This window comes from Kitasatospora kazusensis, from assembly GCF_039529945.1.
GTDB lineage: Bacteria > Actinomycetota > Actinomycetes > Streptomycetales > Streptomycetaceae > Kitasatospora > Kitasatospora kazusensis.
On record NZ_BAAANT010000007.1, the window covers coordinates 171,272 to 228,001 of the forward strand.

Annotated in this window: 49 protein-coding genes, 1 tRNA gene and 1 pseudogene; 19 read left to right on the forward strand and 32 right to left on the reverse strand. The window is 72.7% G+C overall.

From position 1 onward, the window contains the following. Positions 1-589: 589 nt before the first annotated feature. The 3 genes from ABD330_RS08770 to ABD330_RS08780 form a co-directional block, all read right to left on the reverse strand. Positions 590-1,339 carry a TnsA-like heteromeric transposase endonuclease subunit gene (locus ABD330_RS08770; RefSeq protein WP_344462606.1) on the reverse strand — a complete coding sequence of 250 codons (750 nt, stop codon included), beginning with the start codon at positions 1,337-1,339 and terminating at the stop codon, positions 590-592. Between the two features lie 501 nt (positions 1,340-1,840). Further along, positions 1,841-3,217: an IS1380 family transposase gene (locus tag ABD330_RS08775; RefSeq protein WP_344462608.1), complete on the reverse strand. Its 1,377-nt coding sequence runs from the start codon at positions 3,215-3,217 to the stop codon at positions 1,841-1,843. Positions 3,218-3,626: 409 nt separating this feature from the next. Continuing rightward, positions 3,627-3,703, reverse strand: a tRNA-Thr gene (locus ABD330_RS08780). Between the two features lie 348 nt (positions 3,704-4,051). On the opposite strand from ABD330_RS08780, the gene ABD330_RS08785 reads away from it, so the two are divergent. The 3 genes from ABD330_RS08785 (at position 4,052) to ABD330_RS08795 (ending at position 6,833) form a co-directional block, all read left to right on the forward strand. Then, positions 4,052-5,143 carry an ABC transporter ATP-binding protein gene (locus tag ABD330_RS08785; RefSeq protein WP_344462610.1) on the forward strand — a complete coding sequence of 364 codons (1,092 nt, stop codon included), beginning with the start codon at positions 4,052-4,054 and terminating at the stop codon, positions 5,141-5,143. A 267-nt stretch (positions 5,144-5,410) separates the two neighbouring features. Further along, the gene (locus ABD330_RS08790; RefSeq protein WP_344462612.1) at positions 5,411-5,848 is read left to right on the forward strand and encodes a hypothetical protein; all 438 of its coding nucleotides are present in this window, start codon (positions 5,411-5,413) and stop codon (positions 5,846-5,848) included. 217 nt (positions 5,849-6,065) lie between these two features. Beyond that, positions 6,066-6,833: a nucleotidyltransferase family protein gene (locus tag ABD330_RS08795; protein WP_344462614.1), complete on the forward strand. Its 768-nt coding sequence runs from the start codon at positions 6,066-6,068 to the stop codon at positions 6,831-6,833. Between the two features lie 228 nt (positions 6,834-7,061). On the opposite strand, the gene ABD330_RS08800 is transcribed toward ABD330_RS08795, so the two are convergent. The 7 genes from ABD330_RS08800 to ABD330_RS08830 form a co-directional block, all read right to left on the reverse strand. Continuing rightward, on the reverse strand, positions 7,062-8,837 hold the full coding sequence (locus tag ABD330_RS08800) for a DoxX family membrane protein (protein ID WP_344462616.1): 1,776 nt from the start codon (positions 8,835-8,837) through the stop codon (positions 7,062-7,064). 130 nt (positions 8,838-8,967) lie between these two features. Then, on the reverse strand, positions 8,968-9,963 hold the full coding sequence (gene rlmB, locus ABD330_RS08805) for a 23S rRNA (guanosine(2251)-2'-O)-methyltransferase RlmB (RefSeq protein ID WP_344462618.1): 996 nt from the start codon (positions 9,961-9,963) through the stop codon (positions 8,968-8,970). Between the two features lie 118 nt (positions 9,964-10,081). Continuing rightward, positions 10,082-11,476: a cysteine--tRNA ligase gene (gene cysS, locus ABD330_RS08810; RefSeq protein WP_344462620.1), complete on the reverse strand. Its 1,395-nt coding sequence runs from the start codon at positions 11,474-11,476 to the stop codon at positions 10,082-10,084. Between the two features lie 114 nt (positions 11,477-11,590). Continuing rightward, a complete protein-coding gene (locus tag ABD330_RS08815) occupies positions 11,591-11,983 on the reverse strand; it encodes a PPOX class F420-dependent oxidoreductase (protein WP_344462621.1) in 393 nt (130 codons plus the stop codon). 152 nt (positions 11,984-12,135) lie between these two features. Then, positions 12,136-12,702, reverse strand: coding sequence for a 2-C-methyl-D-erythritol 2,4-cyclodiphosphate synthase (gene ispF, locus ABD330_RS08820; RefSeq protein ID WP_425555481.1), 567 nt, complete (start codon positions 12,700-12,702; stop codon positions 12,136-12,138). Beyond that, positions 12,692-13,492, reverse strand: coding sequence for a 2-C-methyl-D-erythritol 4-phosphate cytidylyltransferase (gene ispD / locus ABD330_RS08825; RefSeq protein WP_344462623.1), 801 nt, complete (start codon positions 13,490-13,492; stop codon positions 12,692-12,694). Before ispD ends, ispF begins: the two co-directional genes overlap by 11 nt. Positions 13,493-13,846: 354 nt before the next feature. Then, positions 13,847-14,329 carry a CarD family transcriptional regulator gene (locus ABD330_RS08830; protein WP_030244332.1) on the reverse strand — a complete coding sequence of 161 codons (483 nt, stop codon included), beginning with the start codon at positions 14,327-14,329 and terminating at the stop codon, positions 13,847-13,849. 556 nt (positions 14,330-14,885) lie between these two features. Here ABD330_RS08830 and ABD330_RS08835 point away from each other — a divergent pair. After that, entirely contained in the window at positions 14,886-15,584 is a 699-nt protein-coding gene (locus ABD330_RS08835; RefSeq protein WP_344462625.1) for a DUF461 domain-containing protein, read from the forward strand. Between the two features lie 113 nt (positions 15,585-15,697). Here the strand turns inward: ABD330_RS08835 and phoP are convergent, their stop codons facing one another. Beyond that, entirely contained in the window at positions 15,698-16,393 is a 696-nt protein-coding gene (phoP, locus tag ABD330_RS08840; protein WP_344462627.1) for a two-component system response regulator PhoP, read from the reverse strand. After that, positions 16,390-17,703 (reverse strand): sensor histidine kinase, encoded by a 1,314-nt coding sequence (locus tag ABD330_RS08845; RefSeq protein ID WP_344462629.1) that lies wholly within the window; start codon positions 17,701-17,703, stop codon positions 16,390-16,392. Before ABD330_RS08845 ends, phoP begins: the two co-directional genes overlap by 4 nt. A 295-nt stretch (positions 17,704-17,998) precedes the next feature. On the opposite strand from ABD330_RS08845, the gene phoU reads away from it, so the two are divergent. After that, on the forward strand, positions 17,999-18,676 hold the full coding sequence (phoU, locus tag ABD330_RS08850) for a phosphate signaling complex protein PhoU (RefSeq protein ID WP_344462631.1): 678 nt from the start codon (positions 17,999-18,001) through the stop codon (positions 18,674-18,676). Positions 18,677-19,241: 565 nt separating this feature from the next. Here phoU and ABD330_RS08855 read toward each other — a convergent pair. Next, a complete protein-coding gene (locus tag ABD330_RS08855) occupies positions 19,242-20,000 on the reverse strand; it encodes a phosphoglyceromutase (RefSeq protein WP_344462633.1) in 759 nt (252 codons plus the stop codon). Between the two features lie 167 nt (positions 20,001-20,167). On the opposite strand from ABD330_RS08855, the gene ABD330_RS08860 reads away from it, so the two are divergent. Continuing rightward, positions 20,168-21,595 carry an MDR family MFS transporter gene (locus ABD330_RS08860; RefSeq protein ID WP_344462635.1) on the forward strand — a complete coding sequence of 476 codons (1,428 nt, stop codon included), beginning with the start codon at positions 20,168-20,170 and terminating at the stop codon, positions 21,593-21,595. A 28-nt stretch (positions 21,596-21,623) separates the two neighbouring features. Here the strand turns inward: ABD330_RS08860 and ABD330_RS08865 are convergent, their stop codons facing one another. Both ABD330_RS08865 and mshA read right to left on the reverse strand, forming a co-directional pair. Then, positions 21,624-22,148, reverse strand: coding sequence for a type III secretion system chaperone family protein (locus ABD330_RS08865; protein ID WP_344462637.1), 525 nt, complete (start codon positions 22,146-22,148; stop codon positions 21,624-21,626). A 58-nt stretch (positions 22,149-22,206) separates the two neighbouring features. Beyond that, entirely contained in the window at positions 22,207-23,628 is a 1,422-nt protein-coding gene (gene mshA / locus ABD330_RS08870; RefSeq protein ID WP_344462639.1) for a D-inositol-3-phosphate glycosyltransferase, read from the reverse strand. A gap of 363 nt (positions 23,629-23,991) precedes the next feature. Here mshA and ABD330_RS08875 point away from each other — a divergent pair, with 363 nt between their 5' ends. Beyond that, on the forward strand, positions 23,992-24,813 hold the full coding sequence (locus ABD330_RS08875) for a class I SAM-dependent methyltransferase (protein ID WP_344462641.1): 822 nt from the start codon (positions 23,992-23,994) through the stop codon (positions 24,811-24,813). A 218-nt stretch (positions 24,814-25,031) separates the two neighbouring features. Here the strand turns inward: ABD330_RS08875 and ABD330_RS08880 are convergent, their stop codons facing one another. Beyond that, positions 25,032-25,673 (reverse strand): O-acetyl-ADP-ribose deacetylase, encoded by a 642-nt coding sequence (locus ABD330_RS08880; protein WP_344462643.1) that lies wholly within the window; start codon positions 25,671-25,673, stop codon positions 25,032-25,034. A 215-nt stretch (positions 25,674-25,888) separates the two neighbouring features. On the opposite strand from ABD330_RS08880, the gene ABD330_RS08885 reads away from it, so the two are divergent. Beyond that, complete coding sequence (locus ABD330_RS08885; protein WP_344462645.1) at positions 25,889-27,676, forward strand: PP2C family protein-serine/threonine phosphatase; 1,788 nt, start codon at positions 25,889-25,891, stop codon at positions 27,674-27,676. Positions 27,677-27,789: 113 nt separating this feature from the next. On the opposite strand, the gene ABD330_RS08890 is transcribed toward ABD330_RS08885, so the two are convergent. The 3 genes from ABD330_RS08890 to ABD330_RS08900 all read right to left on the reverse strand — a co-directional run bounded on the left by ABD330_RS08890 (position 27,790) and on the right by ABD330_RS08900 (position 29,389). Further along, the gene (locus ABD330_RS08890) at positions 27,790-28,131 is read right to left on the reverse strand and encodes a DUF2516 family protein (protein WP_344462647.1); all 342 of its coding nucleotides are present in this window, start codon (positions 28,129-28,131) and stop codon (positions 27,790-27,792) included. Between the two features lie 128 nt (positions 28,132-28,259). Continuing rightward, on the reverse strand, positions 28,260-28,880 hold the full coding sequence (locus tag ABD330_RS08895) for a hypothetical protein (RefSeq protein ID WP_344462649.1): 621 nt from the start codon (positions 28,878-28,880) through the stop codon (positions 28,260-28,262). A gap of 89 nt (positions 28,881-28,969) precedes the next feature. Next, a complete protein-coding gene (locus tag ABD330_RS08900; protein ID WP_344462651.1) occupies positions 28,970-29,389 on the reverse strand; it encodes a helix-turn-helix domain-containing protein in 420 nt (139 codons plus the stop codon). Between the two features lie 272 nt (positions 29,390-29,661). On the opposite strand from ABD330_RS08900, the gene ABD330_RS08905 reads away from it, so the two are divergent. The 4 genes from ABD330_RS08905 (at position 29,662) to ABD330_RS08920 (ending at position 32,670) form a co-directional block, all read left to right on the forward strand. Beyond that, complete coding sequence (locus ABD330_RS08905; protein WP_425555483.1) at positions 29,662-30,363, forward strand: RNA polymerase sigma factor; 702 nt, start codon at positions 29,662-29,664, stop codon at positions 30,361-30,363. After that, on the forward strand, positions 30,360-31,178 hold the full coding sequence (locus tag ABD330_RS08910) for a hypothetical protein (protein WP_344462653.1): 819 nt from the start codon (positions 30,360-30,362) through the stop codon (positions 31,176-31,178). The genes ABD330_RS08905 and ABD330_RS08910 overlap by 4 nt, the downstream gene beginning before the upstream one ends. A 144-nt stretch (positions 31,179-31,322) precedes the next feature. Beyond that, positions 31,323-31,928: a GNAT family N-acetyltransferase gene (locus ABD330_RS08915; RefSeq protein ID WP_344462655.1), complete on the forward strand. Its 606-nt coding sequence runs from the start codon at positions 31,323-31,325 to the stop codon at positions 31,926-31,928. 79 nt (positions 31,929-32,007) lie between these two features. Beyond that, entirely contained in the window at positions 32,008-32,670 is a 663-nt protein-coding gene (locus ABD330_RS08920) for a class I SAM-dependent methyltransferase (protein ID WP_344462657.1), read from the forward strand. Here ABD330_RS08920 and ABD330_RS08925 read toward each other — a convergent pair. Then, a complete protein-coding gene (locus tag ABD330_RS08925) occupies positions 32,667-32,966 on the reverse strand; it encodes a hypothetical protein (RefSeq protein ID WP_344462659.1) in 300 nt (99 codons plus the stop codon). The two genes, ABD330_RS08920 and ABD330_RS08925, sit on opposite strands and share 4 nt — an antisense overlap. Then, on the reverse strand, positions 32,959-36,234 hold the full coding sequence (locus ABD330_RS08930; RefSeq protein WP_344462660.1) for an SNF2-related protein: 3,276 nt from the start codon (positions 36,232-36,234) through the stop codon (positions 32,959-32,961). Before ABD330_RS08930 ends, ABD330_RS08925 begins: the two co-directional genes overlap by 8 nt. Positions 36,235-36,386: 152 nt before the next feature. Between ABD330_RS08930 and ABD330_RS08935 the strand changes: the two genes are divergently transcribed. Further along, the gene (locus tag ABD330_RS08935) at positions 36,387-36,920 is read left to right on the forward strand and encodes a DinB family protein (RefSeq protein WP_344462661.1); all 534 of its coding nucleotides are present in this window, start codon (positions 36,387-36,389) and stop codon (positions 36,918-36,920) included. Between the two features lie 138 nt (positions 36,921-37,058). Further along, on the forward strand, positions 37,059-37,667 hold the full coding sequence (locus tag ABD330_RS08940; protein ID WP_344462663.1) for a YceI family protein: 609 nt from the start codon (positions 37,059-37,061) through the stop codon (positions 37,665-37,667). Between the two features lie 141 nt (positions 37,668-37,808). Here the strand turns inward: ABD330_RS08940 and ABD330_RS08945 are convergent, their stop codons facing one another. Next, a complete protein-coding gene (locus tag ABD330_RS08945) occupies positions 37,809-38,774 on the reverse strand; it encodes a LysR family transcriptional regulator (protein ID WP_344462665.1) in 966 nt (321 codons plus the stop codon). Between the two features lie 214 nt (positions 38,775-38,988). Here ABD330_RS08945 and ABD330_RS08950 point away from each other — a divergent pair, with 214 nt between their 5' ends. Then, on the forward strand, positions 38,989-40,239 hold the full coding sequence (locus ABD330_RS08950) for an MFS transporter (RefSeq protein WP_344462667.1): 1,251 nt from the start codon (positions 38,989-38,991) through the stop codon (positions 40,237-40,239). Between the two features lie 10 nt (positions 40,240-40,249). Further along, positions 40,250-40,729 (forward strand): annotated as a pseudogene (locus ABD330_RS08955) (macro domain-containing protein). Here the strand turns inward: ABD330_RS08955 and ABD330_RS08960 are convergent. Next, a complete protein-coding gene (locus ABD330_RS08960) occupies positions 40,710-41,270 on the reverse strand; it encodes a GNAT family N-acetyltransferase (RefSeq protein WP_344462669.1) in 561 nt (186 codons plus the stop codon). The pseudogene ABD330_RS08955 and the gene ABD330_RS08960 sit on opposite strands and share 20 nt — an antisense overlap. 196 nt (positions 41,271-41,466) lie before the next feature. Here ABD330_RS08960 and ABD330_RS08965 point away from each other — a divergent pair, with 196 nt between their 5' ends. After that, positions 41,467-42,219, forward strand: coding sequence for a TetR/AcrR family transcriptional regulator (locus ABD330_RS08965; RefSeq protein WP_344462671.1), 753 nt, complete (start codon positions 41,467-41,469; stop codon positions 42,217-42,219). Between the two features lie 15 nt (positions 42,220-42,234). Here ABD330_RS08965 and ABD330_RS08970 read toward each other — a convergent pair whose 3' ends face one another. Then, positions 42,235-43,533 (reverse strand): GNAT family N-acetyltransferase, encoded by a 1,299-nt coding sequence (locus tag ABD330_RS08970; protein WP_344462673.1) that lies wholly within the window; start codon positions 43,531-43,533, stop codon positions 42,235-42,237. Between the two features lie 159 nt (positions 43,534-43,692). Between ABD330_RS08970 and ABD330_RS08975 the strand changes: the two genes are divergently transcribed. Next, positions 43,693-44,223 (forward strand): DUF402 domain-containing protein, encoded by a 531-nt coding sequence (locus ABD330_RS08975; RefSeq protein WP_344462675.1) that lies wholly within the window; start codon positions 43,693-43,695, stop codon positions 44,221-44,223. Between the two features lie 89 nt (positions 44,224-44,312). Here ABD330_RS08975 and ABD330_RS08980 read toward each other — a convergent pair whose 3' ends face one another. The 4 genes from ABD330_RS08980 to ABD330_RS08995 form a co-directional block, all read right to left on the reverse strand. Next, on the reverse strand, positions 44,313-45,563 hold the full coding sequence (locus tag ABD330_RS08980) for a C40 family peptidase (protein WP_344462677.1): 1,251 nt from the start codon (positions 45,561-45,563) through the stop codon (positions 44,313-44,315). Between the two features lie 239 nt (positions 45,564-45,802). Continuing rightward, positions 45,803-46,900 (reverse strand): hypothetical protein, encoded by a 1,098-nt coding sequence (locus tag ABD330_RS08985; RefSeq protein WP_344462679.1) that lies wholly within the window; start codon positions 46,898-46,900, stop codon positions 45,803-45,805. A 66-nt stretch (positions 46,901-46,966) separates the two neighbouring features. Continuing rightward, positions 46,967-48,811, reverse strand: a complete 1,845-nt coding sequence (locus tag ABD330_RS08990; protein WP_344462681.1) for a threonine/serine exporter family protein — start codon at positions 48,809-48,811, stop codon at positions 46,967-46,969. Between the two features lie 542 nt (positions 48,812-49,353). After that, positions 49,354-50,934, reverse strand: coding sequence for a TetR/AcrR family transcriptional regulator (locus ABD330_RS08995; RefSeq protein ID WP_344462683.1), 1,581 nt, complete (start codon positions 50,932-50,934; stop codon positions 49,354-49,356). A gap of 189 nt (positions 50,935-51,123) precedes the next feature. On the opposite strand from ABD330_RS08995, the gene ABD330_RS09000 reads away from it, so the two are divergent. Further along, positions 51,124-52,281, forward strand: a complete 1,158-nt coding sequence (locus ABD330_RS09000) for an acyl-CoA dehydrogenase family protein (protein ID WP_344462685.1) — start codon at positions 51,124-51,126, stop codon at positions 52,279-52,281. Between the two features lie 61 nt (positions 52,282-52,342). Here ABD330_RS09000 and ABD330_RS09005 read toward each other — a convergent pair whose 3' ends face one another. The 4 genes from ABD330_RS09005 to ABD330_RS09020 all read right to left on the reverse strand — a co-directional run bounded on the left by ABD330_RS09005 (position 52,343) and on the right by ABD330_RS09020 (position 56,598). Beyond that, a complete protein-coding gene (locus tag ABD330_RS09005) occupies positions 52,343-52,594 on the reverse strand; it encodes a helix-turn-helix domain-containing protein (RefSeq protein ID WP_344462687.1) in 252 nt (83 codons plus the stop codon). A gap of 30 nt (positions 52,595-52,624) precedes the next feature. Next, entirely contained in the window at positions 52,625-53,446 is an 822-nt protein-coding gene (locus ABD330_RS09010; protein WP_344462689.1) for an autoinducer binding domain-containing protein, read from the reverse strand. A gap of 52 nt (positions 53,447-53,498) precedes the next feature. Next, positions 53,499-54,500, reverse strand: coding sequence for a DMT family transporter (locus ABD330_RS09015; protein ID WP_344462691.1), 1,002 nt, complete (start codon positions 54,498-54,500; stop codon positions 53,499-53,501). 292 nt (positions 54,501-54,792) lie between these two features. After that, on the reverse strand, positions 54,793-56,598 hold the full coding sequence (locus ABD330_RS09020) for an FAD-binding protein (RefSeq protein ID WP_344462693.1): 1,806 nt from the start codon (positions 56,596-56,598) through the stop codon (positions 54,793-54,795). Positions 56,599-56,730 lie beyond the last annotated feature (132 nt).

The window sequence follows — 56,730 nt, forward strand, 5'->3', positions numbered from 1 at the left end:
CCGGACGGCGAGGATGGCCTCGCAGATCTCGGGGGTGATGCTCGGGTGCCCCCGTGTTGCGGGGGTCCAGCGATCGTCGGCGCATCCCATCGAGACGTCAGTCCGTCTCTTGGACTCCCAGCGTGTCAGGGTCCGGTAGCTCACGTGGGCCAGGCCCAGAAGCTTCGCGTGTTCCGGGTCGAGGGCTTGGAGCTCGCGGACCTTCGCTCGGCGCCTCTCGGTGACCTTCGTTCGGTCCGGGTCGTACTCCGGCCGCGGCTCACCCGGTGCTGGGTGTAGTGGGTCGCCGCCGCGATAGCCGGTCTCGACCTCCAGAAGGTGACTTCGGCGAATCCGCAGCAGTTTCCGCTGGTGATCGGTGAGGTCGTCCTCGGTGCGGGGCTGCACAGGCCGGCCCGACGCGGCCGCGACCGTCGGCACTGCGGGTGGTGGGCCAGCATTCGGAACGAGACCGCCTGGCGGACGCCCGTCTTGGAGGTCAGCAGGACCCGGCCGTACTGCGGCTCGACCAGGTCTACCCGCCATTCCTCGTCGTCCAGGATCAGGCATTCCCCGGTGGTCAGTTCCAGGAGACCTCCCGCCTGGCCGCTCACTGAGTGACCTGCCGGGTGCTCGCGGGCCGAATGACGCTGCCGTCGCGAAACGGCGCGGACAGGTCGACGCCCAACTGGCGGTGCCAGAGCAGGTGCAGGACGACCGGTCTGGCCAGGGCCTCGTACTCGTATGTGGCGGCCAGTTCCGCGAACGTGAGGGGCCTTGCCGCGGCCCTCGCCGCTTCGAGTAGCAGGGGCTTCAGGCCGAGCGGGTCCTGCATCGGGCGCCGGCGGGAGTAGAGCAGGTCGACGTTCCTCCAGGCCTGCAGCCTCCACCCGGTGACAACGGCGTAGCCCCATCCCAGCGCGAGAGCGACCTCGGATGTGGCGGCGAACTTCATGAGGTCGTCGTCACTCATTCGGTCCGCAGGCCTGATGCCCACGAGCCACCGGCCGCTGCTGGAGATCGTGAGGAAGTCGGGGATGTGCTTGCGCCACCGGCCCTGACCGTGAAAGCTCAGTTGGAAAGGCTGCGAGAGGAGTTCCTCGCTCTCCCCGACGAAGTCCGCCATCACCACGAACTGATCCTCGCGGTGGGACTCAAATCCGTGCTGACGGCCGGTCATGAGCACCGACTCCAGGCCAGGTCGGTGATGCTGGCGTTGGCGCCAGGTGAATCCGCGCCAGGGGATACAGCCGGCCACAGGAGCGGAGTTCAGCTCAGCGACCGGACCGGTCCGCTCGGCCTTGCCGATCTTCCAGGCTGCTGACCACAGGCTTGACCAGCCAGGATCCAGGTCCAGCATCGTCCGCCCTACGGAGAGGCTCTCCGGGCTGCAGGTCGTCGCCAGGTCCTCCCACCTGCATACGTCGGACCAGAGCAGACTCGTCACCGTGCCTTCGAGTGGGCGGGAGTCCACTGACCTCGATGATCCCGCCATGCTGATCCGTTGCATGCGTACAGGAGTACAGAGGTCGATTTTCCGTGCGAGGTAGATTGATCAAAATGGTGCCAGAAGGCCTGAAAGACCAGTAAGGTGCCAACCTTTATCAAAATCCGGTGCCAGATACTTCTGACAAGGATTGCCGTAGCCCCAGGTCGCTACCTGCCTCTGGTGCCATGTCTCGTTGACATTCTCACTAACCTCGATCTTTCGTGACGGTCCGTCGGTTTCTTCGGCGGGCCGTTTCGGCTTGTCGGGGCGGTGGTAGGCAAGCTGAGGGCCCGGCTGTCGCGTCGGGTGGGCGCCGGGTTCCACGGCTCCGGAGACGTTCGGCTGCTCGTTCGGGTGGGGCGTTGTTGCTGTTCAGCCGGGGTTTGGCAGGGCCTGCAGCCTGGTGAAGGCAGCTGTGATCACGTCGGTCCAGGGCCAGTGGCGAGCAAGGCGGAGGATGCGGCGGCGGCCGGTAGTGACCAGGCGGGCGGCGGCGGAGAACAGCCGCAGCCGCAGGCGTTTGGGTTCCCAGCGGCGGGCGGTGCCGGTCAGGGCGAGCATGGGCATCCAGGCCAGCAGGTCCAAGGCGAGCTGGACGATCTCCAGCCAGACCTGGTTCTGGGCGGTGTCGTGCAGCGGGAGGTTGCGCAGGCCGGTGGCGCGGGCGGCGCGGATGCGGTCCTCGGCGCGGGCGCGCTGGCGGTGCCGCAGTTCCAGACGCGCGATCGCGGTGCCGGTGGTGTTGGTGGCGAAGCAGGTCAGGCGCATGCCGTCGGCGTCGGTGAACCTCAGCTGAGCTCCGGGGTGCGGCCGTTCCTTGCGCACGATCAGCCGCATCCCCTGCGGCCAGCCCTTCAGGACGTCGCCGGCCAGTTCGGCCACCCAGGCACCGTCGCGGATCCGGCCGTCGGGTTCGACCGCGGGTGTCCAAGCCGAGGCAGGAACGCACAGGGCAGCGTGATGGACGGCCTCGGTGATCGTCATCCCGACCGAGTAGGACAGCCACCGGCCCCGCGCAGTCAGCCAGTTCACGAAATCGTGGGTGCCACCGGCGGAGTCGGTGCGGATCAGGGTCCGCCGTCCGCGCCGGTGCCGTTTCGGCAACTGGGCCAGCGCCAGGCGGGTCGTGGTGATGTGGTCGGCCGCGGTGTTGCTGCCGGCGTTGCCCGGCCGCAGCAGCCCGGCCACCGGCTCCCCGGACCCGGCCGCTCCGTGGTCGACGAACGCGACCAGCGGATGGTGCCCGAAGGTCCGCTTCCAGGTCGCCGCGGCGTCCTGCTTGTCGGAGTGCGCCAGGACCAGCACGCCGTCGAGGTCCACAACCACCTGACCACCGGCGTCGGGGGCATCGGGGCCAGCCAACTTCCACACCCGCTCGCGGACTTCGGCCCTCGCCCGGCGGATCGCCGTCAGGGCGCGGGGGCCGGCGGTGGCCAGGGTGTCGACCAGCCTGGAGACGGTGGGATCGGAGGCCACCGGCCCGAACACCTGCGGCTCGGCCCGCAGCATCGCCACATCCGACAGGAAGTCCCCGCCCAGTGCCACCGCCAGGGCGAGGTCCAGGAGGATCTTGCCCGGATCGTGCACCACCCGCGGCTTGCGCCACGGCATCAACGCCGCCGATATCGCCGTATCCAGCCCGGTCTTGCGGACCGTTTCCACCAGCAGCACCCCACCGGCCTGCGAGACCAACCCGTCCCCATCGCCCTGGACGCGGACAGGCGGATACGACCCGATACGCTTGTTCACCTGGAGAGTGCTTCTTTCCTTGCAGCCAACAGGACCCTAGACAAGTCCCATCGTTGCAGGTCAGCAGCACTCTCCGTTTATTTGATCAAGACCCGGACAGGCGCGCTCGTGAAAGCGCGAGGCTAGGCCAAGTGGGTGACCTGCGCCCCCGGTAAGCGGAGGTCACCCACAGCCGCTCGCGAGCACGGAAACCCGCCCTGACCTGCACGTTCTCCGGTGGGGCAGCCCATAGGGGCCGATGAGCACCGCTTTATCGGAGCGGGGGTCGTCCGCACGTGGGAAATGGGTTACATGTCTCCCGACCTGCGGCTTTGTGAATCGAAGCCCGCTTTACTCTCAACGAGAGGGAATCCGGGGCCACGCGCCGCGCGCCTCGAATATCTGCTTTGCCCCGAAAAAATGTCCGTTTTGGAGCCCCCTGTCGGGTTCGAACCGACGACCCCCGCTTTACAAGAGCGGTGCTCTGGCCAACTGAGCTAAGGAGGCGCGGTAGCCGTCCGCGGCGGACCACGGCGGCACCAGGGGGCAGTCTACCGGGCGGGGGCGGGGTGGTGTCTGCAGATATCCGGGAGAGGCGCGGCCGGTCGCGGTGGGGAGCGGGGGCGGGTGGAGGTGGGTGGCCGGTATGGGTGGAGTGTCCGGGTTGTGATCGGACCGATGCCGAATTCGGTGGTCTGCGGGGCTGGCACCTGGGCGGACGGGCGGGTAGCGTCGCCGGGAGTTGGCTCGTTGAGTGGTTCAGACCACTCGTCCGGCGGGCCGGCCGATACAGCGACAATCCACCCTTTACTCGGATCGTCCGGCACGTTCCTGCCGGTGAAGGAGAGCAGAGCCATGGCTTCTGTCACGTTCGACAAGGCGACCCGCCTCTACCCCGGCGGCACCAAGCCCGCTGTGGACGCCCTTGAGCTGCACGTCGAGGACGGCGAGTTCCTCGTCCTGGTCGGCCCCTCGGGCTGCGGCAAGTCGACCAGCCTGCGCATGCTGGCGGGCCTGGAGGACGTCAACGGCGGCGCCATCCGGATCGGTGACCGCGATGTCACCCACCTGCCGCCGAAGGACCGGGACATCGCGATGGTGTTCCAGAACTACGCGCTCTACCCGCACATGACCGTCGCGGACAACATGGGCTTCGCGCTGAAGATCGCGGGCGTCAACAAGGCCGAGATCCGCAAGAAGGTCGAAGAGGCCGCGAAGATCCTCGACCTCACCGAGTACCTGGACCGCAAGCCGAAGGCGCTCTCCGGCGGTCAGCGCCAGCGGGTCGCGATGGGCCGTGCGATCGTCCGCGAGCCGCAGGTCTTCCTGATGGACGAGCCGCTCTCCAACCTGGACGCCAAGCTCCGGGTCTCCACCCGTACCCAGATCGCGGGCCTCCAGCGCCGCCTGGGCATCACCACCGTGTACGTCACCCACGACCAGGTCGAGGCCATGACCATGGGCGACCGGGTCGCGGTGCTGAAGGACGGCCTGCTGCAGCAGGTCGACAGCCCCCGGAACATGTACGACCGCCCGGCCAACCTCTTCGTGGCCGGCTTCATCGGCTCGCCCGCGATGAACCTGGTCGAGGTCCCGCTGGTCGACGGCGGGGTGAAGTTCGGCGGCTCGGTCATCAACATCGACCGCGAGCAGCTGGCCGGCGCCGGTTCCGACAAGACCGTCACCGTCGGCATCCGCCCGGAGCACTTCGAGATCGTCCCGGCGGGCGGCATCGAGGGCGTCGCCGTCACCGTCAACGTGGTCGAGGAGCTCGGCGCGGACGGCTTCGTCTACGGCACCACCAAGATCGGCGGCGAGGACAAGGACATCGTCGTGCGCGTGCACGGCCGGCAGATCCCGCGCCGTGGCGAGTCCATCCACGTGATCCCGACCGGCGGCGAGGCCCACGTCTTCTCGACCACCACGGGTGCCCGCCTGAGCGCCTGACGCAGACTCGGACACCAGGACCTGCGATCAGAGCCTGAGATCAGGACCTGACGCCGAGCCCGGACGCCAAATCCGCCGGCGGGACGACAAGTCGACAAAAGAGCGGCAAGACACGGCAAGACAGCTGAAGGGCCCCACCGGACAGCCTCCGGTGGGGCCCTTCAGTACCCTCGGCGTCAACCTGGCGACGGGACGAACCGGGACACGACTCACTCATTGGTGTAACGGAGTGCGTTCCAACCCCCACCCAGCGCTACGCTCCTGAGCGTGAACCAGCTCGTACGCCGCATCGGCCAGACCGTTGCCCTCACCCTGCCCGTGATCCTGGTGACCACCGGCACCCTCGCTGTCACCCGCGTCCCCTGGGCGCCGCCGACCAGCCTCGACCAGCAGGTGGTCGCGGCGGCGAGCGGCGACGGGACCATCGGCCGCACCGGCACGACCCCCAACACCCAGGGTCTCGCCCCCCAGGACGCGCTGCGCGTCGACCTGATGGACGAGCTGCGCGACCACAACCCGGGCACCGCACTCGACCTGTTGGAGCGCACGATGCGCGAACAGCCCTCGCTGACGCCCTACTGCAGCTCGCTCGCCGCCGACCTCGGCCGGGCCGCCGTCCGCAAGTACCAGGGCGACACCCAGCGGGCCCGTTCGTTCGCCCGCCCGGTCTGCGACGGCTCGTTCGCGGCGGGCGTCGTGGGCTGACGGCTCCTGCCCTGACAGCCGGCCGGAACCGGCCGGTCGGCCCCGGAGCGACGCACGCCGGAGCACCGCACGCCGAAGCACCGGGGCCGACCGGTCGGCTGCGGAGCGCCGCCCCCTGCGGCAGACCTCACGGAGGCCCGCCACGCCCGGAGTACGCCGCCCCCGAGGTGGCGCGATCAGCCGGGGTCCGCGACCTCCGGACCCTATTGTTCTCGCTATGACCGACGACTCCGCGCACCCCAGCCACAGTCCGATCGCCCCCGCCGTCACGCAGGCGGTCATCCTGGCCGGCGGGCAGGGCTCCCGGCTGCGCCCGTACACCGACGACCGGCCGAAGCCGCTGGTCGAGATCCCGGGTACCGGGACGCCGATCGTCGCTCACCAACTGGCCTGGCTCGCCGAAGAGGGCGTCACGGATGCCGTGATCTCCTGCGGCCATCTGGCCGAGGTGCTGCAGGACTGGCTCGACCGGGCCGATCTCCCGCTCAACGTGCGCACGGTGGTCGAGACCGAGCCGCTGGGCCGTGGCGGCGGGCTGAAGTACGCCTCGCAGGCCCTGCCCCGCCCGGACGAGAGCTGGTACGCCACCAACGGCGACGTCTGGACCCGTTTCAGCCTCCGCGACATGGCCGCCTTCCACCACGAGCGCGACGCGGTCGCCACGCTCGCGCTGGCCCGCCCCCGGATCCCGTGGGGCGCGGTGGAGACCGACCAGTTCGGCAACGTGCTGGACTTCATCGAGTCCCCGCCCTCGCCGTTCCTGATCAACGCGGGCCTGTACGTCTTCGGCCCGGACTTCCGGGAGCTGCTCCCCGACGTCGGCGACCACGAGCGCACCACCTTCCCGCAGCTCGCCCGCAACAGGCAGCTGGCGGGCTACCAGCTCCCCCAGGGGTGCTACTGGCGGGCCATCGACACCGCGAAGGACCTCAGCGAGGCCGCCAAGGAACTGGCCTCCGGCGCGGGCCGCGCACCCGTCGCATAACGGCTCCTCCGACGGCCGCAGAGCCAACTGCCCGCAGAGCCAACTGCAGAGTCGGCCGCAGAACCGACCCCGGAGTCTGCCCCCACCACGCCGGACGCCGCCCACCGCCCGACGGACCGCCGCCTCACGCCCGAAACGCGACAGGGCCCCCCTTCCTCCCGAGCTCACCGGCTCCGAAGGAAGAGGAACCCTGCAACTGCACGAACCCAACAACTCCTTGACGTCACGTCAGATCGTCGCGGCGGCGCCCTTCGGCCGGCCGCCGTCGCGGTCCATGCCCAGGGCGGGGGTCGGCAGGCCCAACAGCGGGGCGCTGCCGAGCACTCCGCCGATCAGGCCGGGGCTGCCGCCCGAACTCGGCTGCTTCGGCGCGCTGCTGCCCGAACCGCTGCTGCCGCTGTGGCCGCCGGATCCGCTGCCCGTGTCCGAGCCTCCCGACGAGGAGGAGGTGCCGGAGGTGCTGCCCGAGGTGCCCCGGTCCGACTTGGACGAGTGCGGCTTCGCGGTCTTGCCGGACGACGACGAGGGTGACGGCGAGGCGCTCGGCGAAGGTGAGGGCGACGGCGAGGCCGGGGCGCTGGGTGACGGCGAGGTGCTCGGGGCCGTCGACGGCGAGGCGCCGTTGGCGGGCCAGAGCGGCGAGCCGAAGTCGCTGGGCGACTTGACCGGGCCGGTGTGCGTACGGCCTCCCGTACGGACGGCCGCGCCCAGCATCGAGCCGAGCAGCATGGTCAGGCCCACCACCACGGCGGTGACCACCGAACCCCGGCGCAGCACCCGGCGCCGGACGGCGGCGGGGGCACCGGGTCCGTACCTGCGCCACGCCTCCAGGGCGATCCGGCCGTCCAGCGAGCCGAACGGCGCGCCGGCGATCAGCAACGGGCTCCACGCCGCCAGGAAGATCAGGTCGGGAGTGTCGTAGACCGGGACGGTCCGCCAGCTGACGGTGAACAGCAGCGCGGCGGAGAGGGTCATCACCGCGGCCGCCGCGAACCGCTGCCAGAGTCCGAGGATCGACAGTACGCCGACCACGACCTGGGTGAAGGCGACGCCGAGCCCGGCGCCGACCGGGTGTGCCATGGCGAAGTCGAGCAGCGGCTGCGCGACCCGCCAGGGGTGCAGCGAGCCGAGCCAGCGCATCATCGATCCGCGGTCGCCGCCGTCGAAGTACACCGGGTCGCAGAGCTTGCTGAACCCGGCGTAGACCGAGAGCGCGCCGAGGACCACCCGCAGCGGGAGCAGCACCAGGCCCAGGTCGACCTTGCGGCCCGGGTACCAGGCGTGCTTCGAGTCGCCGGCCGCCGTGCCCGACACCTCGGGCAGTTCGCCCTTCGGCGTCCAGCCCTTGGCGGCGGGACGCGAGGCCTCCGGCGAGCCGGGCTGCCGGGGCACGGCCTGGCCGTAGGCGGGCATCTGCTGGGTGTCCTGCGCCGCCAGTGCGGCGTTCGCCGCGACCGCGGCACCGGAGCCGCCTCCCCCGCCGATGCCGGCCCGGGTACTCGTACCGGGCGCACCCGCCGGGGCCGGCACGGTGTTGAGGCGGACGGCTTCGAGCAGCTGGGTGGCCGCCAGGTCGCCCGGCTCGGCCTGCCCGGACCAGGTGACGGTGGTGAGCCGGGCCTTCCGCCGCGGGGTGCTCCCCGCGAGGGCGGATCCCGGCGGGGTCGCCCCCAGCACGGCCGATCCGGCCAGCGCGCCCGGCAGCATCCCGGGCCGGGCCCCCACGCCGGCCAGCGCGGGGAGCTGGGTGCTGTCCACCACGAGCTGCGGGGTGAGCAGCGGCCGTCCGGCGAAGCCCTGCATGCCGTACGGGTCCCCGAAGGCGGCACCGGCCGGGGCACCGATCAGCGGGGCCACCGGGGCGGCGAGTCTGATCCGGAAGCTGGCCTGGGTGCTGCTGAGCTTGGCCGGGTCGGACGGCACCTTGATCGTGTTGAGGCCGGGGTCGGAGTCTATCCCCGCCGTGCCGCCCTGCCCGGGGCGCCGAGGTGTTCTGGTGTCCACACCCGTCTAACCGGGTGACGGCCGGTTAGGACACTCTCCCGGGTGGAATCTTGGCGGGCATTGAAGTGATCATGAGCAAACCGATCGGACCTGAGCAGGCCCGATCGGTTCACCCCCACAACTGACGACTTCAGCCGGTCTTGGCGCGCAGGCGCGCGGCCTCGTACAGGACGATGCCCGCGGCCACACCGGCGTTCAGTGACTCCGTGGCACCCGGCATCGGGATCCGCACCCGGAGGTCACAGGTCTCCGCGACGAGCCGCGAGAGGCCCTTGCCCTCGGAGCCCGCGACGATGACGACCGGACCGGCCAGCGCCTCCAGGTCACCGATCTCGGCCTCACCGTCGGCGGCCAGGCCGACCACGGTCAGACCGGCCTTCTTGTACGCCTCCAGCGCGCGGGTCAGGTTGGTGGCCCGGGCGACGGGGAGGCGCGCGGCGGCACCGGAGGAGGTCTTCCAGGCACCGGCGGTCATACCGGCCGCGCGGCGCTCGGGGATGACCACGCCGTGCGCGCCGAAGGCGGCGGCGGAGCGGACCACGGCGCCGAGGTTGCGGGAGTCGGTGACGCCGTCCAGCGCGATGACGAGCGCGTCCTCGCCGTTCTCGGCGGCGTCCGCCAGCAGGTCGTCCGGGTGCGCGTACTCGTACGGCGGGACCTGGAGCACCAGGCCCTGGTGGTTCATCTGGCCGGTCATGTTGTCCAGCTGGGGGCGCGGGGCCTCCATCAGCGGGATGCCGCGCTCGTTGGCGGCCTGCAGGGCCTCGCGCACACGGTCGTCGGTCTCGATGAACTGCTGGACGTAGAGCGCGGTGGCGGGCACGCCGCCGCGGATCGCCTCGACCACCGAGTTGCGGCCGAACACCAGCTCGGCCGCACCGGCGCCGCCACGGCCGCCACGGCCGCCGCCGCCGCTGCGGCGCATACCGGCCCGCGACTTCGCGTCCATCTCGCGCTTGACGGCGGCGTTGGCCGCGCGCTGCTTGACGTGCCCCTTGCGGGCGGAGGCGGGCGGGGTCGGGCCCTTGCCCTGGATCGCCTTCCGGCTGTGGCCGCCGGTCCCGACAGTCGCGCCCTTCTTCGATCCGGGGTTGCGACGGTTCCTGCGTGCGCTGTTGCCGGCCATGGCTGTACTTCCTGTCTGTCCGTCACACCCGGCCGCAAGTCGGCCCGGCGTGCTGCGTCATGCGGGAGGGCCGCACCGCGGTCCGGTACGGCCCACCCTCACCCCTCATCACAAGGGATTACTGATTGTCGATCGTCCAGCGCGGGCCGGACGGGGTGTCCTCGATCGCCAGCCCGGCCAGGCCGAGCTGGTCGCGGATGGCATCCGCGGTGGTGAAGTCCTTGCGGGCCCGCGCCGCCTGCCGCTGCTCCAGGACCAGCTGGACGAGGGAGTCGACCACGCCGTGGAGGTCCTCGCCACGGGTGGTACCGGCCCAGTGTTCGTCGAGCGGGTCGATACCCAGCACTCCGAGCATCGCACGGACCTCGGCCAGACGCGCTACCGCGTTCTCCTTGTCGTCCGCCGTCAGCGCGCTGTTGCCCTGCCGGACGGCGGTGTGCACGACCGCCAGCGCCTGCGGCACGGCGAGGTCGTCGTCCATCGCCTCGGCGAAGGCGAGCGGCACCTCGGGCGCCGCGTCCACCGGCCCGCAGCGTTCCACGACCCGCTGGATGAAGCCCTCGATCCGGGCGAACCCGGTCTCGGCCTCGCGGATCGACTCCTCGCTGTACTCGATCATCGAGCGGTAGTGCGGCCCGGCGAGGTAGTAGCGGAGCACGATCGGACGCCAGCGCTGGAGCATCTCCGAGATCAGCACCGAGTTGCCGAGCGACTTGCTCATCTTCTCGCCGCTCATGGTGACCCAGGCGTTGTGCACCCAGAAGTTGGCGAACCCGTCGCCGAACGCCTTGGACTGCGCGATCTCGTTCTCGTGGTGCGGGAAGATCAGGTCCAGCCCGCCGCCGTGGATGTCGAACGCGCTGCCCAGGTACTTGTGCGCCATCGCCGAGCACTCCAGGTGCCAGCCCGGACGCCCGCGCCCCCAGGGGGTCTCCCAGCTGGGCTCACCCTCCTTGGAGCGCTTCCACATCGCGAAGTCACGCGGGTCCCGCTTGCCGGTCTCGCCCGTGCTCTCGGGCTGCTGGAGGTTCTCCAACTTCTGGTTCGAGAGCGCGAGGTACCCGGGGTAGGTGGTGACGGCGAAGTAGACGTTGCCCTCGGACTCGTACGCGTGCCCCTTCTCGATGAGCGTGCGCATCATCTCGATCATCTCGGGGACGTGTCCGGTCGCGCGGGGCTCCACGGACGGCGGGCGGCAGCCGAGCGCCTCGTAGCCGTCGTTGAAGGCACGCTCGTTGGCGTACGCGATCTGCCACCACGGGATACCGAGGTCGCGCTCCTTCTGGATCACCTTGTCGTCGATGTCGGTGACGTTGCGGACGAAGGTGACCTGGTAGCCGCGGTAGCCGAACCATCGGCTCATCACGTCGAAGTTGAGGTTGGACCGGATGTGTCCGATGTGCGGTGCCGCCTGGACGGTCGCGCCACACAGGTACATCGAGACACAACCCGGTACAAGCGGGACGAACTCGCGTACCTGGCGGGTGCTGGTGTCGTACAGGCGAAGGCTCACAGCGTCAAGCGTAGTGGGCACGGGGGGGTGCCCCGCCACCTTTGGTGCATTCCGGGGCGGGGCTGTGACCTCCGTCGGGCCCGCGGTGTGCGGCGACACCGCCGAACGGACCCGTCAGATGCTGCCGACGACCTTGCGCGGGGTGACCCGGACCACGACCCGGGTGTCGTCCGGACCGTCGTTCTCGTAGTCCTTGCCGAGGTACTTCCGGGAGAGCTCGTCGATCAGTTCGCGGCCGCCCTCCCGGGTCATCGCGGCCTCGCCGCGCACCTCGAAGTAGGTGTACGGCGAGTCCGGCGGGTTGACCAGCACGGTCACCCGGGGGTCCTTGAGCAGGTTGAGGTGCTTGCGGCGGCCCTCGACGGTGGAGAACAGCACGTCGTCGCCGTCACGCTTCGCCCAGACCACGGAAGCCTGCGGGCTGCCGTCGGGCTGAAGGGTGACGACCACGGCGAAGCTCTTCCCGTCGAGCAGCGCCTTCGCGTTGTCGGAGAGTTGTGCGGCCATACGGCGGGCCCTCTTCTCGTACGTCCGGCACCGGCGGGCCGGGCAATCGTCAGATGGCTCCCAAGCTAACCGCTCCCGTCCCGCCCCGCGCGGATGGACACCCGGCCGGAGGGGAGCGGTCCGAACCCGTCCCGCCGCCTCGTACGGGCGGGCTACGGGCGCTCGTACACGAGTGCGGTGGCGAGTGCGGCCAGGCCCTCCGCCCGGCCGGTCAGGCCCAGGCCGTCGGTGGTGGTGCCGGAGACCGAGACCGGCGCGCCGACGGCGGCGGAGAGCACCGCCTGAGCCTCGGCGCGGCGCTTGCCGACCTTGGGACGCACCCCGATCACCTGAACGGAGACGTTTCCGATCTCGAAACCCGCCTCGCGGACGATCCGGGCCGCCTCGCCGAGCAGCGTCGCACCGGACGCCCCGGACCACTCGGGCCGGGCCGTCCCGAAGTGCGCGCCCAGATCGCCGACGCCGGCCGCCGAGAACAGCGCGTCGCAGGCGGCGTGCGCCACCACGTCGGCGTCCGAGTGCCCGGCCAGCCCGAACTCCGAGTCCGGCCAGTGCAGCCCGGCCACCCAGAGCGGACGCCCGGCCTCGAAGGCGTGCACGTCGGTGCCGATGCCGATCCTCGGGACCAGCACCGGAACCAGCACCGGCGCCGGCGGCGGCTCGGCCGGGGTGCCGCTCGGGATCTCGTTCGGGATCTCGTTCGGGATGTCAGAAGCCATCGGAAGCCCTCCTGCGGGCGAGTACGGCCTCGGCGAGCACGAGGTCGAGGGGACGGGTCACCTTGAACGCCTCTTCGTGGCCGGGTACCACGACCACCTGGCCGCCGAACCGCTCGACCAGGCCCGCGTCGTCGGTGACCGGCGGCAGCGCGCCCTCGGCCTGCCCGGCTGACGCCTCCTCGGCCAGCGCCTTCTCGTGCACCTCGCAGAGCACGGCACGACGGAAGCCCTGCGGGGTCTGCACGGCGCGCAGGGTGGCCCGTTCCGGCGTCTCCACCACCGGCTCCGGCCGGCCCCCGGCCTGCGGCACGACCCGCTTCACGGTGTCGGCGAGCGGCACGGCGGGCACCACGGCATCGGCGCCGGACCGGACGGCCGCCACCACGGCGTCCACCACGTCGACCGGGACGAGCGGCCGGGCCGCGTCGTGCACCAGGACGATCTCCACCTCGGCCGGGATCGCCGCCAGGCCCAGGCGCACCGACTCCTGCCGGGTCGCCCCGCCCGCCACCACCCGGATGTCCTTGCCGTCGAGCCCGTGGCTGTCGAGCAGCGCGCCGACCTCCGGCACGCCCTCCGGCGGTGCGGCGACCACCACCAGGCCGACCGCCCGGCTGCGCGCCAGCGCCCGGACGGCGTGCACCAACAGGGGTACCCCGCCGAGTTCGCGCAGGGCCTTCGGGGCGCCGGGCCCCAGCCGCTCACCCCGACCGGCGGCGGGTACGACGGCTGCTGCGACTGCTGCTGTGGCGTTCAGGTTTCGCTCCTTCGGCGAAGTGGGTATGGCCATGGCGTGCACGACGGTGCACAGCACGGGCCCCTTCCAAGCGCAAGCCCGTGTGCCTCGGTCCACGGAAGTCCCCGGGCGTCAGCCCGTGGACGGTGGACCACCGTGGGCATCAGTACCGTTCTGCGGGTACCGACGGGCCGGGGGCATGATCCTCCCACCGACCGGCCCGCACAGGCGTACCGGACGCGGACATGCCGGTGTACCGGGCGCGGACATGCCGAAGCGCCCGGAGTGACGACCCGCCACCCGGCCACTGACGTGACCGTGGTGACGCACCGACACCGGGCGCCTTGACATGCACTGTGGAACTCGACATGCCTGGTGGCATGCGGGACCGATCGTCGAGACCCGGACCTAGGAGGCCAGCACCTCGTCGAGCAGCGTCTCCGCCTTGTCCTCGTTGGTGTTCTCGGCCAGCGCGAGCTCGCTGACCAGGATCTGCCGAGCCTTCGCGAGCATCCGCTTCTCGCCGGCCGACAGCCCGCGCTCGCGCTCGCGGCGCCAGAGATCGCGCACAACCTCGGCGACCTTGATAACGTCACCCGAAGCGAGCTTCTCGAGGTTCGCCTTGTAGCGGCGGGACCAGTTGGTCGGCTCTTCGGTGTACGGTGCACGCAGCACCTCGAAGACCCGGTCCAGACCCTCCTGGCCGACTACGTCACGCACGCCGACGAACTCTGCGTTCTCGGCGGGCACGCGCAGTGTCAAGTCTCCCTGCTGCACCTTCAGCACCAGGTAGGTCTTGTCCACACCTTTGATCTGGCGAATTTCGATGGCCTCGATCAGCGCGGCCCCGTGATGGGGGTAGACCACCGTGTCGCCAACCTTGAACGTCATGTGACAGGACCCCTTCCGTGGCTTTCCAGAATAACACGCTTTTCGGCGTACCCGAAGGGCGTTTTCGCAGGTCAGGGCGGGTCTCGGGGCTTGACAACCACCCCCATGACGTGCTGCGACCGGTGTTCGACGAAGGCTTCCCGCAGGTGGGAGGTGGTACAGGCACCTGACGAAACCTGTGGCAACACCGGCGAAACCATGATTTGATCTTGGGTTTTTTGCTTATCGCGCGCCGTGGCCCGATCGCGGTTTCGATCGCGGTTCGATCCGGCCGCGCACCGGCCGCGCACCGGCCGGAGGCGGACGGGATGCGCAGCGGAGACGGACCGGGGAGGGACCGGAGACGGACCCGCGGCACGGACCCCTGACGCGGGCCCGGCACGCACCCGGCGACGCACCCGGCGACGGGCCCGGCGGTGGACCGGGCGGCACCCTCGTGGGACGGCCGGCGAACACTGGGTACGCGACACGGGCCCACCCCGTGAGAACCGGATAAGGGCGGTCGGTAACCTGAGCCGTGACTACCCGACACGTGATCCAAGGAGAAGCCGCCGCCGTGAGCCGCAGCCTTCGACGCGGCGCCATCGCCGCCCTCGTCCTCGCAGCGATCGTCCCGCTGTCCGCCTGCGCGGCCGGGAACACCCCCGACACCCTTGAGGTGAAGCCGGACAACGCTTCCACCTCCATCGGGAACACCCTCAAGCTGAACAACATCGTGGTGGTGACCCCGGCCGACTCGGTTGCCCTGGCGTCCGGCCCCGCGAACCTCTCGGTCAACATCAGCAACAGCAGCTCGGCCCCCGAGGCGCTGCAGTCCGTCACCGTCGGGCAGGGCGCCACCGCGAGCTTCACCGACGCCAAGGGCGCCGCGGTGACCGAGATCGTGATCCCGGCCGGCGGCTCCGTGCTGCTCGGCGGCGAGGGCCAGCCCGCCGCGCACCTCAGCTCGGTGGCCCTCACGGTCGGCGGCTTCACGCCCACCACCTTCTCCTTCGGCAACGCCGGCAAGGTGACCACCCAGGCGCAGGTCACCCCGGCCAAGGGCCAGTACGCGGCCTTCGGCCCGGCGGCCCCGCTGGCGTCGGCCTCGCCGTCCGCAGCGATCCTGCCGACCGGTGCGGCCTCCGGTGCGGCCTCCGCCCCGGCGACGGGCGCGGCCACGGCCTCCGGTGCGGCCTCCGCTCCGGCCACCGGCGCGGCGACGGTTCCGACCACGCCCGGCGCTCCGGCCAGCCCGAGCTCCAGCGCGCACTGACCCCGGCGCCCGGCAGGACCGGGCGCGGCCGGGCGGTACCGAGTACGACGCACAGCGGAGGGCCCCTGCCGGTTCTGCCCGGCAGGGGCCCTCCGCTGTGTCGCTCTCCCGGTTTACGGCTCGAACTTGTAGCCGAGGCCACGCACCGTGACGAGGTACCGGGGCGCGCCCGGGTCGGGCTCGATCTTCGCCCGCAGGCGCTTCACGTGGACGTCCAGGGTCTTGGTGTCACCGACGTAGTCGGCGCCCCAGACCCGGTCGATCAGCTGCATCCGGGTGAGCACCCGGCCGGCGTTGCGGAGCAGCATCTCCAGCAGGTCGAACTCCTTCAGCGGCAGGTCGACCTTGGCGCCGTCCACCGTCACGACGTGCCGGTCGACGTCCATCCGGACCGGACCGGCCTCCAGCGCGCCGGGACCGCCGCCGTCCGTACCGCCGCCGCCGTCCTCGCCGCGGCGGCGCAGCACCGCGCGGATCCGGGCGACCAGCTCACGGGTGGAGTAGGGCTTGGTGACGTAGTCGTCCGCCCCTATCTCCAGGCCGACGACCTTGTCGATCTCGCTGTCCTTGGCCGTCACCATGATCACCGGGACGTTGGAGCGGACGCGCAGCTGGCGGCAGACCTCGGTACCCGGCAGGCCGGGCAGCATCAGGTCCAGCAGTACCAGGTCAGCGCCGTTGCGTTCGAACTGCTCCAGCGCGTCGGGTCCGGTGGCGGCGATGGCCACCTCGAATCCCTCCTTGCGGAGCATGTACGAGAGAGCGTCGCTGAACGACTCCTCGTCCTCGACCACCAGTACTCGGGTCACGTGCGGGCCTCCGGGGCAGGAAGGGGGTGGGTAGTGGTGTGGTGTGTGGCTGAGCGGTGACGCTCGGACGGCTCGGGTGCCGGGGCCTGCCCGGCGGGGAGCCGTACGGTGAAGGTGGAGCCCTGGCCCTCGACGCTCCAGACCGACACCGTGCCGCCGTGCGAGGCGGCCACGTGTTTGACGATCGAGAGGCCTAGACCAGTTCCCCCGGTCGCGCGGGACCGGGCCGGGTCGACGCGGTAGAAGCGCTCGAAGATGCGCTCGCGGTCCCGCTCCGAGATGCCGATGCCCTGGTCCGTGACCGAGATCTCGATCAGCTCGCCGTCGGCCTCGCCGAGGGCGGCCGCGCTGGAGATCCGCCGGGTGGCGATGGCCACCCGGGTACGCGGCGGACTGTAGTTGACCGCGTTCTCGACCAGGTTGCCCAGCGCGGCGGCCAGCTGGCCGCGGTTGCCGTGCAGGTAGAGGCCGCCGATGCCGCCGGACGCGATGTGGATCTGCTTGGCGGCGGCCGGCTGGCGGCAGCGGTCGATCGCCTCGGCGATCAGCTCGTCGACCGGGACGGGCTCCGGATCCATCAGCAGCTGGTCGTCCTGGACCCGGGAGAGGTCGATGATCTCCTGCACCAGACTGGCCAGCCTGGTCGCCTCGATCTGCATCCGCCCGGCGAACCGCTGGACGGCCTCCGGGTCGTCGGAGGCGTCGGCGACCGCCTCGGACAGCAGCGAGAGCGCGCCGACCGGAGTCTTCAGCTCGTGGCTGACGTTGGCCACGAAGTCACGGCGGACGGCCTCGATCCGGCGGCGCTCGGTGAGGTCCTCGACCAGCACCAGCACCAGCCGGGAGCCGAGCGGAGCGACGCGTACCGAGACCGCGAGCGGCTCGGCGGCGCGGGCGGCGCCCGGGCGGGGCACCTCCAGCTCGACCTGGCGGATCTCGCCGTCGCGGCGGGTGGCGCGGGCCAGCGAGAGCATCTGCTCCACTGCCATCGCACCACCTCTGACCAGCCCCATCGCGTACGCTGCGGAGCTGGCCTTCACGACCTCGTCGGCCTCGCCGAGGACGATCGCGCAGGAGCGCAGCACCGAGAGCACGGTGTCCACGCCGGGTGGGAGCGGAGGCTCCTGCACTGCTACGGCACTGGCACTGGCCTTGAGACCACTGCTGTTCTTGGGGTTCTTGCCGTTCTTCCCGCCGTTGATGCCCCTGGCCTGCTCGCGCTCACTCCAGCGGAAAGCGATGGCGGCCGTGAGACCGACGCCGAGCCCGGCTATGGCGCAGGCAGCGGCGGCGGCCACATTCACGTCCATGTGGCCAGCGTAAGCGCATGGCGGGCGTCGGCCCCCAGGGTGCGATCAAGGGATCGGCCGCACGTTGCCGAGAATTCACCTTCAGGCTTCCGGTGGTTCACCACAGGGGTCGTGCGTGGTCGCCCGGACGGCCCACTGTGGATTGCGCAGCCCGTGTGGGCAGTGGCGGGACTACGATTCGCGCCACCAGCAGCGGCCGTCCGGGCCGGAGCGCGCGGGAAGTCCCGCACGCAGGGCTCGGAGGAGCCGGTCGGCACCGCCACCGACACAGCTACTGAGGAGAAGAGAGAACAGCATGCGCGACGCGTACCACGAGGAACTCGACTCGATCAGCGACGGCCTGGTCGAGATGGCGCGACTGGTCGGGTCGGCCATGGGCCGGGCCACCACCGCGCTGCTGGACGCCGACCTGGCACTGGCGGAGAGCGTGATCGCCGCCGACGACAAGGTCAACGCCCTGCACCACGAACTGGAGAACCGGGCGATCACGCTGCTGGCCCGCCAGCAGCCGGTCGCCACCGACCTGCGGATCGTGGTCACCTCGCTGCGGATGAGCGCCGACCTGGAGCGCTGCGGCGACCTGGCCCGGCACGTCGCCAAGGTGGCCCGGCTGCGCTTCCCCGAGACGGCGGTGCCGAACGACCTGCACCCGATCGTCCTGGAGATGGGCCAGCTCGCCCAGCGCCTGGTCGCCAAGGCCGGCCTGGTGATCGCCACCAAGAACGTGGACGCCGCCCTGGAGCTGGAGCGGGACGACGACGCGATCGACGCGCTGCACCGCGAGCTCTTCTCCCACCTGCTGGACGACCGCTGGCAGCACGGGATCGAGACCGCCGTCGACGTGACCCTGGTCGGCCGGTACTACGAGCGCTTCGCCGACCACGCGGTGTCGGTGGCCAAGCGCGTGGTGTTCCTCGTGACGGGCGAGCACGTGAACGACTTCCTCGCCTCCACCGAGGCAGCCGCGGAGTAACTCCGCGCGAGCGGACAGCCCCAAGGGGCGCGTGGGGGCACCTCCCGGCCGAAGGCCGAGGAAGGACTGCGCGAAATCGGAAGGCAACGGCCGTCGGCCTCCCGCAGCGCGCAGTCCCTCGCGCCCCTTGGGTTACCCGGCTGCCTACGTACCGGCGGAGCGGAGCAGACCGGGGAGGGCCGGCGGGGCCGGGGGCGCACGACAGCGGCGGACAGCAGCATCCGCGCGCCCGTTGACGCCTCGTCACCGGCGGGCTTCACTCGTTGAGCAGGCACATCGACGTGTGCCTGGACAGAGGAGGGCCCGCGCGATGAAGGCAACCCCGACCACCCCGGCGCCGAGTGTCATCGAGCCACCCGTACCGGCACATCTGCCCATCCTGGCCGCGGGCTGCGGCTGCGGCCCAGGCTGCGGCTGCGGCTGCCAGTCGGGCGCGCCGTGCCAGTGCGGCGGCACCACCGGCGGCTGCTGCGGCGGCCACTGAGGGCCCACGGACGGCCCGAGAAGCACGACGGCCCCCGACCAGCGGCATTCACGCCGGTCGGGGGCCTGATCGTTTTTGGGCTTACTTCTTGCCCTGGTTCTTCACGGCCTCGATGGCGGCCGCAGCGGCGTCCGCGTCGAGGTAGCGGCCGCCCTTGGCGAGCGGCTTGAAGTCGGCGTCCAGCTCGTAGACGAGCGGGATGCCGGTCGGGATGTTCAGGCCGGCGATGTCCTCGTCGGAGATGCCGTCCAGGTGCTTGACCAGCGCGCGCAGGCTGTTGCCGTGTGCGGTGACCAGCACGGTCTTGCCGGCGGCCAGGTCCGGGACGATCGAGTCGTACCAGTACGGCAGCATCCGGTCGACGACGTCCTTGAGGCACTCGGTGCGCGGACGCAGCTCGCTCGGGATGTCCGCGTAGCGGGCGTCGCCGGCCTGCGAGTACTCGTTGTCGTCGGCCAGCACCGGCGGCGGGGTGTCGTACGAGCGGCGCCAGAGCTGGAACTGCTCCTCGCCGAACTCGGCCAGGGTCTGGGCCTTGTCCTTGCCCTGCAGGGCGCCGTAGTGGCGCTCGTTCAGGCGCCAGCTGCGGTTGACCGGAATCCAGTGCCGGTCGGCCTTGTCCAGGGCGATCTGGGAGGTGCGGATCGCGCGGCGCAGCAGGGAGGTGTGCACCACGTCCGGGAAGAAGCCCTCGGAGACGAGCAGCTCTCCGCCGCGTGCGGCCTCCTTCTCGCCCTTCTCGTTGAGGTCGACGTCGACCCAGCCGGTGAAGAGGTTCTTCTGGTTCCACTGGCTCTCGCCGTGGCGGAGCAGGATCAGTCGGTAGGTCGTGTCAGCCATGGCGCCCAGCTTAATGGAGGCCCGATAACCGGTCGCCGGGGCCGGGGCCCGCCACGTAATGTGTGCAAGTCGCCTGAGACTCTTACAGCTGCTTGCCACCCTCTCGCCGTCCTGCTGAGCGGTTCCCGCAGACCCGCTCCGCGGACTCCTGCTGCCCGGGAGCCCCCATGCCCGCACCCGACCGCTCCGCACCGGACCGCTCCACCGCCGACCGCTCCACCGCAGACCCCGATGCCGGGACGGACGCGGACACCGCCGACGCCGCCGCTGGCTCCGTCGCCGCGGATACCGCCGGGGCGATTCCCGCCGGACCGCGCAAGCAGGTCGCGGCGCTGTTCGCCGAGACGGTCGGCGGTCTGCCGCGCGCGTTCTGGTGGCTCTGGACCTCGACGCTGGTGAACCGGCTCGGCTCGTTCGTGGTGACGTTTCTTGCCCTCTACCTGACGGTCGACCGCGGCTACTCGGCTTCGTACGCGGGCTTGGTCGCCTCGCTGTTCGGGTTGGGGGCGGCCGTCGCCTCGGTCGGCGCCGGGGTGCTGACCGACCGGGTCGGGCGGCGGCCGACGCTGCTCGCCGCCCAGCTGTCCACCGCCGTCTGCACCGCCGTCCTCGGCTTCACCACCGGGCCGGTGGCGATCGCCGTGGTCGCCTTCCTGACCGGGCTCTCGGCCAACGCGTCCCGGCCCGCCGTATCGGCGATCATCGCGGACACCGTCCCCGCTGAGGACCGGGTCCGGGCCTTCTCCCTCAACTACTGGGCGATCAACATCGGCTTCGGCGTCTCGGCCGGAGTGGCCGGGCTGATCGCCGTGCACGGTTACCTGACCCTCTTCCTGCTGGACGCGCTGAGCACGCTGCTCTGCGCGGTCGTGGTCTTCGTGAAGGTCCCGGAGACCCGGCCGGTGACGGCGCCCACCGCCCACCCCTCCGGCCCGACCGACGCCACCGCCCCCGCCACTGCCACCGTCACCGCCCCGGACGGCCCCGCCGAGCCGACCGGGCCGAGGATCGGGATCGGCACGGTGTTCCGGGACCGGCGGTTCATGACGGTGGTCGGGCTCAACCTGATGCTCGCGCTGGTCTTCCAGCAGGGCAGCACCACGCTGGCCATCGCGATGGGGCGGGCGGGGATCACCACCACCCAGTACGGGCTGGTCGCCGGGCTGAACGGCCTGCTGATCGTGCTGCTGCAACTGCCGATGACCCGGCTGATGCGGGCCCGCAGCCGGACCGGGCTGCTGGTGGTCGGTGCGCTGCTGACCGGCTGGGGTTTCGGGCTGAGCGCGCTCGCCGGGTCCTCCGCCGCCCTGTTCGCGGTGTCGGTGGCGGTCTGGACGATCGGCGAGATCATCGGCACCCCCGCCATGATGAGCCTGATCGCGGAACTGTCGCCGGCCCTGGCCCGGGGCCGCTACCAGGGGGTCTACTCGCTGTCCTGGTCCCTGGCGTCGTTCCTCGCCCCGGCGGCGGGCGGCCTGCTGCTCCAGTACGCGGGCGGGGCCGCCGTGTGGGGTGCGTGCGCGGCCTGCGGCACGGTCGCCGCGGCCGGCTTCGCCCTGCTGGGCCGGCACCCGGCCGGGCGCGCCGGGGCCTGACGCCCGGCGGAGCCGACCGGTCAGCCGGTCAGCCGGAGCTTTCGGCGGTCCCGGGGCCGGCCAGATGCGCGAAGGCTTCGAGGTTGCGGGTGGACTCGCCGCGCTTGGTGCGCCAGGCCCACTCCCGGCGGATCGCGGTGGCGAACCCCAGTTCGAGCAGGGTGTTGAAGGGCTCGTCCGCGCTCTCCAGCACCGAGCCGAGCAGACGGTCGACGGTCTCCGGGCTCAGCGCCTCCAGCGGCAGCCGCCCGGTCAGGTAGACGTCACCGAGCGGGTCGACGGCGTAGGCGACACCGAAGAGCCGGGTGTTGCGTTCCAGCAGCCAGCGGTAGACGGCCTCGTGGTTCTCGTCCGGCCGGCGGACCACGAAGGCGTTCACCGAGAGGGTGTGGTCGCCGACCCGCAGCGCGCAGGCGGTGGACAGCTTGCGCGTCCCCGGCAGCGCCGCGACCAGGGTGTACGGGTCGGTCGCCGCCGGCTCCCAGGCCACCCCGGCCTCGTCGAGCGCGGTGCGCAGGAGGCTGAGGGCGTCGTCCTTCGTACGGATTGCCATGAGGGAGACGTTACTCGGCGGTACCACGGCTCCGCAGCCCGGCGGCCGGGCGAGCCGGTCAGGCCAGGCGGCGCCGTGAGCTGCCGAGCAGCCCGGCGGGGCGGTGCAGCACCCCCGCGTACACGTCGGCGGTGGCCGCGGCCGACGCACCCCAGCCGAACGCGGACGCGTGCCGGGCCGCCGCCGCACCCTGCCGGCTCACCAGCTCGGGCTGGGTGGCGTACGGGTGCAGGGCGTCCGCCCAGTCGGCCGGGTCGTGACCCCGGACCAGCGTGCCGGTGACCCCGTCCCGGACGGCCACCGGAAGGCCGCCGACCGCCGCCGCCACCACCGGCGTGCCGCAGGCCTGCGCCTCCAGCGCCACCAGCCCGAAGGACTCGTTGTACGAGGGCATCACCAGCGCGGTCGCGGCGCGGTACCACTCGGCCAGCCGCGCCTGCCCCACCGGCGGGCAGAACCGCACCACGTCGGAGATGCCCAGCTGCGCGGCGAGCTTGTGCAGGCTCTCCGGCTTCGCGAGCCCGGTGCCGGACGGGCCGCCGACCACCGGCACGACCAGCCGCTCGCGCAGGCCGGGCTGCCGCTCCAGCAGGACGGCGACCGCCCTGAGCAGCACGTCGGGCGCCTTGAGCGGCTGGATCCGGCCGGCGAAGAGCAGCACGGCCGCGTCCTGCGGCAGGCCGAGCACCGTCCGGGCCGCCCGCTGGGCGGCGAGCCGGCCGGCCGGGTCCGTCGCGGCCCGGCCCGCCCGGTCGGCCGCCTCCGGGCGGAAGACGTCGAGGTTGACCCCGGGGTGGACGACCGCGAGCTGGTCCGGCCGGGCGGCATAGTGGTGGGAGAGCGCGCCGGCCTCCTCGGCGGTGTTCGCGATCAGCCGGTCCGCGGCCTCGACCACCTGGGTCTCGCCGATCACCCGGGCGGCGGGCTCGGGGGTGTCCCCGGCCGCCAGCGACGCGTTCTTCACCTTCGCCATCGTGTGCATGGTGTGCACCAGCGGCACGCCCCAGCGCTCGGCGGCCAGCCAGCCGACCTGCCCGGACAGCCAGTAGTGCGAGTGCACCAGGTCGTAGTACCCCGGGCGGTGGCCGGCCTCGGCGCGCAGCACACCGTGGGTGAAGGCACAGAGCTGGGCGGGCAGGTCCTCCTTGATCAGACCCTCGTACGGCCCGGCGGTGACGTGCCGGACCAGCACGCCCGGGGCCAGCTGCACCGTCGGGGCGTCGTCCGAGCTGGCCGCCCGGGTGAAGACCTCGACCTCGATGTTCAGGTCGGCCAGGCGCTTGGCGAGCTCGACGATGTAGACGTTCATACCGCCGGCGTCACCCGTGCCCGGCTGGTGCAGCGGGGAGGTGTGCACGCTCAGCATCGCTATCCGGCGCGGACGCCGGGGCCGGCCGCCGACCAGTGCCTGCAACCTGCCCCGGGTGGGCGGAGGCATCGTCTGGGCACGGCGAGCCGTCCGTACGGGGTGCTGCGTCACCTGGCTGAGCCTCCTCTTGCTCCCCGGCTGCCGCCATGCCGCTGTCGCCGCGCTCGGTACGCGGCTGCGGTCGGTGGGGTGCGGCGCCGGTTGTTCCTGCTGCTCGGGCTGTGCGTGTCGCTCGGGCGTGTCGCTCGGGCTTGCGTGTCGCTGGGGGTGTACCTGTTCGCTCGGGCTTGCGTGTCGCTCGGGGTGCTCGGGGTGCTCTCGCCTGCTGTCGGTGGTCCGGGTGCCGTTGCCGCGCTGCTTCCGGCTGCGGCAGGGCATCCGTCCAGTGTGCCAACCACGAGGTCGATGAGCGGTATTCCCGTCTCGGCGCACGAGACAGCAGAGGAGCGCCGACGGGCCACGTAGGCTGCGGGCATGGCCGCCTCGTTCGATCCCACCCCTGCCCGCGGGCGCTCCGCCCGCCCGGTCGGGACGGTCACACGCGGCACCACCAACACCAACCGGCTGCGACGGATGGACCGCTGGATCGCGCACACCCTCGGCCCCGTCCTGTCCGGAGCGGAGCAGCCGCCGGTCGCGGTGGACCTCGGGTACGGCGCCGCGCCGTGGACGGCGGTCGAGCTGTCGGCCAGGCTGCGCGCCGTACGGACGGACGTGCGGGTGGTGGGCATCGAGATCGAGCCCGCGCGGGTCACCGCGGCCGTGCCGTACGCCGACCCGCCGCTGCTGACCTTCCGGCGCGGCGGGTTCGAGGTGCCGCTGGACGGCGCGGGTCCGCTGCTGATCCGGGCCGCGAACGTGCTGCGGCAGTACGAGGAGTCGGCGGTGGCCGCCGTCTGGGAGCGGCTCTGCGCGCGGCTGGCGCCCGGCGGGCTCCTGGTCGAGGGGACCTGCGACGAGATCGGGCGCCGGCACGTGTGGGTGGCACTCGGACCGGAAGGCCCCAGGACGGTGACCTTCGCAGCCCGGCTCGGCGGCCTCGGCCAGCCCTCCGACCTGGCGGAACGGCTGCCGAAAGCGCTCATCCACCACAACGTGCCGGGCCGCCCGGTGCACACCTTCCTCCGCGACTTCGACCGGGCCTGGGCTGCTGCGGCGCCGTACGGCGCGTTCGGCGCCCGGCAGCGCTGGGTGGCGGCGTGCACGGCGCTGGCCGGGAGCTGGCCGCTGCTCGACGCCCGGGGGCGCTGGCGGCAGGGCGAGGTCACCGTGCCCTGGGGCGCACTCGCACCGTAGGGCGGCGGCGGCCGACGTGGCAGCGGCGGCGCAGCGGGCGGCGGGCGGCGGGCGGCGGGCGGCGGGCGGCGGGCGGCGGGCGGCGGTGCAGCAGCGGGCGGCGGGGTTACTGGGGGTGACGGCCCTGCGGATTCACTCGAACGAGCTATCGAATAGGGCTGGCGCGTTGACGCCTCGTCAGGCCACCATGAGGGCAGTCGCACGAGCCGGCGGGCAGGTCATGAACTGCCGTCAGCTCCTCTGCCCAATGCGCGCCGCACCTGCTCGAACGTCTCGTACGCCGCTGAGCCGAACAGTACGAACCGGATCTCTTCCAGCCCTGCTGCTCCCCCTGCTCCCCCTTCGCCTTCCGCCTTCGCGCCTCTGTCCGCTCCCACTCCCGCCACTGCTTCCGCACCCGCACCCGCACCTGGTTCCGCCACAGCCTCGGCCACGGCCGTGAGGGCGATTCGCGCCGCGTCCTCCAACGGCCAGCCGTACACCCCGGCGGAGATCGCCGGGAAGGCCACCGTCCGCGCACCCAAGTCCACTGCCACTCGTAGCGATTCGCGATAACAGGAGGCAAGCAGCCCGGCCCGTTGCTCGTACTCCTCCGCCAGGTGGACCGGCCCCACCGTGTGCACCACCCAACGGGCCGGAAGGCGGCCGGCCGTGGTCGCGACGGCCCGGCCGGTCTGCAGGCCCTTGCCGTAGTGCGAGGCCCGCAGAGCCCGGCACTCCGCGAGGATCTCCGGGCCGCCCTTCCGGTGGATGGCACCGTCCACACCACCGCCGCCCAGCAGCGAGGAGTTGGCGGCGTTCACCACCACGTCCACCTGCTGCTCCGTGATGTCACCCTCGACCAGCGTGATCTGAGTCACCGCGCTGTTCCTCCTGTCAGCCGGGGCCTGAAGGGCGCCCACCTTGTCCACCTGACCCGCCGATCGCGTGGCAATAGCCACATCGCCGGTGGTCAGCCCGAGAAATCCCCGGAGATAACGTTATGGTCGCGAGAAGATCCCCGACAAGCGGTGCCAGGCGGGCACCACGGGCGGACCCCAACCGTTGCCCTGTCGGGGAAAGGGAGGAACGACCAATGCCCGCAACGGGAGACGGGCGGGCACCGGGTGCCCTGTCCCATGGGGGTCCCCCCGGCCGGAGGCTGGGGGAGGGCTCCGTAGCCGCCAGGCCGGCCGGACACGCCGCCGGCCCCACCGAGCATCCTGCCAAGCGCGGCACGGACCAGCACGTCGGCCGCAGCACCGACTACGCCACCGACCACGGCACCGCCCTCACGGGCGTTCCCGGTCAGGCCGTCCAGTCCGCCAGTGCCGCCGGTGCCGCCGGCGGGCGTACGACGCGCCGGGCCGACAGCCGCGGCCGGGGCGCTCACGCCGCCGACACCGCGATCCCGGCCACGACGCCCCCCACAGCCGCCACAGCCAACGAGGTGCGCGCCATACCGCGCCCGAGGACAACGGTGTCCGGCCGGCCCGCCCTCACCCCGGAGGCCCCCTTCCGACTCCTGGTCATCGAGGACGACGCCTCCGACGCCGCGCTGATCGAGCGGCTGGTCACCGACAGCGGGGCGCCCATCGAGCTGCACTGGGCACGTGGCATCGAGCAGGCCGCGGCCAGTCTCTCGCCCGCGGGCCGGCGCGGCCGCCCCCGCGGCACCGACTTCAGCTGCGTGCTCCTCGACCTCGCGGCACCGGCCGACCTGCCCCACCCCTCCGACGACTCCGACGGGCTGGAGGGGCTCCGCGAGCTCCTCAGCCGTGCCCCGCACACGGCGGTCGTGGTGCTCACCGACGCCTCCGGCGCCGAACTCGGGGCCGCCGCGGTCGGTGCGGGCGCCCAGGACTTCCTGGTCAAGCACGAGACCGACGGGCCCCTGCTGGCCCGCGCCCTGAGATACGCGATCGAGCGGAAGCGGGCCGACGAATCCCAGCGGCGCCTGGTCGAGGCGGAGCTGCGCGGCCAGGAGAACGCCCGGCTCCAACGGCACCTGCTCCCCACCCCTCTGCTGGACGGCGCCGGGCTCGCCTTCACTCGCCGCTACCGCCCGGGGCGGCGGCGGGCCCTGCTCGGCGGTGACTTCTACGACGCGGTCCGGACGGACGACGGGGCCGTCCACGTCGTCATCGGGGACGTCTGCGGCCACGGTCCGGACGAGGCCGCACTCGGCGTCGCCCTGCGGATAGCGTGGCGGACTCTGGTCTTCGCCGGGCTCACCGGCGAGGCGCTGCTCACCACGCTGCAACACGTCCTTGAGCACGAGCGGCGGAGCGACGAGATCTTCGCGACCCTCTGCATGCTGGTGCTCTCCCCGGGCGCCGAGGCCGAGACCCGCGAGACCCATGGGACGCCCAGGTCACCCGGTACACCGGCGACGCCCGCCCCAGCGCCCACAACCAAGAGCGCGACGACGGCACGGCGGGGAGCCGCTGCCCGCACCGTCGAGAGCCGACCGGTCGAGCATGCGCAGCTCTACCTCGCCGGACACCCCGCTCCGCTGCTGCTCCGGACGGACGGCAGGCCCGCCCTGCTCCCCTTCGAGCAGGCGGGCCCGGCTCTGGGCCTGCTGCCCTGCGACGACGGGCAGGCGGTCTGGCCGGCGCAGCAGCTGGAGCTCCAGCCGGGTTGGAGCCTGCTGCTCTACACGGACGGTTTGGTCGAGGGCCGGGTCGGGGCCGGGTCGCGCCGCCTCGGACAGGACGGGCTGGTCGAATTGATCGGCGACCACCAGGCCGCCGGGCTGACCAGGGGCAGGCTGGTCGACAGCGCCATCGCCGAGGTGGAGGAGCTGAACGGCGGCGCACTGGCGGACGACGTCGCCGTACTGCTGCTGGAGCGCAATCCCGCTCCGCTCATCATGGGGTGACAGCCTCGGGTGACCACCTCGGGTGACCGAGCAACTGTCACGAGGACGACGACGGCGGCGGGCCCGCCCGGGCCCACCGCCGTCGTACCGTCAACTGCGTGCCGGCTCCGCCGTCACCACGGGCCGTAGGGCCCCATGTTGCGCTTGCCGTCGCCACCGCCACGACCGCCCGTCACCTGCTTGAGCGCGGGCCGGACATCAACCATGTAGACGATCGCGGCCACCAGACCGACCAGCGTCAGCGGTCCGAAGACACTCGCTCCGAAGAGCAGGTCGAGCCCCAGCGCCAGACCCAGGATGATCAGCCAGAACGGCTTCGTCTTCTTGTCCGCCGCCGGGTAAGCGTCCTCGCGGCGCGTGACGGCGTCCCCGAAGGCGAACAGTTTGAATCCGACCATCGCCATCGCCAGCCACCAGAGCGGGCTCAGGACATCGAAGTTCAGGATCTGCGCCACTGCGTTCTCCTTGCTACGGCCTCGTTGCTACGGCCTCGACTGCGCCCTCGGCAACACCGCGGCCATCGTGGCACGGCCGACCGTCACCGACCTGGACAACGCACCGGCCTGCCCGGACGTGCCCGGGGTCACTTCTCCGCAGTCGTCTTCCGCGCCCGCGGGGCTCGCGGGGCCCGCTTCGGCGCCGGGCGCGGGTCGGCCGCCGTCTCCTCGGAGCCGGGCTCCGCCACGACCTCGGCCACTGTCTCGACCTCGACCTCAGCCTCCGGGGTCTCGGCGGGCTCCTCCACCACCTCGACCACCTCGACGACGTCCACCACGTCGACGACCTCGCTCAGCGACCCCTGCACGGGTGCCTGCGGTTCACCGCTCTTCTGCCCCTTGTCCACGACGGCCTTCCCGCGCACGGCCAGCTCGTCGTAGACCTCCATCGCCTTGACCGCGAACTCCGCGGCCCGGCCCACCTGCTGGAGGGCGAAGCCCTGGGCCTTCTCCTGCAGCACCTTGAAGTCGGTCGGCAGCGTGCTGACCGTCTCCGTCACCTTGCTCTGCGCCTCGACCAGCCGGGCCTGCGCCTCCTGCAGTCGCGCGGTGGCCTTCTCCTGGGTCCCCTTGCGGTCGACGGCGAGCGCCTCGACCTTGCCGGGCACCTCGCGCAGCTTCTCGAACGCGAGGTCGCCGGCCCCCGCAAGGGCGTACAGCGGGGTCGGGTCGCTGAGGGTCTTCTTGATCTCGTCGGTGATCGGCATGACCGGTCCTCCCTTTCGCGTCGGCACCCCCCTACAGGGTCTGCCGAAAGTCTCGTCGGCCGCCCGCCCGTTCAGGCGGTGGCCAGGTGTCAGTGGTCGGCGGCAGCGGCAGCGCCGACACCGGCTGCACTGTGCTTCGTCGTGCCCTCGTCCCGCGCGCCGTCGCCGAGGTTCTCCTTGAGGAAAGCGTCGTAGACCGCGAGCAGGGCCTGCTTCTGCTGCTCGTTGATCAACGGATCCGCCAGGATCGAGGCCCGCAGTTCGAGCCCCTCCCCGCGCCGCTCCTCAAGAATCCCGGCCTGGACGTAGAGCGTCTCCGCAGAGATCCGCAGCGCCTTGGCGATCTGCTGCAGGATCTCCGCGCTGGGCTTGCGCAGCCCGCGCTCGATCTGGCTGAGGTACGGGTTGGACACGCCCGCGGCCTCAGCGAGCTGCCGCAGCGTGAACTGCGCGTTCCGCCGCTGCTCCCGGATGTACTCGCCGAGCGAGCCGACGTTCAGTGAGGCCATGCCGACAGTCTGCGGCAGCCTGCTTGCAAATGCAAGCAGGCTGCTAGCACCAGCAAGCCGACCCCGGCGGCCGCAAGGGCACTGCGGCCCCGCGGGCAGACCCCCGCCCGCCGAGGTGCTACAGGCCCTGCGCAAGGCGGCGCGTTACCGTGCGACCATCTGTGGCCACTCGTCGCACGGCGCGTTCACCCCGGCCCCGATCGGCCGCCGGACCGCTGGACCGCCGGGCTGGAGAGCCGCCGGGCGCAGGCGCCACCCGGCGTGTGGCGTGGATCACGGCAACGGCCGGGTTCGGTCGGACAGGTACGGGTGTGGAGAAAGCGATTCGCGCCCGGGTGCGAGCCGGGGATTCGGTGGCGTTCGGGCAGATCTTCGAGGATCACGCCCGTGCGGTGCACCGTTATGCCGTCCGGATGACCGGGGACCAGGCCCTCGCCGAGGACGTGGTCTCACTGACCTTCCTGGAGGCCTGGCGCCTGCGCGCGCGGGTCGACCCCGAGGGGGAGAGCCTGCGGCCCTGGTTGCTGGGCATCGCCACCAACGTCATCCGCAACACCCGCCGGGCCGCGCGCCGGCACCAGCAGGCACTCGCCAAACTGCCTCCGCGCGAGGCCGTGCCCGACTTCGCCGCCGAACTGACCGGCCGTATCGCCGACGCCGAGCAGATCGCCGCCGCGAAGGCCGCGCTGGAGCAGCTGCGCCCGGCCGAACGGGAGGTGTTCGCCCTGTGCGTGTGGGAGGGCCTCGACCACGCGGCCGCCGCCGAGGCGCTCGGCAAACCGGTGGGAACGGTCCGCTCGCGGCTGTCACGCGCCCGCAGCCGCTTGCGGGAACTCACCGCCAAGGAGTTGGTCGCAGCCCGCTCCGCGAAAAGCACGCACCCCCCGGAAAAGACGCAACGCACCGGCATCTGCGGACAGGTAACAGGAGACCGCGCGCTCGCGGTCCGGTCGATCAAGGAGACGAACCGATGAACGCCGCCCCCCGAGGCCGGTCCCAGCAGACCGAGCGGGAGGAGCTGGCCCTGCTGCTGCCGGCCGCGGCCGCACCGGAGCTCTCCCCGCACCGCCACTTCCTGCTGAAGGAGCACCTGATGGACACCGTGACCGAGCACTCCCGGAGCGCCGCCAAGCGTCGGACCCTGGTCCTGCGGGTGGCGCTCCCGATAGGCCTGGCCGCCGCTGTTGCCGGGGTCGCCCTCGCCACCGGGGCCGGCCGCTCCCCCGCACCCGCACCCGCCCCGGTCGTGGCCGGCGGCGGCCCCAGCACCGGGAGCCAGTCGCTGGGAACCGTCACCAACGCCGCGTACACCGTGCAGAGCGGCGGCGACGACCTCGTCAAGCTCACCATCCTGGACGGCTACAAGCCGGTCGACGCGACCCAGCTGCAGCACGACCTGGACCGGGCCGGCGTCCGCAGCCGCGTCTACGCCGGCGAACCCGGCTGCCACGCCCCCGAGCCGACGATGGCCTCCTACCCGCCCGAGATCCTGGCCAAGGCGGACCAGGACCAGGACGGCGGCCGGGGCCGGCTGTCGGCCTTCGGCTGGGACATGGAACAGCAAGCCGGCAAGGAAGGCGGCCGGGAGGTCCTCACCATCCGCCCCGGCGCCATCCCGGCCGACCTGCGACTCTTCATCTACCTGCCGCTGGCCAAGACCGACCCGGCGCACAGCTCCCGCGAACTCCAGGCCGGTCTGATGCAGAGCCCCGCCCCCGACTGCATGCCCGCCAAGACCTACGACAACCCGCTGGCCAGCCTGTACCCGACACCGGCACCGACGCACTGACCTCTGCCGACCCCCCGTCACCGGCCCTACCTCCGCTCGGAGATCCGGTGGCGGGACGCCGGTGGCGGGTACGGCACGAACACCCGAACTGTTCGATCCGCCCGTACTAAGGTGTCGGTCACGGCCACCGATCCGGGAGCAGATGTGTCCACCGTCGTCGCTTCGATGTTCACCTGGCCGCTGGGCGAGGACGCCGCCCTGATCCCGCGTACGGTCGCCGTCGCCGAGTCCTACCAGGCGCTGTTGGAGGCCAACCACGAGCGTCTCGCCCGCTGGTTCCCGGGGTTCGACCGGCCGCCGACACCGGAGGGGACCCGGGCGGACCTGGAGCTGAGAGGCCAGGCGTGGCTCGACGGGTCGCAGTTGCCGCTGGTCGTCGCGGTGCGGGCGGCGGACGGCTGGCAACTGGCCGGCGCAGTCAACCTACTGGTCAACGGCCCCGCACGGTCGGGCGAGGTGGGCTACTGGCTCGACGCGGACTTCGAGGGACGCGGGCTGGTCACCCGGGCCGTCACCGCCGTGCTCGACCACGCCTTCGGCCGGCTCGGCCTGGAGCGGGTCGAGTTGCGGACCATCCCCGCCAACGAACGCAGCCGGAGCGTGGCCCGGCGGTTGGGATTCACGCAGGAGGGCGTCCTTCGTGCGGCGGCGGCCTTCGCCGACGGACGGCGTGACGAGGTGGTCTACGGCCTGCTGGCGGCCGAATGGCACCGCCCGGTGAGCCCGGCCGTAGGTGTGGAGCAGCCGTAGGCGTGGACCAGCCGGCCGACCGGCGGGGCGCGCGTGCAGGCGGCGAAGGTACGCGGGCGGGCGACTACTCTGCTCGCTCATGACCGAATCGACTCACCTGTGCGCCACCCGGACGGCCTACGACACCGTCGCCGTCGACTACGCCCGGCTCCTCAGCGACGCGCTGGAGTCCAGGCCGCTGGACCGGGCGCTGTTCGCCGCGTTCGCGGAGTTCGTGCAGGGCGCCGACGCCGGGCCGGTGGCCGATCTCGGCTGCGGTCCCGGCCATCTGACGGCGCACCTGCACTCGCTCGGGCTGAGCGCCTTCGGTGTCGACCTGTCGCCGGGGATGGTGGCGGTGGCCCGGGAGGCGTACCCGGAGCTGCGGTTCGACGAGGGGTCGATGACCGCGCTGGATCTGGCGGACGGCGCTCTCGGCGGTGTCGTCTCCTGGTACTCGATCGTCCACACGCCGCCGGAGGTGCTCCCGACGGTGTTCGCGGAGTTCCACCGGGTGCTGGCCCCGGGGGGCACGCTGCTGCTCGCCTTCAAGGCGGGCGACCGGCTCCGGCACCTGGAGCACGCGTACGGCCACGACCTGTCGCTCGACGTCTACTGGCAGTCCCCCGACCGCATCGCCGAACTGCTGGGCCTGGCCGGGCTTGCCGTCGACGCCCGGCTGATCCGCGAGCCCGACGAGCGGGAGCGGCCCGCACAGGGCCGGCAGGCGTACTTCCTGGCCCGTAAGCCGACGGCGGTCTAGCGGGCCCCGCCCGGTTCAGGCGATGGACCAGTGGGACCGGTGGAGTCGCCGGTCAGCCTCCGGTAGACGGGCGCGAGCAGGGCGGCGAGGTCGCGCCCGCCGATCCGGATGCCGGAACTGCCGAGATCGTCGATCGCCGAGCAGGAGGTGGGTACGGGGACGGGGGCCGGACCCTGGCCCGCAGGGGTGGGGCCGAGGGTGAAGTCGCCGTCCCAGAAGGCGTCCAGGCGGCCGATCGGCGTGGGCTCGCCGGGGAGCCCGGCTGCCGTGGAGTCGTACGCGGGGCGGTCAGGCATCGTGGTCTCCTCCGGTTCGGCTCCGGCTTCGGCCGCGCCCCCGGCTCCGGCCCGCGTCCGGGTCCTGGTCCTGGTCCTGGTCCTCGCCGATCGCGTCGGCGGAGAGTGTCACGAGCTCCCGCAGGCCGTCGACGGAGAGTTCGGTGAACCACTGCTCGCCCTCGCCCACCACAGCCTGCGCGAGGGCCCGCTTGGACTCGATCAGCTCCGCGATCCGCTCCTCGACGGTGCCGACGCAGACCAGCCGCCGCACCTGGACGTCCCGGCGCTGGCCGATCCGGAAGGCGCGGTCGGTGGCCTGGTCCTCGACCGCCGGGTTCCACCAGCGGTCGAGGTGGATGACCTGATTGGCTGCGGTGAGGTTGAGCCCGGTGCCGCCCGCCTTGAGCGAGAGCAGGAAGACCCTTGGGCCGCCGGGCTGTTGGAAGCGGGCCACCAGCTCCTCCCGCCGGCGCCCGGGCACTCCCCCGTGCAGGTGGAGCACCTCCTCCCCGAGCCGTTCGGCCAGGTATGGCTGGAGGAGCTTGCCGAACTCCGCGTACTGGGTGAAGACCAGCGTGCGGTCGCCCTCCGCAAGAGCTTCGGCGAGGAGTTCCTCCAACCGGGCCACCTTGCCCGAGCGATCAGCCATCTTCGAACCGTCGTGCAGCAGTTGGGCCGGATGGTTGCAGGCCTGCTTGAGCTTGCCGATGGCGGCCAGCACCGTCCCCTTGCGTTCGACGCCACGGATCCCCTGGACACGGTGCAGCAGGTCGGCCACCACCGCCTGGTAGAGGCCCGCCTGTTCGGCGGTGAGGTTGCACCAGACGGTGATCTCCTGCTTGGCGGGCAGCTCGGCGGCGATCGCCGGGTCGGTCTTCAGCCTGCGCAGGACGAACGGTCCGGTGAGACGCTGGAGCCGGGCGGCCACGGCCTGGTTCCCGCTCTGCTCGACCGGGATCGCCCAGCGCTCCTTGAACGACTCCGCCGTGCCGAACAGCCCCGGATTGGTGAAGTCCAGGATCGCGTGCAGCTCGGCGAGGCGGTTCTCGACGGGAGTACCGGTGAGGGCGATCCGGTGCGCCGCCGGGAGGGCGCGGATCGCCCTGGACTGCGCGGTGGCGGTGTTCTTGACGAACTGGGCCTCGTCGGCGATCACCCGCCGCCAGGAGATCCGCCGCAGCTCGGCGACGTCCCGCTGGACCAGCCCGTACGTCGTGATCAGCAGGTCCACCCCGCTGTCCGGGACGCCCTGCCGGTCGGCTCCGTGGTGGACGTGCACGCGGAGCATCGGCGCGAACTTCGCCGCCTCCCGCCGCCAGTTGCCGACCAGCGACATCGGGCAGACCAGCAGGGTGGGGCCGGTCTCCCCCGCCGCCTGCTCGGCGGCCAGCAGTGCGAGGGTCTGGACCGTCTTGCCGAGGCCCATGTCGTCGGCCAGCACCGCGCCCAGACCGAGCCGGGTGAGCGCGTGCAACCAGGCCAACCCCCGTTCCTGGTAAGGGCGCAGCGTGCCCCCGAAGTCGGGTGGCAGCTCCGGCGGCGGGGTGCGTTCAGCCGTCCGTCCGGTGAGCAGGTCGCCGAGCGGTCCGGTCGCCCGGACTCCGGTGACGGGCAGTCCGGCGACCTGGGAGTCGGGGGTGAGGGCGAGGCGCAGCACGTCCGCCGTCGGCATCACCCCGGTGCCCTGGCGGCGCAGGAAGGCGAGGGCGGCCGCGATCTGTGCGGTGTCCACCTCGACCCAGCGGCCGCGCAGCCGTACCAGGCCTTGCTGGGCCGCTCCGAGATCGGTCAACTCCTGCCTGGTCAGTGTGAGATCGCCCAGGGCGGCCTGCCAGCGGAAGGCGACGATCGCGTCCCGGTCGACCTGGCTCGACCGTTCGACGGAGCCGGGTGCGGGCGTGCGGGTGGTGCCGAGCAGCAGGCCGAGGCGCGGTCGGCGCTGCCACCAGGCGGGGAGCAGCACGCCGAATCCCGCGTCGGCGAGCACGGGGGCCGCCTGCTGGAGGAAGGCGAACGCCCCGGCGCGGTCCAGGTCCAGCCCGGTGGGGCGGGATCTGCGCAGGGCGGGTGCGAGTTCGGGACGGCGGAGTGCGGCGCGGGCCAGTTCGGCCTGGAAGACCTCGATCGGGTCCTCGGCCAGACGGCTGAGCGCGGCGAGGGCGGGCCCGTCGGCCCACAGGTCCGCGGCGGTGAGCAGCAGGGAGGGCTGGTCGACGGCCTGGAGGAGGAAGTCGAGGCGCCAGGCGTCGTCGGAGGGGCCGCCCTCGGGGTCGTCGTCGGCCGGGCCGAGCGGTTCGGAGAGCCGGAAGCAGAGCCGGAGCGGGGTGTCGGGGTCGGCTGCGCCCGCGTACCAGGCGGCCAGCCGTTCCCGTAGTCCGGCGAGCGCCGGGGCCGGCTGGGGCGGGAGGCGTCCACCGGGAGTGCGCAGCGCGGCGAACCAGGCGGTGGCGGTGTCGGGCGGCGCGGGGGCGGGCGGCGGCGCGGGGGCGGCCGACGGCGCGGCCGTTGCGGGCGGCGGGCCGTCGAGGGCACTGCCGGCTTCGAGAGCGCTGCGGGTTTCGAGAGCGCTGCGGGTTTCCAGGTCGACCAGGACGTCCAGCAGTTCGGCGGTCAGCTCGGCTGCGGGCCGGGCCGCCGCGCCGGGCCGGTGCTCGGCTCGGGCGACGGGCGGGCAGCCGGCCGTCAGTGCGGCGGCCTCGCGGCGGGCGGGCCGGTCCAGGGCGGGCTGCCAACGGGCACACGGCTCGCCGCCCTCCGTCCGCAGCACGGGCAGGACGCGGCCCCGGCCGACCAGCCGCCAGGCGAGGTCGTGGACGGCGGTGAGCCACCGCAGTGAGGCGCCGTACGCGATCTCGGCCGGGCCGCCGGGGAGGCCGACGACTGCGACGGCCCAGTGCGGGTCGAAGAGTTCGCCGAGCAGTTGGGCCGCCTCGGCCGGCTCGAAGAGCAGCACGGGCACCCGCCAAGGGGTCAGCCCGACACCGTGGCCGACGGTGCCGACGGGCAGCTGCGGGGACGGCGTGGGCGCGCCGTCGAGACTGGGGAGGAGCAGGGTGGCCCACCGCTCGGGGGCCTGTTCGGCGAGCCAGCCGAGCCCTGGTCCGATCCCGGCGAGCAGCTGTGCGACGGCACCGGCCGGGCAGGCGTAGGGGTGTGCGGCGGCGGGAAGGCTCCCGTCCCGACCGGTCCGGCGGGCGTACGCCCGGGGCGCACCGAACGCCTGCGCGTCCTCGGCCCACACGGCCAGGCGGCCGTCCGCCCGCCAGAGGGCGTGCAGGGCGTACATAGGAGGCCTCTCGGAACATGGTGCGGACCCGATTCACCCTATCGGTGCGACGGCCGCGCAATGAGGACTGTTCCTGACCTGATTGCCGGATAGCGTCGGTCCTGCCGAAGCGGAAGAGCACAACCCGACGTACGAGGAAAGCGGTGTCCGACATGGCGACCCTGGCACGCCCCGAGACCGACGAGCGCGACTGCCTGCTGACCTTCCTGGAGGGCTATCGAGCCGCCGTCCGGCGTGCGGCCCACGGCCTGACGGAGGAGCAGGCGCGGTCGAAGCCGGCCGCGAGCGCGCTCTCGCTCGGCGGGCTGGTGAAGCACGTGGCGCTCTGCGAGCGCTTCTGGCTCTCCACGATCCTGATGGGCCGCCCGGCGGGCCCGGCGGCGGAGCTCCCCTGGGAGGACCAGCACCGCCTCACCGAGGGCGAGTCACTGGCCGACTGGCTCAAGAAGTACGAGGTGATCGCCGCCGAGACCGCGGAGATCGTCCTCGGCCTGCCCGGTCTGGAGGTGGACGCTCCGCTGCCGGACCAGCCCTGGTTCCCGCCGGACAGCCGCCGCACGGCGCGCTGGATCCTGATGCACCTGACCACGGAGGTGGCCCGGCACGCCGGGCACGCGGACATCATCCGGGAGACCCTCGACGGCCGGACGGCCCTTGAGCTGGTCGCCGCGACCCGGGCCGCCTGAGGGCCGCCCGTGGGCGGGCGTGCGGGTGCTCCCGGAAAATTCACCCCTCCCCATGGTTGAACATTGAACGAGATGGGGTTACGGTTGGAGACATCAAGTTGAAGCCTAAACAAAAGGCTTCCGACCCCAGGAGGAGCCATGGGCATCTTCAACCGCAACACCGCAGCCACCACGACCGTCGCGACCGAGGCCCCCGCAGGCCCCGGCCTGGGGCACCTCACCGGTGACTACGCGATCGACGCCACCCACAGCCGGGTCGGCTTCGCCGTCCGCCACGCGATGGTGACCAACGTCCGCGGCGAGTTCACCGAGTACGAGGGCAAGCTGCACCTGGACGGCGACAACCCCGGCGACTCCTCCGCCGAGCTGGTCATCAAGGTCGGCAGCATCAACACCAACCAGGCCCAGCGCGACGAGCACCTGCGCACCGGCGACTTCTTCGCCGCCGAGACCTACCCGGAGATCACCTTCCGCAGCACCTCCGCGGAGCAGGTCAACGGCGACTCGTACCGGATGGCCGGCGACCTGACCATCAAGGACACCACCCGCCCGGTCGTCCTGGACCTGGAGTTCAGCGGCTCCGCCAAGGACGTGTACGGCAACGAGCGGGTCGGCTTCGAGGGCTCCACAACGGTCGACCGCACCGCCTGGGGCCTGACCTACAACGCCGCGCTGGAGACCGGCGGCGTGCTGATCGGCGAGAAGGTCAAGCTCAGCTTCGACATCTCCGCCGTGAAGGCCTCCTGACCCGAGCCACCCCACCCGCACGATCCGCACCATCCCGAGCACCCGCGCTGCCCCCGCCGATCGAACGACGGCGGGGGCGCACGCGTGTCCACCGCGCCACCGCCACCGCCAGCGGCCCATGCACTGGCCCCCGCGCCCGGGTCAGGCGCCGAGCAGTTCCGCGTCCTCGCGCGGGAGCCAACTCCCCGGCGGACGCCGCAGCCAGCCCTCCCGCGAGCCCAGCTCCACCGCCGCCGAGCGCAGCGCGTCCAGGCCCGGGTTCCGCTCCCGGGGCCGGTGGACCAACCCCACCAGACTGAGCGGCACCGGGTCGACCAGCGGACGGGTCACCGCGCCGGGGATCTCGGGCCCGCCGGTGGTGGTGAGCATCGCCTCGCCGTGCCGGTCGAGGTAGTGCGCCAACTCGTCCGCACCGACCGGCGGACTGTACGGCGCGGCCGCCTCCAGGCCGTGTGCGAGCAGGAGTTGGCGGCCGAGGTCGGTCCACTCGGTGGTCGCCGGGTTGCCCGCGCAGATGTCCACCGGATGGCCCGCCAGCGCCGCGAGCGGCACCTCGGACCGGGTGGCGAGCGGATGGGCGAGCGGCAGCAGGACCGCCATCCGCTCCAGCCTGACCGGCGAGTGCACCAGCCGGGCCCGGATCCCGGCCGGGAGGCCGGCGTACCGGCCGAACGAGACGTCCAGCCGGTGGGCGAGCAACTCCGTTGCCGCAGCGGCGAGTCCGCCGTGGAACCGGGCCAGCAGTTCACCACCCGGCAGCGCCGCACGCGCGGCGGCGAGCAACCGGTCACAGGTCAGGTCGTCGCCGGTGACCGCGCTGTTCAGGTCGACCAGCAGCGGCCCGTGATCACCCCCGGCGAGGATCTCGTCCTGCAGCGCGAGCAGTTGGTGCGCGAGGGGCAGCAACCGCTGCCCGGCCGGGGTGAGTTCGACGCTGCGGGTGGTGCGGTCGAACAGTGCGTGGCCGAGCGTCCGCTCCAGTGCCCGGATGTCGCGGCTCAGCGCCTGCTGCGCCACGTGCAGCAGCCCGGCGGCACGGCCGAAGTGCAGGGTCTCCGCCGTCGCCACGAAACCGCGCAGCAGCCGGGGGTGCAGGTCATGGGGCATCCGGGCAGATTAACGCAGGTCAGGACGGTCAGCCGGGGCGGGCGGCACAAAGCAGGGCAAGGCAAGCAGGGCAAGGCAAGCAGAGCAGGACCGGCCAGGACAGGCGTGGCCGATTGACAACACGAACGCGTCAATCGCCCCGAACAGGTGTTGGACCGGCCCGGGTCGCCGCCGCGAGGCTGGGGCATCCGCCGATCACCCCTCGGGAGCCCCCGTGTTCGCCTCGTACCGCCGTATCTTCGCCGCCCCGGGCACCGTCGCCTTCACCTTGGCGGGGCTGCTCGGCCGGCTCGCCTTCTCGATGGCGGGTGTGAGCATGCTGGTGATGATCGCCACCCGCCGCGAGTCGTACGCCCTGGCGGGGGCGGTCTCGGCGACCGGCGTGGTGGTCACCGCGCTCGGCATGCCGTTGCTGGGGCGGCTGGTGGACCGGCACGGGCAGTCCAGGGTGACCGTGCCGAGCCTGCTGGCGGCGGCCGTTCCGTGCGCGGCGCTCCCGCTCTGCGCCCGCTACGGCGCCCCGGTCTGGACGCTGTTCGTCTGCTGCGCCGCCTCCTCGGTGCTGCCCAACCTGGGCGGGATGGCACGGGCCCGCTGGGCGTACCTGTACCGCGACGACCCGGCCGCCCGACAGCTGGCGAACTCCTTCGAACAGGCCCTGGACGAACTCTGCTTCATGGCCGGGCCGGTACTGGCGATGCTGCTCTGCACCTCGCTCTTCCCGGAGGCCGGGATGCTGGTCTCCGTGGCGCTCTCCGGCGCGGGCGGCCTGGCCTTCGCGGCCCAGCGCCGCACCGAGCCGCCGGTTCAGCCGCCGGTACGGCTGCCGGGCGGCGGGGTGCTGCGGGCGCGCGGGCTCCGGGTCCTGGTGCCGGCGTTCCTGGCCACCGGCGCGGTCTTCGGCTCGATGGAGGTCACCACCGTCGCGTACGCCGATTCGCTCGGCCAACGTCCGCTGGCGGGCGGGGTGTTGGCACTGATGGCGGCCGGCTCCTGCCTGTCGGGGCTGGCCTTCGGGCTGGTGCGCCCCAGCCGCTCCCCCGCCGCCCGCCTGGTGGCCGGGGTGGCCGCGATGGCGGGGCTGCTGCTGCTCCCGCCGGCCGCCGCACTGTCCGGCGCGGGCCTGGGCGTGCTCGCCCCGGCGATCCTGCTCGCCGGGTCGGGCACCGCGCCGACCATGGTGGCCGGTCTGACCCTGGTCCAGGAGATGCTGCCCGCACGACAGTTGAACGAGGGGATGGCGGTCGTGATCGCCGGCCTGATGATCGGGATCTCGGCAGGCTCCGCCCTGGGCGGAGCGGTCGCCCAGCACGCCGCACCCGGCACGGGCTACTGGCTGCCCGCCGGCGCCGCGGCACTGGCCCTGCTGATCACCCTGGCCGGCTTCCGCCACCTGCGCACCCCCGGCGCCCCCGGCACGGCCGGGCCCGGAAACCCCGTCGAGGCCGTCGCTGCCACCCGCTAGCCTGCCGAGTATGGGGGAGACGATCACGTATCTGCGCGGGGACGCCACCGCGCCGCAGGGCAAGGGCGTCAAGGTGATCACGCACCTCTGCAACGATCTCGGCGGCTGGGGCAAGGGCTTCGTGCCGGCACCGTCCCGCCGCCGGCCCGAGCCGGAGGCGGCGTACCGGCAGTGGCACCGCGAGCGGGCCCGGAACGACTTCGGCCTCGGCGCGGTGCAGCTGGTGCCGGTCGGGCCGTACCTGTGGGTGGCCGACCTGGTCGGCCGGCGCGGTATCCGGACCGGCCGGTCCACCGGGGTGCCCGTGCGCTACGAGGCGGTCGACACCGGTCTCGCGACCGTGGCGTAACACGCGCGGCGGCTCGGGGCGTCCGTCCACATGCCGAGGATCGGGTGCGGGCCGGCCGGCGGGACGTGGGAGCGGGTGGAGCCGCTGATCGAGGCCCGCCTGACGGGCCGCGGGGTGCCGGTCACGGTGTACGACCGGTAGCGCCCGGACCGGGACGGCCCAGGGCCCGGCCCGGCGGGCTCCAGGTGTACTCGTACTCGGGGAGGGTGTACCCGTTCGCGAAGACACAGCTGTGCTCGTCCGTGCGCAGTCCGCCCTCGCGCTCGTAGAAGGCGACCGCGCGGGTGTTGGCCGCCAGGACGTCCAGGTGGAGCGGCGAGTGCGGGGCGACGGCGAGGGCCGCCCGGAGCAGGCGGCGGCCGAGGCCGGCACCGGTGTGGCCGGGTCGGACGTGCAGGTTGTCGAGCAGGACCCGGCCGTCCGGCTCGGGGACGACGTAGGCGAAGCCGTACAGCTCGCCGGCCGCCTCCGCGACCAGCAGGACCGGGGTGTCGGCGGGCTCGCCGTAGTCGGCGGTGAGGCGGATCTCCCAGAGTTCGGGCTGCTCCGCCGCCGTGCCGTCGCCCAGCAGCCCGGCCGGGAGGATGCCCGCGTACGCCGAGCGGCGGCTCTGGGTGTACAGGGCGGCGACGGCCTGCGCATCGGCTGCCGTGCCGGTTCGGATGACGATCTGTCGGGCCATGTGACGAGCCTCCCACGCCATCGACTTGAACCCGTTCAGCCCTGAGTCGTAGAGTCGTCCCGCAGGGGGTTTTGAACACGTTCGAAACGTTGCACCGGGTGCGCAGGGGACATCCCGTTCGATGATATCGGCTGGTCAGAGGCCCCTGCGCAGATCTTTACCCGGCCGTTCAGAGCCCCCGGGTAGGCTCGCGGTCGTGGACGACTCAACTGAGCCCGCCGGGGCCTCCGAGCTCCCCGGCGGTCGGGCACTGCCCAAGACCGACAAGAGCGAGCAGACCCGTGCGCTGATCCTTCACACCGCGATGCGGCTGTTCAAGGAACGCGGCTACGACAAGACCACGATGCGCGCGATCGCGGCCGAGGCGGGCGTGTCGGTCGGCAACGCCTACTACTACTTCCAGTCCAAGGAATTCCTGATCCAGGGGTTCTACGACCGGATGACGTACGAGCACGCCGCCGACGCCCGGGCCCGGATGGCCGGGACGAAGGACTTCGCCGAGCGGCTGGAGATCGCCCTCGCCTCCTGGGTGGACTGCGCGGCGGAGTACCACGGGTTCGCGTCGCAGTTCTTCCGGACGGCCGCCGACCCCAACAGCTCGCTCAGCCCGTTCTCCGACGAGTCCCATCCCGCCCGGGCCACCGCCGTCCAGCTGTTCCGCGAGGTGCTGACCGGCTCGGAGATCGCCCCCAAGCTGGACGCCGAACTCGCCGAACTGCTGCCCGACATCCTCTGGCTGTACCTCATGATCGTGGTGCTCTACTGGGTGTTCGACCGCACCCCGGACACCGAGCGGACCCGCGAGTTCGTCCGCCGCTCGACCCCGATGGCCGCCCGCGTGATCAACCTGTCCCGCTACCGGGTCTTCCGGCCGATCGTCCGGGACGCCAAGGGCCTGATCCAGGACTTCATCCTCCCGACCGTGGGCCGGACGGCCGGGAAGCAGTAGCGAGCCGGCGCCGGGTCAGAAGATGTCCGGGTTCCAGGCCTTCAGCGGAGTCCGCAGCAGCAGGTCGGCGGCGGCCGCCGCACCCGGGCGGGCCTCGACGACCAGCCCGGCGGCGGCCAGCCGGGGCGCCGTCTCCGCGCCGAGGTAGAGCGAGCCGAGTGCGCCGACGCCCAGCAGCAGGTCCGGCACGTCGTCCGTGGCGGTGCAGCGTCCGGTGCCGTCGGCGGCCGTCTCCAGCGCCCAGCGGCCCTGTGCGTGGCCCAGCGGGTCGTCGACCTCCAGCACCACCCGCCCGGGCGCGGCGTACGTCCGGGCACCGAAGGCCGCTGGGACGTCCAGGACCCGCAGCCACATGAAGTCGGCGTTCTCCTCGTGCGGCGACGCGGCGCGCGGGTTGTTCAGCAGCAGCGGCAGCGGGTCGTCCGGGCCGATGCTCTCGACCACGACCTTGCGGACCCAGTCCACCGAGAGGACCAGGCGCCACAGCGCGGTGGCGGTGCCCGCGTCCAGCGCGAGGAAGTCCGCCACGGTGAGCACGCAGTTGGGGGCGCCGCCCTCCCAGACGTCCTCCACCCGGTAGGTGACCAGGCCGGTGACGGTGCCCCCGGCGTCGCGGTGCAGAGCGGTGAAGGGCTCCTTCCAGGTGCCGCCGGGCGAGGTCACGCCGCCGGTCCGCAGGTCCCACCAGAGCGGCGGGCGGGCGATCGCGCCCGGCTGGGTGAGCCGCCACCGGTCGTGCAGCTCCGGGCCCAGCTCGCGCACCGACGCCATGTCGGCGAAGTCGGTCCGGCCGCCGGGCGACTCGGGCAGCCCGGCGCGCAGACCGCCGGCCCGGTTCAGGTCGACGGTCCAGCCGTGCTGCCGGGTGGCCGGACCGAATCCGTACCGGCCGTAGATGGTGTACTCGGCGGCGACCAGGATGGCGACGGCGGTACCGCGCTCCCGGGCGGCGTCGAGGTCACGGCCCATCAGGGCGCGGAGCAGGCCCCGCCGCCGGTGGGTGGAGGTGACCGTCACGCTGGTGACCGCGTCCGCCCGGACGGTCGCACCGCCGGGCACGGTCAGCTCGGTGTCGAAACTGCGGAAGGTGGCGACCATCCGGGGCTCGGGGACGCCGTCGAAGGCCGCCAGCAGCCGTCCGGGGAGGAACTGCCGTCGGACCAGCTCACTGGCGTCCGCGATGTGCGGCCGCAGGAAGCCCAGCCTGAGGGCCTTGCACCAGGCCGGGATCTCCTCCTCGGTGATCGGCCGGATCTCGACGTCCCGGCCCTGCCGGTACGCTGCCTCGCTGCCCGTCCCGTCACCGTTGCTCATCCCGCCACGGTACGGCGGGCCGTCGCGGGGCGGCATCCGGTTTTCCACCCCGCACCGCGCCACACCGCACCGGATCGGGTCGGGTCGGGTCGGGTCGTTCGTTCTCCTCGTCGTTCGCTCTCCTCGGCGGGCGCGCGCGGCCGCCGCCATAATGGCGCGGTGACCGAGCCGACGCTTTCCCCGGGCCAGCCGGTGACCGTACTCCGCGACGGCCGGATGCAGGCGGCGGGCGTCCGCCGGGGCGACGTCGTCGCCTACGACTGGGGTTTCGAGCACGGCGGCCGCCGGCACGTCCAGCGCTCCTTCGTCCTGCTCGACCACGGCGTGCAGATCGATCAGCCGGCCGTCTTTCCTGCGGAGCAACAAGGCTGGTGGTACTGCGACCTGGTGACGGTGGTCGATGACGGCCACCTCCTGCGGGTCGACGACATGTGGATCGACGCCATCGTCGGCCCGCCCGACCACCCGTACCGTGTCCTCGATCTCGACGAGTACGCCGCGGCCATGTCCGCGGGCCGGCTGAGCCCGGCCGACGCCGCCGACGGGTTGATCCGCTGGCAGCGCTTCCTCGATCGACGGCTGAACCGCCGACACGACGTCACACGGAGCTGGCCGGACTTCCCGCCGGCGGGAGTCGAGGAGATGCTGACCGTCGAGCTGCCCCGGAAGTGGGCCCTGCTCGAAGACTGACCGGTCCCGCCTGTGCAGGCGCGCCACCGGTGCAGGTCCGGCGGGAAGGCGCGGAGTGCGGCGGGGCCCTACGGGCTGCAGGGTACCGGCTACGGCCGGCCGTAGAAGTCCGGGCGGCCCATGATCCAGAGGCTGGCCTGTTTGATCGCCGTGCCCGGACGGGGGGCCTCGATCATCTGGTCCTCGCCGAGGTAGATGGCGACGTGGTAGATGTCGGCGGCGCGGCCGGTGTGGGACCAGAAGACCAGGTCGCCGGGGCGCAGCGCGCGGTACGAGACCGGGGTGGACTCGGCGTACTGGTCGGCGGCGAAGTGGGTGAGCTGCCGGCCGGCCCGGCGCCAGGCCATCATGGTGAGCCCGGAGCAGTCGTAGCCGGTCGGGCCTTCGCCGCCCCAGATGTAGGGCAGGCCGATCTTCGACCGGGCGAAGTCCAGCGCGGCTCCCACTCCCTGGGCCGACCAGTCGCCGTCGGCCGGTCCGCCGTCGGCCGGTCCGTTGTCGGCGGCTCCGGCCGGGGGCGGCGCGGCGGCCGCGGCCGCCGCGCGGGCCGCCTCCTCGGCCGCCCGGGCGGCGATCGCCTCCAGGGCGTCGCGGCGCTGCCGTTCCAGTTCGACGGTGGTGTTGCGGGCCGTGGCCAGCGCGGCGAGCAGCAGTTCGCGGCGGCGGCCGATGTCCGCGACCTCGGCCTGCTGGCCGGCCAGCCGCGTCTGGGCCCGCTCCTTGGCGGCTCGCACGGCGTCGGCGGCCCGGACGGCCTGCTGTTCGGCGGTCCGGGCGGCGGCCGAGGCGGCGGCGGCCGTCGCCGCGGTGGCGGTGGCCGCGTCGAGGATCTCCTTCGTCCTGGCCCCGGCCGTGCCGACCGCCGCAGCGCGTTCGGTGAGGGACCGGGGGCCGCCAGCGCCGAGCAGTGCGTTGATCGCGGAGAGTTCGGCGCTCGCGCCCTGCCGGTACATCTCGCCGGCGAGTTCGGCCGCCTGCTCGGCCGCCTCGGAGCGCTCGGCCTCGGCGGTCAGCGCCCGTTGGGTGGCCGAGGCCGACTCGGCCCGGGCCCTGGACAGCTGTGCCTGTGCCCCGTTGTAGGCCTCCACCGCCTGCTCGGCGATCCGCCCGGACTCCGCCAGTTCGCTCTGGGCGGCGGAGAGCCGGGCCTCGATGGCGGTGCTGTCGGTGGCCCTGGCGTCGGCCTCCGCCTGGGCGCGGGCGATGTCCTCGGCCGACGGGTACGGGTCGTCGGCGGGCGCGGCGGCCCGGGGCGGCGCCGGGGCGGCGGTGGCGGCGGGGAGCAGTCCGAGCACCCCGGTGAGGGTCAGCAGGAGTGTCGGCAGGAGTCTGCGTGCCACGGTTCTACCCTCTCGCCGACGACGTCTGAGGCTGTCCGAGGATGTCTGACGAACAGTTGAAATATCCCATCAGGTGACAATTCAGTCACTCATCGCAATATTCTCAAACGTGACGCACCCTCAGTGCCATCCCCATACCCCCGGGCGGGTGAGATCTCTCGGACGTGCCGACCCGTCGTCAGGTCGCGGCGGGCCCGGCGTCGTCCGGCGGCCGCGGGCCCGGTGCCGGCCGGCGGCCCTCAGCGCTTGGGCGGCACGTGCGGGTGCGGGATCCGGGGATGGCGGTACGCCGGGCGGGGCAGCGCCTGGGCCACGGCGGGGCCGGCGGGCCGGACGGCGTAGGTACGGTTCCGGCCGGCCCGGACGGAGCGGCGGCGCTGCTGGGCGCGGCCCTGGCGTTCGGGGTCGGGGGAGCTCGGCCCGGCGGCGGGGGCCGAGGCGCGGGCGGCCGCGGCGGCCCGGCGGTCGGTGAGCCGGGCGGAGCGGCGGGCGAGCGCCCTGGCCTCGTGGGCGTCCAGGTGGGCGCTGGCCCGGGCCGCGACCCGCTCGGCGACCCGGTGGGTGGCGGTGTGGTGGGCCGGGACCTTGTCGGGCGCACCGGCGATCAGGTCGAAGAGCCAGGTGCGGGCCCGGTCCGCGCGCCGGTGCAGCAGGCGTTCGCGCCGGAGCGCACGCGCCCGGCGGCGCGGCCTGGTCGCGTACCGCCAGCGCGCCCACGGGCTGCTGGGCCGGGCCAGCCGGACGGCGCCGACCCAGGACAGGCCGGGGATCATGATGCCGAGCAGCCCGGTCCAGACCTTGCCCTTGAACAGCGCGACGATCGAGGCCAGCGCGTTCACCGAGATCACCGCGACCAGCCCCCAGCGGCCCGAGCCCTCCGGCGAGGTCTGCCCGGGCACCACCCCGAGCGGCACGTACCCGGTGAGCAGCAGCGCGGTGAACAGGATGCCGAAGATCACCGCGTCCACCGACTTGCGGCCCTGTTCGCCCCAGTAGACGTCGTCCAGGTGCAGGATCAGCGCGAACTCGTCCAGCACCAGCCCGCAGCCGATCCCGAAGCTGAAGCCGAACCAGTCGATCCAGGGGTGGCCGCCGTTGGTGGCGAAGACCCCGATGCCGCCGGCCAGCAGGAAGCCGAGCCCGAACACCATGTGGTGGATGTGCAGGCCGCCGGGCGTGATGTTGCCCGGCCACCAGCGGACCTTGGCCCGGATCATCCGCACGCTGAACCGGATCAGCAGGAAGGAGAGGATGAACCCGACCAGCAGCAGGAACAGCGGCTGCTTGTGCGCATCGACGATGTGCGTCCGGTAGCCGTCCAGCAGCGTACTGATCATGGTTCGTCGTACCTTCGTTCCCTCGTGCTCCGGGGTCCGGCCCGGGTCCCGCCCGGCTAACGCCGCTCAGAACCCCCGGGTGCGTTTGGCGGCGCGGCGCGGTGCGAGCAGGTACGGGGCCAGGCGCTGGTCGGGGCCCGGGGTGCCGATCCCCGGGGGGCGGATCCCGGTGGTCCGGCCGGGGAGTTTCATGAACAGACGCGCGATCTCGCCTCCGAGGTTCACCCCGACCGCCAGAGCCAGGGCAAGGGCCGCGGCCCGGCCGACCGAGGCGAGGCCGACGTCGGGCTGGTTCTGGGTGAAGGCGAGCATGCCGAGGTAGATCGCCGAGCCCGGCATCAGCGGACCGAGCGCCGCCGTGACGTACGGCAGCGAGGAGGCGGAGCGGTAGCGGGCCATCAGCTGGCCGAAGAGGCCGACCAGCCCGGCCGCGACACCGGTGGCGATGATCGGGGAGTAGTGGGCGTTGCGGGTCAGCACCCCGTAGGTGGCCCAGCCGGCGCAGCTGTTGAGGGTGACGAAGAGCAGGTTGCGGCGGTCGGTCTGCAGCAGCATCGCGAACGCGAGGGTGAGCACCATCGCGGCGGTCAGCCGGATCAGCGGATGGCTGTCCACCCCGGCCAGGCTCGCGCCGGGGTTGAACCTGGCGTGGGTGTTCAACCCGGCGTACAGCACCAGCATCACGCCGATCACGATGCCCGCGACCAGGTAGAGCACCTCCAGCAGCCGGGCGGCGGCGGTGATGTAGAAGCCGGTCAGGCCGTCCTGCACGGCGGCGACCATCGCCCGGCCGGGCAGCAGCGCGAACAGCCCGCCGGTGATGACCACCGAACCGCGCAGTCCGGCGTCGGGGAAGTTCGACAGGATGACGCCCGAGGTGGCGGCCGGCATCGCGGCGATCACGAACTGGTAGAACTCCGGCAGCCCCCGGCGGCCGATCAGCGCGGCCAGCCGGTCGCCGAGGATGGCGGCGACGAAGGCGTTGGCGAAGACCAGCCAGGCCTTGGCGTCGATCTTGCCGCCGACCAGGAAGGAGGCGGCGCCGGCCAGCAGGCCGGTCGCCAGGGCGAGCAGCCAGGTCGGGTACGGGTGCCGGTTGCGGCGGATCCCGGCGAGCCGGCGGTACGCGTCGTTGACCGAGAGCTTCTCGGCGGTGATGTCGGCGACCAGCCGGTAGACGGCGGCCAGCCGGGTGTAGTCGGAGGTCCGGCGGCGCACCACCCGGTCGGCGGTGACGGGCGGGTCGACCAGCGAGGGCTGGTAGGAGATCCCGATCAGGGTGAAGGTCACCTGCGGCTCGCAGTGGTCCAGCCCGTACGCGTGGGCGATGCCGAGCATCGCCGCCTCGACGTCCTCGGCCGCCTCGCCGCTGGCCAGCAGCAGCTCGCCGATCCGGAGCGTCAGGTCGAGGATGCGGGGGACGTTCCCCCGCGCCCCCTCCGGCTTCTGCTCGCGCTGGGTGCGCTCGTACGCGGGGCGCTCGGCCATGGGGGTGCGCAGCAGGGTGCGCATCCGGTCCGGCCAGGGCGCGGCGCCGGGGGCGCCCAGGTTGAGGTCGGGGGCGCCGAGGCCGGTGGGGAGGCTGTAGCCGACGGCGCGCCAGTCCTCGGGGCTGAGGGTGTCCTCGGCGACGCTGACGTAGGGGCGGGCGGCGCGCGGCGCCGGCTCGGGGGCGGGCTCGGCCTCCGCCGGGCGGAGCAGGCCCTCGGTCTCGGCCGGCGGCAGGGCCAGCGGGACGGCGGTGGTCTGCTCGACGGGCGGCGCAGCGGAACCGAGCAGGCCCTCGGTCGGCGGTGCGTCGCGCGGCGCCGTCGGCTTCGGCTGCGGGCGGACCGGCCCGCCGCCCCTGGCCCGCCTCGCGCTGCCGGACTTCTTCGCGCTGCCCGGCCGGCCCCGGCCCCGCTTCGGCACTACCACTCCTCGCCACCCCTGGTGGCTTCCGGCCACCGCTCTGCTCTCCCGCCCCACCTTGCCTGATCGAAAGCTTGAACGCACATGTACGGACCGGACTGCGCAGGTGGGCGGACCTGACTGTTCGGACCAGCGCCCTGTCGCGGCTCACCCGGCAGGCCGTTCTGCGGGGGTCCGCCGGGCCTTCGGCGGCTCCAGCGCGGCCGGAGAGGCAATGAAACAGTAAAGAACTGGCCAAGAAATCATCAGATTGTCGTGGAAATGTGGCCCGCCAGGCCCGGTCAATCGCCGGTTGACAGCAAACCGCTCACCCGGACGGCCGCCCCAGCGGGGGGAAACGCCGCCGTTCGGGGGTATTCCGGCCCTCCGGCGCATCGTCGGGCCGGATATGTCGTTAGGGGGTTATCCCCTTCCTGTGACACCTTCGGGCTAACGCTGCCGTCAGGTATTGAAGTCAACAGGCCGACTGGGGAATGCTTCTCATGCGACGTCAGGCAACGGCGCAGCTCGGGGCGGCCACCCCGTACGCGCCACATTTCGCATCAGCAAGCAGGGAGACCACCGTGTCCCGTATTCGTGCAATCGCCGCCGTCACCGCCCTCGGAGCCTTCCTCCTGGCCGGCGTGGGCACCGCCCAGGCCGACAACGGCGCGGGCGCCGATCACCACTCCGACAGCAGTGTGGTCAGCAACACCGGCTCCGGCAACATCGTCGGCAGCGTGCACGGCAACGTCAACAGCACCCAGCAGACGGCCACCGGCTCCGGGAGCAGCAACCAGAACAACAACACGGGGGTCGTCGGCAACTCCGGCGGCATCGGCGCCGTCCAGGGCAACGGCAACCTCTCGCACCAGATCTACTACCCCTTCGTCCTGTACTAGGCCGCACCGGCCACCAGGGACCGAGTCATCGCAGGGGCGAGCCGCCACGGCCCGCCCCTGCGGGCGTTCCCGGCCGTCCGGCACCCCGAGGACGGCCCGGCCCAGAGCCGTCAGGCGCTCGGTGAGCTCGGGCCCGGGGCCGCCCGGACGGCTCCGCACACCGTCGTTGACCAGGGCGAACATCGCGTGCACCCGGATCCGGGCCTCGGCCTTCCCGTACTCCGGGCGGAGCTGCTGGAGCAGTCCGACCCAGGTCCGCAGGAAGTCCCGGCGGAAGTCGATCGCCGCCTTGCGGTCGGCGTCCGCCAGCCGCTCGGTCTCGCTGAGCATCGCGCCCAGGTAGTGGCCGTTGCGTCCGGCGAAGCCGACGTACGCGCGCAGCCCGGCGGCCAGCGCCTCACCGGGGGCGGTGCAGCCGCCGATCGCACCCTCGACCTCGTGCCAGAGCCGCTCCCGGCTGCGGACCAGCGCGGCGGCGAGCAACTCCGCCTTGGTGCCGAAGTGCTTGTACACACTGGGCCCGGCGATCCCCACGGCGGCGCCGAGCTGATCGGTGCTCACGTTGTCGAAACCGCGTTCGTGGAACAGCCGGACGGCCGCCGTCAGCAACTCCTCGCGGCGCGACTCCGCCGCCCTGGCCGCAGGCCGGTCGGCCGGGCAGGCTTCGGGCGGTCCGGCCGGCGGGCACGCCAGCACGTCGGCGCCGATCCGGGCGAGCAGCCGTTCGAACGGGCGCCGGGGCGGCGCGAAGGTGTGGTACGAGAGGCTGCCGTACGCCGACAGGACCGACCGGCTCAGCAACTCGGCTTCTTCGAGGGAGAGTTCAGGCCTGGCGGTGGTGACCACCCGGGCCATCGAGCGGACCTCGGCGCGCAGTGCTCGGCGCAGCTCGGCCCGCCGCGCGGCGGGCAGCAGGCGTGCGTCGCGCTGCCAGAGCGTGCCGAGGGCGCGATGGTCGACGGCCGCGGCGGCGAGCGCGGCACAGAGCTCGCCCGGGCCGGCGAGGCCGGAGCCGACCGCGGCACGGAGTGCGGCGAGCTCGGAGTCGACGACCTGGTAGAGGAGTTCCGGCTTGCCGCGGAAGTGCCGGTAGAGCGCGGGCGCGGTGATCCCCACCTCGGCCGCGACCTCCGCCATCGAGACCCGGTGGTAGCCGCGCCGGTGGAACAGCTCGCCCGCCGCACCGAGCAGCTGCGCCTTCCGCCCGGGCGGCCGTCGCACCACACGCCGCTCGGTCGACACCGTCCACCCCTGCCGTAGGCCGCCACCAGAATGTCCGGACAGGGTAGCAAGGATTCACTTAGGCCCACCGGCCCGCGGCTGTCGGGGCCGGATCACAGCCGAGACGATCCCGGTCGGGTGCTGGACACTGCAGGCTACCGGCGATTAACTTGTCGGGCGATCAATGGGCACCACGAAGGGAGCGCCGCCGTGCGCCGGACCGTGTTCAACGAGGACCACGAGAGCTTCCGGGAGACCATCCGGGCCTTCATCGCCAAGGAGGTCGTCCCGGTCTACGAGAGCTGGGAGGCCGAGGGCCACCCGCCGCGCGACTTCTACCGCAAGCTCGGCGGGCTCGGCGTCTACGGCATCGAGGTCCCGGAGGAGTACGGCGGCGCGGGCGAGAGCGGCTTCAAGTACCAGGCGGTGATCAGCGAGGAGTGCGCCAGAGCGGGCGTCACCTTCGGCTCCTCCGGTGTGCACACCGGGCTGGTGCTCCCGTACCTGCTGGAGTACGCGACCGAGGAGCAGAAGCGGCGCTGGCTGCCCGGCTTCGTCTCGGGCGACATCATGACGGCGATCGCGATGACCGAGCCCGGCGCCGGGTCCGACCTGGCGGGCATCACCACCACCGCCCGGCTCTCCGAGGACGGCACCCACTACGTCCTGAACGGCGCGAAGACCTTCATCACCGGCGGCGTACTGGCCGACCTGGTACTGGTGGTCTGCCGCACCGCGCCGTACGACCCGGCCGACCGGCGGGCCGGGCTGTCGATCCTCTGCGTGGACACGGCGTCCGAGGGCTACGCCGTGGGCCGCAAACTGCAGAAGATCGGCCTGCGCACCTCCGACACGGCCGAACTCTCCTTCACCGATGTCAAGGTCCCGGTCGCGGACCTGCTCGGCGAGGAGGGCAAGGGGTTCTCGTACCTGACCCACAACCTGGTGCAGGAGCGGCTGGCCATCGCGGTGGGCGCATACGCCTCGGCGGCGGCCGCCGTCGGCTTCGCGCTGCGCTACGTGAAGGAGCGCAAGGTCTTCGGGCAGGCGGTGGCGGAGTTCCAGAACACCAAGTTCACGCTGGCCGACTGCGAAACCCAGGTGGTGGCCCAGCAGTCGATGGTGGACCGGGCCCTGGAGCTGTACCAGGACGGCGAGTTGACGGTGGCTGATGCGGCGGCGCTCAAGCTGTTCTGCACCGAGTCGGCCTCCACCGTGATCGACAAGTGCCTTCAGCTGCACGGCGGTTACGGCTACATCCTGGAGTACCCGATCGCCCGGCTCTACACCGACAACCGGGTCTTCCGGATCTACGGCGGCACCAGCGAGGTGATGCGGTCCATCATCGCCAAGTCGATGGGCCTGTAACGGGGGCCCGGCCCGGCCCGCAGGGGAGCGGGACGGGCCGGGAGACCGGGCTCGGCGGACGTCACCGGCGGCGGAACAGCAGCTCCAGCGCCAGTGCCTTGGCCACGGCCTGGGCCGGGCCGGCCGCCTGGAGCCTGCGGGCGGCGCCGGCCAGCAGGGACTTCACGTCCGGGTGCGGGATGCCCATGGCGGCGGCGGTCTCGGTGGTGCTCCGGCCCCGGGCCGACCACTCCAGGGCCTCGGTCTGCTGCGCCGACAGCAGCGTCCGCCGCCTGGAAGCGAGTGCCAGCGTGAGCAGCGTGGGGTGCCGCATGAAGACCTTCCTCTCCGGTCGGGACCAGGTTCACGGGTTCGCGAACAGCAGCCGCAGGACCAGCGCCTTGGCGACCGCGTGCGTCCGGTTGGACGCCTGGAGCTTGCGTTTGGCGCCCTCCAGGTGGAACTCCACGCCCTTCTCCGAGATGCCGAGCCCGATGGAGATCTCCCGGGTGGTCTTCCCCCGGGCGGTCCACTCCAGGGCCTCGGTCTCCCGGGGCGAGAGCAGCGACCGGCGCCGGGCCGAGGTGGCCAGCGCCACCTCGACCAGCGGCCGCCGCGCCTTCAGGTGCAGGTAGTGCGCCATGAGGTACAGCAGATAACTGTTGCTGTGCATCAGGCTGGCCCGGTGCTCGTCGGGCACCAGGTTCAGCGCCGCCACCTCGCCCTGCGCGTGGATCGGTATCGTCATGCCCTGCCCGAGCCCGGCGGCCTGCGCCTCCTTGAGGAACTGCCGTTGGCGCTGGCCCAGCCCCGGGGACAGGCTCAGCCGCGACCAGCTGAACGGGACGGGGTTGACCAGGCACTCGGCGAGCACCGGGTCGTTCTCCGCGTACCCCTCCACGGCGTACCGGTGCTGCCAGGCCTCCGGGAAGGTGGTGATGCCCGGAGTGCGCGGCCTGGCCAGGGTCATGACAGGGCAACGGACGATCTGGTACGAGAAGTACCGGACGCCGACCTTCTCGGCCGCGAGTGCGAACAGCTCCTGGATGGCGCCGATCTGGGCCGTCCAGTCCTGGTCGTCGTGGAAGTCCAGGGTCGGCCGGCAGACCGCCAGGGACTCCCGGATGTCCAGCACCGGTTCCTCGTTGGTCATCGGGGACGGCTCGACGGAGATGATGGCCGTCATCTGCTGACGCCTCTGCGGCCACCCGGGCACACGGCCCGGACCGCCCGGGCCGTCATCGGCTCACCGCTTCGGCCGGGGCCGGGGTGGCGGCGGCCTGACTCACGGCCGGCTTCGCCGCGGGACCGCTGAGCGAGGCCTGCCGACGGCGCAGGTACATGTTGTTCAGCACCAGGGCGACGGCACTGATCAGGGCGCCGACGATCTGCATGACGCCCGGCTTGTGGCCCCCGATGGCCGTGATGCTGAAGGCCGTGATCGGGACGACGTCCATGAAGAGCACGCCGTTCAGCGGGCCGATCGCCTTGTTGCCGAGGTTCCAGAACAGGACACCGCAGAAGCCGGCCGCCAGGCCCATGTAGGCCAGGTGCGGGATGACGGTGACGACGGCGTCCCCGGTCGGCATCGCGATGAGGCCGGTGCCCAGCAGGATCGCGGTGATGGCGTAGGCGCTGGTCAGGCCCAGCCCGGTGGTGACGGTCGTGTACTTCACCGGCGACCAGTGCGGGAAGAACGACCCGCCCATGGTGTAGATCACCCAGCAGAGCGCGCCGAGGACGATCAGGCCGTCGGCCCCGTACTGCTGGGGACGCTGGATCAGGATGCCCACGTGGCCGTTGGTGATCACGAACAGCACGCCGACCAGCGACATCGCGATGAAGACCAGCGCACCCTTGGGCGGAGCCACCTTGCGGACCACCCAGTTCGCCAGGAAACCCAGCAGCGGCTGGAGGACCATCATGATCGAGGCGATCAGCGCGCCGTCCTTGCCGACCAGCTTCTGGCCCAGGAAGACCAGGAACTGGAAGCCCGCGAACCCGGACGTGCCCAGGAACCAGGCCAGCCAGACCCGTTCGCCCTTCAGGCGCAGGCTGGACCGGCCCTCCAGCGCGAGCAGCAGCGGCAGGAAGCAGAGCCCTGCGATGGTGTACCGGATGCAGGTGAAGGTGAACGGGTCGATGTGCTTGAGCGCCCCTGTCATGACGGGGAACATGCCGCCCCAGGACGCTGCCGCGATGACGCACAGGAGCACGCCGCGGGAGTACTTCGAGGTCATCTGAACTCTCCAGGAGACAGTGGCGAGGCCACTGGACGAGTGGGTTGGTATGCGCTCCGACGGCGCGAGACGTCACCCCCGAGCGCAATTCCACGCTAGGGGCCGCCCGTCGGAGCGGACCGTGCGAACGCGCACGAGCTGTAGAAGATTCACGCGCAGTGCCCGGCCCCGCACGACGAGCACCGCCCGGAGAGCGAACTCTCCGGGCGGTGCGGGGCCTTGCTCCGTCTGCCGTCTGCCGTCTGCCGCCTTCCGCCGCCGCCTTCCGCCGCGCGGAACGGAAGGGTCCCGGTCAGCCGACCGGCGCGGGTACCTCCGCCCGCAGCGCGGCCACCGCGTCGACCAGCCGGGGGACGGCCTCCCGCCAGTCGGCGACCAGGCCGACGTCGGCGTTCTCGAAGACCGGCGCGGCCGGATCGCTGTTGACGGCCAGGATGATGTCCGCGCCCCGGGCGCCGGCCAGGTGGTTGAACCGGCCGCTGGTCCCGATGGCGACGAACAGCCTCGGCGCCACACTCCGTCCGGTGATGCCGATCTGACGGGCCCTCGGCTGCCACCCCCGGTCCGTCACCTTCCGGGTGGCGGCCAGTTCGGCACCCAGCAGGTCGATCAGCGGACGCAGCAGCGGATAGTCCTCGGGGGCCACGCCCGCGCCCACCGCGACCACGACCGACGCGCCGGCCAGCGCGTCGACGTCGTCGTCCCGGGTGCGCCCGGCGATCTCGACCCGGCCGCGCGGACTCACCCGGAGCTCGGGGACCGACTCCGCCACGGCCTCCCCGAGCGGCGCCGTCCGCAGCACCCCGCTGCGGACCGTCGCCAGCTGGACGGCCGAGCGGAACCGGACGGCGGCGACCAGGGCCCCGCTGAAGGCGGGCTTCCAGCACACCAGCCCGTGCTCGTCGGCGTCGAGTTCGATGGCGTCCCCGGCCAGCCCGGCGCCCAGGCGGGCCGCGGCCCGGGCGGTGACTTCTCTGCCCCACATGGTGGAGGGGGAGAGCACCGCCCAAGGTGCCTGCTCCAGGCACCAGGAGGTCAGCGCGGTGGCGACGTCCTCCTCCGCCTCGGCGCCGACGATCGGGACCACCACGTCGGCGCCCCAGGCGCCCGCCTCGGCGGTGTCCAGCGGTTCGGTGCTGAGGACGAACACCCGGCCGCGCCCGCCGGCCAGCCGGGCGGCCTCGCCCAGCAGGTCGCGGGTGGCGGCGGGCCGTCCGGGTTCGGCCAGTACCGCGACCGGGCCGCTCGGGGAGGGCCCGCCACCGGCGGCCCGCCGCCCCTCGCCGGGCCCGGCGGCGGCCGGCGTGAAGGCGTCGTGACCGGCCAGCCGGGCCACCGCCTGCCGGACGCCGTCCTCGTCCCCGTCGTAGCGCAGGCCCCAGCGGTCGGCCTCGACCAGCCGGACCTCACCCACGGTGGTGGGGCTGGCCTGCTCGCCCCAGGGCCCGGGGCCCAGGTCGGCGGCGGTGAGCCGGCTGATCCGGTCCGCCGCGACGGCCGCCCGGCCCTCCGGCCCGACCTTCGCCGGGTCCGTCAGCCGCTCCGCGCAGGTGAGCACGGCCGGCAGCGCCACCCGGGCCTCCAGGCGGCCGTCGTCGTGCTCGCAGCCGACCCGGACGGCGTCCGCCTCGAAGCTCAGCTCACGTACGCCGCCGACCATCGGCCAGTCCAGCAGTTCGGCGAGCTGGGCCGGCATCTGCGCGGTGTCCGCGTCGACCGAGTTCCGTCCGCACAGCACCAGGTCGAACGGGCCCAGCCGGTCCAGCGCCGCGGCCAGCGCCCGCGCGGTGGCGAGCGTGTCACTGCCGGCGAAGGCCGGGTCGGTGATCAGGACGCCGCGGTCGGCGCCCCAGGCCACCGCCTCGCGCAGGCAGTCCTCGGCCGTCGGGGGGCCCAGCGTGATGACGGTGCAGCTCCCGCCGGAGGCCTGCGCGGCGGCCACCCCGGCGGACACCGCGCGGCGGCAGTACGGGTTCATCTCGTGCCCGGCACCGTCCCGCAGGAGGCGGTTGTCGGGCCCCAGCCGGAGTTCGTCCGGGCGGGGCACCTGTTTGACGAGCACGGCGACCGACAGCGGTCGGGTGGGTGTCGCAGACACGGTACGGCCTCGCATCCTCTTGAGGGGCGTCACAGGGTCGGGCGGGCGTGAGCGGGAGCGGACGAGCGTGAAAGGGCGGGCGTGAACGAGCGCGCAGGCCGGGCCGGCCGGGTCCGCAGGGCGGGCCCGGCC

What these genes read in the sequence shown, in the direction of transcription:
- ABD330_RS08970 (WP_344462673.1), bottom strand. Translation starts at nt 43,533, where the DNA reads ATGAGCAACGGTGACGGGACGGGCAGCGAGGCAGCGTACCGGCAGGGC.
- ABD330_RS08855 (WP_344462633.1), bottom strand. Translation starts at nt 20,000, where the DNA reads ATGGCTGACACGACCTACCGACTGATCCTGCTCCGCCACGGCGAGAGC.
- ABD330_RS09005 (WP_344462687.1), bottom strand. Translation starts at nt 52,594, where the DNA reads ATGCGGCACCCCACGCTGCTCACGCTGGCACTCGCTTCCAGGCGGCGG.
- ABD330_RS08895 (WP_344462649.1), bottom strand. Translation starts at nt 28,880, where the DNA reads ATGCCGATCACCGACGAGATCAAGAAGACCCTCAGCGACCCGACCCCG.
- ABD330_RS08960 (WP_344462669.1), bottom strand. Translation starts at nt 41,270, where the DNA reads ATGGCCCGACAGATCGTCATCCGAACCGGCACGGCAGCCGATGCGCAG.
- ispF (WP_425555481.1), bottom strand. Translation starts at nt 12,702, where the DNA reads ATGGCTTCTGACATCCCGAACGAGATCCCGAACGAGATCCCGAGCGGC.
- ABD330_RS08920 (WP_344462657.1), top strand. Translation starts at nt 32,008, where the DNA reads ATGACCGAATCGACTCACCTGTGCGCCACCCGGACGGCCTACGACACC.
- ABD330_RS08860 (WP_344462635.1), top strand. Translation starts at nt 20,168, where the DNA reads ATGCCCGCACCCGACCGCTCCGCACCGGACCGCTCCACCGCCGACCGC.
- ABD330_RS08830 (WP_030244332.1), bottom strand. Translation starts at nt 14,329, where the DNA reads ATGACGTTCAAGGTTGGCGACACGGTGGTCTACCCCCATCACGGGGCC.
- ABD330_RS08930 (WP_344462660.1), bottom strand. Translation starts at nt 36,234, where the DNA reads ATGTACGCCCTGCACGCCCTCTGGCGGGCGGACGGCCGCCTGGCCGTG.
- ABD330_RS08940 (WP_344462663.1), top strand. Translation starts at nt 37,059, where the DNA reads ATGGGCATCTTCAACCGCAACACCGCAGCCACCACGACCGTCGCGACC.
- rlmB (WP_344462618.1), bottom strand. Translation starts at nt 9,963, where the DNA reads ATGGCCGGCAACAGCGCACGCAGGAACCGTCGCAACCCCGGATCGAAG.
- ABD330_RS08945 (WP_344462665.1), bottom strand. Translation starts at nt 38,774, where the DNA reads ATGCCCCATGACCTGCACCCCCGGCTGCTGCGCGGTTTCGTGGCGACG.
- ABD330_RS08985 (WP_344462679.1), bottom strand. Translation starts at nt 46,900, where the DNA reads ATGATCAGTACGCTGCTGGACGGCTACCGGACGCACATCGTCGATGCG.
- ABD330_RS08845 (WP_344462629.1), bottom strand. Translation starts at nt 17,703, where the DNA reads ATGGACGTGAATGTGGCCGCCGCCGCTGCCTGCGCCATAGCCGGGCTC.
- ABD330_RS08815 (WP_344462621.1), bottom strand. Translation starts at nt 11,983, where the DNA reads ATGGCCGCACAACTCTCCGACAACGCGAAGGCGCTGCTCGACGGGAAG.
- ABD330_RS08770 (WP_344462606.1), bottom strand. Translation starts at nt 1,339, where the DNA reads ATGCTGGACCTGGATCCTGGCTGGTCAAGCCTGTGGTCAGCAGCCTGG.
- ispD (WP_344462623.1), bottom strand. Translation starts at nt 13,492, where the DNA reads ATGGCCATACCCACTTCGCCGAAGGAGCGAAACCTGAACGCCACAGCA.
- ABD330_RS08865 (WP_344462637.1), bottom strand. Translation starts at nt 22,148, where the DNA reads ATGGCAATCCGTACGAAGGACGACGCCCTCAGCCTCCTGCGCACCGCG.
- ABD330_RS08875 (WP_344462641.1), top strand. Translation starts at nt 23,992, where the DNA reads ATGGCCGCCTCGTTCGATCCCACCCCTGCCCGCGGGCGCTCCGCCCGC.
- ABD330_RS08785 (WP_344462610.1), top strand. Translation starts at nt 4,052, where the DNA reads ATGGCTTCTGTCACGTTCGACAAGGCGACCCGCCTCTACCCCGGCGGC.
- phoU (WP_344462631.1), top strand. Translation starts at nt 17,999, where the DNA reads ATGCGCGACGCGTACCACGAGGAACTCGACTCGATCAGCGACGGCCTG.
- ABD330_RS08885 (WP_344462645.1), top strand. Translation starts at nt 25,889, where the DNA reads ATGCCCGCAACGGGAGACGGGCGGGCACCGGGTGCCCTGTCCCATGGG.
- ABD330_RS08925 (WP_344462659.1), bottom strand. Translation starts at nt 32,966, where the DNA reads ATGCCTGACCGCCCCGCGTACGACTCCACGGCAGCCGGGCTCCCCGGC.
- ABD330_RS09010 (WP_344462689.1), bottom strand. Translation starts at nt 53,446, where the DNA reads ATGACGGCCATCATCTCCGTCGAGCCGTCCCCGATGACCAACGAGGAA.
- ABD330_RS08900 (WP_344462651.1), bottom strand. Translation starts at nt 29,389, where the DNA reads ATGGCCTCACTGAACGTCGGCTCGCTCGGCGAGTACATCCGGGAGCAG.
- ABD330_RS09015 (WP_344462691.1), bottom strand. Translation starts at nt 54,500, where the DNA reads ATGACCTCGAAGTACTCCCGCGGCGTGCTCCTGTGCGTCATCGCGGCA.
- ABD330_RS08795 (WP_344462614.1), top strand. Translation starts at nt 6,066, where the DNA reads ATGACCGACGACTCCGCGCACCCCAGCCACAGTCCGATCGCCCCCGCC.
- ABD330_RS08935 (WP_344462661.1), top strand. Translation starts at nt 36,387, where the DNA reads ATGGCGACCCTGGCACGCCCCGAGACCGACGAGCGCGACTGCCTGCTG.
- ABD330_RS08910 (WP_344462653.1), top strand. Translation starts at nt 30,360, where the DNA reads ATGAACGCCGCCCCCCGAGGCCGGTCCCAGCAGACCGAGCGGGAGGAG.